The organism is Massilia pseudoviolaceinigra, assembly GCF_030846505.1.
GTDB lineage: Bacteria > Pseudomonadota > Gammaproteobacteria > Burkholderiales > Burkholderiaceae_D > Telluria_A > Telluria_A violaceinigra.
Window position 1 is genome coordinate 1 of sequence record NZ_JAVCWL010000037.1, and the last position, 57,671, is coordinate 57,671.

Sequence of the window (57,671 nt, forward strand, 5' to 3'; positions counted from 1 at the left end):
GCTAGGGACGTTTTTTGGAATACCCCAAGGCGGACGAATCGGTCCGCCACGCAACTTTTTTAAAACCGATATTGATCGGAAAAATATTCTGCTTACTCTTCAAAATCCGCGTACGCATATGTAGCACCATCGATCACGACTTTCTCCAAAACTTCCACCGCCATTCCACAGGCCACAATTTTAAACGCCGCGTATATTTTCTGAAAATCAGTTGGCAAAAGCCCTTCACGCATCGGATAGTTTAGTGGTAAATCCAGGAACGGAACGGGCAATCGAATAGTACCATCGAGAACTGCCGTGCACATTGGAACCACCCACTTCCATATTTCATACTCATCTTCATGCGGACTGATATTAATCTGGATATAGCTCAGCAATTCTCTTGAGAGACGTCTAAGTTTAACTAGGTCAACTTCGGCATATAAACCAGTATCGCCAATCAATTTGACGAGTCGTCTTTTAGTCACACTCATGGTAATTTTCCAATCAAAACAGGAGATGTAAACGCGCTCCGATCAGTAATTAGTGTCTGAATCCCTCCGCCTGGTTGAAGATATCCATTTTGTGAGGTCCTGGCAATCGTCGATTCAAATACCGTAATAGCTCTGTTTGCTGAGACTTCATGAACGTCGAAACGTAAAGTTTGCTGACTTTCCAACGGAATTCCAAGACGATCAGAAATTTGATCATAACTCATTCCCTTCAAAGCTGAAATTTCATCCTTGGTAGCAAAAAACGCGGAATACTTTCCAGGCATATCCCCTTCTGGCACTAATTTATATAACGAGTCACCCGCAACCAAATCGATCGTTTTAGGCAGACTGGATCCACTTGCCATCAAATTGGCGGCTTTTTCTGCAGCCTCCACAGGCGTGAACCCTTGAGATGTGTACGACTCGACGAGCCTGCGTCCTTCAGCACTATTAAAAGGGCTGTCAACTATTCCGTGGGTTTTATAAGCGTCTGGCCCGGAATATCCATTTGGTGGTGGACGTGCTCGCTTTGGTGCACCCGAAACGTACACACCACCACGCCCCGTCGGAATCGCTTTTGTACTTGCACCGGTTCCTACTTTGGCGGCCGAGCCTACTGCAGCGGCGCCAGATGTGCCTGTGGCACTAGAGCCAGTGCGAACTGCAGCGGTCCCGGCTCTCGTGGCGGCGCCTGTCGCAGTGCTAATGGCGGCGCTACCCGCGGTTGTGGTGACCGTGGTAGCCGTAGTAGCCGCAGCGGTAGCAGCTGCGTCCTTAACCTTTGCCAAGTCCAACAACTTTTTGGCTTTTGCCGCACGTGCGGCTTTTAGCCAGCCGCTACCAAACATGGCGGCTTCAAACACGCCTCGCGTCACCGATTCAACGTACTGCCCCTTCGACCAGGGATTGGTAACCGGGCTGACCATCGCCGACGCAAGTCCACTCGCATCTTGCGCCACACTCGTCGCGCTAACGTTACCGAGACGAATATCCTCGATAAGTATCAGCTTATCGAGCATTGCAAGCTGCTGGCCTTGCACAGTGCCACCCATGCGCAACAACTTGGGCACGCCCTTGACCACTTCATAGGCCAGTTCGCCAGTGCCCATGACAAAACCCTTCGCGCCCCCAAGCACGCCACGTAAGCCCTGCGCCGCCCAATCGCCGACCGTTCCGGGCGTGCCTTGGATCGCTCCTATCCAGCCATCCGACACGGCGTTCGCGCGATCGAAATCAATGAACTCGTCAAGTGCATCCAAGTCCAGGCGCCCCGCAAGGAGCTTGTCCCGCATTGTTTTCAACGCCAACAGCTTGTTGCTGACACGCGCCACAGCGCTTGCCGGTGCGGCGGCGCCTTTCGCCGGGGGCGGCGCGATGGTTTTGACCATTGTCACAACCTGTCCACGCGCGCCACCCATGCCAGCGCTGTCGCAATTGATACGGCAGCCGCTGTCGTGACGCGCAACAGGAATTCCGTTGACCTTGACGTTGGAATGCCCCTCCAGTATCTGGACATAGCCGGTGGACAGCGAGGTGCCGGACACGATATGCGCACCCGCGTTCGCTTGCGTATTCTTGAAGAGATCGCCGATGCGGTACACCGGCGTCCCCCGCGCTTTCACATCCGGAGACGCCGCATGCCTGTAATCGAGTTGTGCGAAGCTGTTGAATGCCACCACGCACTTGCCCACATGGCACAAATCAGGCTCCGTGGCGACGACGAGCCAGCCGTCAGCATGCGCGATATGTCGGACCAGACCCATCATCCACCCCGCTCAATGGTTGCACTATCGGCTGATCTGGCTTGGTCCCGTTGCCCGGGGTGGTAACCGCTATCGCAATGTCCACCACGGGATCGTCGTAATCGAAATGGGTCCGCCAGACTATCGACACCTGACGCCGGTCCAGGTCGAAACGCAGGGTATCGATAAGCGGCACGCTGATCACATCGCCTCCACTGGCGAGCCGGGCGGCGATAATCGGCATCCATCCGGACAGAGCCATGTCCGTTTTCTCCGGAAGCATGCCGGTCATCGTCACGGTTTCATCGCCACGCAAATGCGGCGTCATCACCATGTCGGCCGGGGCATTTTGGAAGTAGCGCGCATCGAAATTGTCTGGCAGCAGCGGATACCGGCTGGAACGCCAGTGCGCGTCGTAGTCGCCCTGGTAACCCACGCGTGGCGTACACCAGCGTGCGATGGGACCAAACCCTTGAGGCGGCAAGCGCTGGAACGGATGCGTAACTGGATCGAGCGCAGCCTCGATTTGCGGAGCATCCAGCACCTTCTGGTCAGCCACCCAGCGCGCGACGAAGGCGCGGCCAGCCCGTCCGAGGTGCTTGTAATCGGCAGGATTGGGCAACCAGCCGATGCCGGCCGGATTTGCGCGATGCCTGATCGTGTCGGGCTCCCCATCGCCGGTGAATGCAGCCGCGACGTCAATGCAGCCGCCATACGCCAGCCGGTAATCAAGACACACGGATGCCACAGGCGACGCCGGCCCGACGCGCCACCCAAACAATCGCTTGCGAAACTGACGCGGCCCATGCAGCCGCAAAAGCTTTTTAAGCCCGCCGACGCGCAGTCCCGCGACCCACTGGGTACGCGGCACTCCACCGGGCGCCAGCGCGCGACCGCTGACGAGGATGTCCGTGCCAGGCTTGTACGGTACCAGATCGCCATCTTCCTCAATGACGGAGCGCAGCGGATCGGTGGATGCAGATCCGGCGTACACATCACCCGCAACGACGGGGCGTTGTTCCACAGCGAGGGTAATGCGCTCGCCATGCGCGGCAAAGTCGAACGTAGCGCGGACCACCAAAACATCGAGACGTTCGCCTTCGGGACCGGATTGCTGAAACCAGAAGTGCGGCACCCCAGTATGGTTATGGATGGTGGCGCACATGCCGGTGTCGCCAGCAGACACCTCCTCCACGGCGACGGCGGCCATCATGTGGCTTTCTCCCCATCGCCTCCCGGAGGGCTCTCGGCGCCGCCCGAATTAAGAAGCACATCGGCCGGCCCATCGACATGGACCTTGCCGCTGGCCTTGATGTGAATGTTTTTGCTTTCAAGGTAAATCGCGTCCGGCGTCATGACGAATTTCGATCCGCCGCACACCAGTTCGATTCTGTCGCCGGCGGACACCGACACCACCTTGCCGACCTTGGTCGTCTGACTCTTCCCGACCACCGTCGCCATGACCATGCCGACGTTCAGGTTGTATGCCATGCCTACCGTATCGATCCGCCCCATGCCCACGTTCTGCATGGACGCCATGCCGATCGTCTCGGTCTTCATGCGGGCGACGTTAATCGACCAGTTCTTCCCGATCTTGTCCTTCTCGTTCTTGGACACCGTCTTGCTGCGGTTGCAGCCAACGCTGATCGTTTCATTCTTGCCGACGCTCTCGCTGCGATTACTGCCTATCGAAATCGTCTCGTCTTTGCCGACGTCTTCGCTGCGGTTCTCTCCGATGCTGATCCGCTCGTCATGGTCGACGCGCTCCGTGCGGTTGTTATGCACCGTGATCGCTTCGTCCCGATCAACCGTTTCGGTGCGGTCGCGCTTGATATGGCTGGTCTCGTCACGGTCAACCGTCTTGCGCCGGTCATTGCCAACCCATTTATCCTCGTCGTGCTCAACTTCGGTCAGTTGATCCTTCTCCGCATGAAGCCACAACTGCTCCTGCCCCTTCTTGTCCTCGAAGCGCAAGGCATTCGCGTTGTCGTAGCTCCCGCCGGGAGTCGAGCGTGACAGAATGCCGCTCTGGGTTTTATTGGCCGGCAGCGCCCAGGGCGGCAGCGTATTCGCGTTCGGCACCATGCCCGTGATGATCGGCCGGTCCGGATTACCATCCATGAACTGCACCAGCACTTCCGTGCCAATGCGCGGAATCGACACCATCCCGAAATTCTCGCCTGCCCAGGGTGTCGCGACGCGAATCCAGGCCGAACTCTTTTCGTCGCTGGCGCCGGCCCGGTCCCAATGAAACTGAACCCGTACCCGGCCATACATATCCGTATGAATTTCTTCACCCGCGGGGCCGACCACCGTGGCGGTCTGAATCCCGTGGATTTTCGTCTCGCTGCTGTGATGACTGCACGGCGCGCGCCACGGCACCATTTTTCGCACGCAGACCAGCTCATTGTCGTAATGGGACGGCGCGGTCGCACTCACATGGTAGTTATTGCTCGCGGTATGAATCGCCTCGACGATCAGAAATTCCCTGGCCTGCTCGTCGTTCTCCGCGACTCGCCGGTCGAAGTGACCGGTCAGACGAAACCAGCGGCCCGGCATGACATAACGGCTGTTGCCAACACCTTTGAAGCTTTTGCCAGCCGCTTCCAGCGCCTCCATCCGGGTTTGTGCCACCGTGCGGGCATCGCCACCATCCTTGAATCCGAACGCGCCCGTGTATTCGTACGACTCGACGTGAAACACCTCGCCCTGCTGATGCAGCGTCGGCAGGGAGGTCAGCGCCGGCTGCGGCGCCTTGAAATCGTAGGAAGCAAGCGCAATGGCGCCCTGCGTGATCCGGCGCCCGGGCGACCATTCGCCAATGCCGTCTTCTTCGACCGTTCCCCCATGACGCTGGAACGCAATCTCCGGACCGCCGTCAATCGGCGGCGCGGCGCTCGAGTCGTCCGATAGCACCAGCTTGTGACCCGTTGCGCTGTGTTCGAACCAATAGAAAATGCCAGCGGCGGCCCAACGCCGCTCCAGGAAATTGCTGTCGGTCTCGTCGAACTGGCAACAGTCCGTCATCACCCCGCTCGCCCCCTGCACCCGCCAATCCCAGTCGGCCAGATTCGGGTAATCCCCGAAAATGCTCCGCGCCTGCTGATACAGCGTCGTGTAGTGGAATAAATAGTTATCCTTGCGCAGGCTCAGATACTTGAACCACGGAGCCAGCCGCGCTTCGTAAAACGACACCCCGCCATCGACTCGTTTCAGGGAAAAACTGAACACCCGCCCCGAAAAATGACGCAGGCTGCCATCCCTGCGCACCAGTTCGATGCACATGAGCTTGCCCTGGAGTTGTTTTAACGGAATGCCAGGATCATCGGCCAACAGTTCGACAACGAATTCAAATGGCCGGGACAAGCCTTCCGATGCGTGCAGCTGATTGACGAGCAGCTGCGCGAACGGGCCGTCATCGTTGGGAAATGACAGGCGCAACAGCCGGTCGTGCTGTCGGTCGCCCACAAGGTCTTGCAAGCTCTCTAAAGTGGAGATCATCGCCATGTCCCAGTTCGCTATTTCCGGTTTTAAGATATTTCCGTGTGGAATCTTTAACCGACATTAGCGGAACGAAAGCGACGCTGAGTTGCGCGGGCGCAGGGATTTCAGGAAGCGGCGAAAAGCTGCGGGCGAGGTGTTGCGAAGAAAGCGAAACCAGCGGGCAATTGTGGCCAACACGGTGCGGCGGCATGTCATCGCAGGCGAAACCTGCGACGGTTTCCTACGCGCCGCACCCCGGACGTCCTTTGCCATCGACTGCCCCGCTGTTGAGCGTGCGAAGCTGCAGCCCGCCGCCCGCCTTGCCGCTCAGGCAAAACCGGGCGCGGTAAGCGCGTGGAGCCGTGGCCGACATGGGCGGCTTGATGTCGACAAGAACTTCGTAGACTTTGCCCAGCTGTAGCGGCAAGGCATTCGTTTTCGGCAAGACAGGCAAACGCCCCGCGTACGGTATGCATAAACGAAACGTCACAAGAAAAGCCCGCTCGGGCGGGATCGCCATCGCCCACATCAGCATGCGCCCTCCCGCCGTCACATCCGTGACGCTGATCGACCGGAATTCGGGCGAGCCGAACACGCGCTCATCCTTCTGGAACACCGTAAAGCAGGGGATGCCTCCACTTCCCTGCCGTACATCAAGTTCGCCCGGGTGCGGGGCCGCGCAGGCATCCGCGCTGAAGATGGCGGCGACGATACAACACAGGATCTGCTGGCTGGGCCGCATGAAATACCCCTCGGAAAAAGATGCTGAAAATAAACATCAAGAGTAGAGGGCTGGCTCCGCGCAGTGTTGACTCAGCACATACGGTAACGCCGTGTGGGACTTGACGCAGCTTGGGGGTGTTTGTCCGACCCGGGATCGAACGTCCGTGATGTCTGTTGAAGGCCGAACGATAGGGCCGGTCGCGCAGCGGGAGCGGGAGCGGGATTGCGGCAAGCGCTCACGCCAGGCGGCGCGCACCCGGCAAATGATTCCTGCCCGCCGGATGCCGGCGAAAGCCGGTCAGCACGGTCTCGAACAACGCCAGGCTTTTCGCATAGCGCTGCTGCCGCATCGCCGTGGACGAGTGCAGGAACTTGAGCACAAAATAATCGGCCAGCAGATCGCCCTGCGCTTCCATGTTGAAGTCGGCCAGGGTCTTGTGTTCGGCCAGCTCGTAGCGATAGCTCAAGCCGATGCGCACCGCGCCGCGCCACCACACCGGATAACCCAGCTGGTGCTGCCACACGTGCACCATCTCGTGCATGAACCAGTGGCGCGCATGCTCGCTGCCGGCCGAAAAATCGGGCAGGCAGCAGGACTGGTCGAAGTAGATGGTGCCGTTGGGCGTCATGGCGCAGTTCTTCGGCTGCAGCCCGAACGGCAGATAACGGCGCGCATGCACTTGCACCCGCGCGTAATCGATGGCGTCGCCGAACAGGGCCGACGCCATGCCGATCTCGCCGGGCGTCATGGGACGGCCCGGTTTGCCGCGCAAAAACGGTCGCACGGCCGCCAAGCCTTAGCGCAGTGCGGACGCCGCCCTGGCCAGCTCGGTGATGCGGGCCCAGTCGCCGGCCAGGATCGCGTCCTTCGGCGTGAGCCACGAACCGCCCACGCAGGCCACGTTCTTACACGCCAAAAACTGCGGCGCGGTCTCGATCGAAATGCCGCCGGTCGGGCAGAACGTCACGTCCGGCAGCGGGCCGCCGATCGCATTGAGCATGCCCACGCCGCCCGCCGGCACCGCCGGGAACAGCTTGAGCTGGCGAAAGCCTGCTTCGCGCGCGGCCATCACTTCCGATGGCGTCATCACGCCCGGCAGCAGCGGCAGGCCGCTCTTGCGTGCCGCGTCGATCAAGGCCGGGGTGAGGCCGGGCGAGACGCCGAACACCGCGCCCGCATCGCGCGCTGCCGCAAATTCATCGGCCTGCGTCAGGGTGCCGACGCCGACGATGGCGCCTTCCACCTGCGCCATCGCGCGGATCGCGCCCAGGCCGTGCGCGGTGCGCAGCGTCACTTCGAGCACGCGGATGCCGCCCGCAACGAGCGCCTTTGCCAGCGGCACCGCGTGGTCTGGATCGTCGATGGCGATCACGGGAATCACGCTCGCCGAGCGCATGATGTCGAGTAGGGTCATGGTCATTTTGGGTTCTTGATCAAAAAGTCTTCGTCGGAGCCGGGCACGGTGTCGCCAATGTCGGCGGTATCGTGCAGCGACACGGTGGTGGGAATCGGCGATGGCAGCGGGAAGGTGGTGGCACCCTTCTCCGCTTCGCTGATTGCATTGCGGAACATGGTAAACAGTTCGCGGCCCATGCCGATATGGCTGGAGGACAGGTCGGCCGTGGCCTGCGAACGCGCAGCCCATACGTCGGCCGGTACCAGCGCTTCCAGCGTGCCGGTGGTGGCGTCGAGGCGAATGATGTCGCCGTCGCGCACCAGCCCGAGCGGGCCGCCCGCCAGGATCTCCGGCGACACGTGGATCGCCGCCGGCACCTTGCCCGACGCGCCCGACATGCGGCCATCGGTCACCAGCGCCACGTGGCGCCCGGCGTCCTGCAGGTTCGCCAGCGCTGGCGTGAGCGCATGCAGTTCCGGCATGCCGTTCGCGCGCGGACCCTGGAAGCGCAGCACGGCCACGAAGTCGCGATCGAGCTTGCCCGCCGTGTAGGCGTGCATGAAGTCTTCCTGCGAATTGAAGGTCAGCGCCGGCGCTTCGACGATGCGGTGCTCTTCCTTGACCGCCGAGATCTTCATCACCGCGCGGCCCAGGTTACCTGCCACCAGGATCATGCCGCCATCGCGCGCGAACGGTGCCGAAGCAGGCCGCAGCACGCTGTCGTCGCCCGTGAGCGCGGGCAGCTCTTTCCAGATCGCCTTGTCGCCATCGAGGAACGGCTCGGCGCAATGCGCGCGCAAGCCCTTGCCGAGAATGGTGGTCACGTCGTCGTGCAGCAGGCCCGCGTCGAGCAGTTCGCGGATCACGAAACCGGGGCCGCCGGCGGCCTGGAAGTGGTTCACGTCGGCGTCGCCGTTCGGGTAGATCCGGGTGAGCATCGGGATGATCGCCGACAGCTCGTTGAAGTCGTTCCAGTCGATCACGATGCCGGCCGCCTTGGCGATCGCCACCAGGTGCAAGGTGTGGTTGGTCGAGCCGCCGGTGGCCAGCAAGCCCACCACGGCGTTGACGATGCACTTCTCGTCGACAATCTGTCCGACCGGCGTGTAGCGGTCGCCCTGCTGCGAAATGGCGACCGCGCGCTGCGCCGCGGCGCGCGTGAGACCGTCGCGCAGCGCCGTGCCCGGGGTGATGAAGGCGGCGCCCGGCATGTGCAGGCCCATGATCTCCATCAGCATCTGGTTGCTGTTGGCGGTGCCGTAGAAGGTGCAGGTGCCGGCGCCGTGATACGACTGCGATTCGCATTCGAGCAGCTCGTCGCGCGTGGCCTTGCCCTGCGCGTACAGCTGGCGGATGCGCGCCTTTTCCTTGTTCGACATTCCGGTCGTCATCGGCCCGGCCGGCACGAACACCGCCGGCAGGTGGCCGAAGTGCAGCGCGCCGATCAGCAGGCCCGGCACGATCTTGTCGCACACGCCCAGGTACACGGCCGAATCGAACATATTGTGCGACAGCGCGATCGCGGTCGCCATGGCGATGGCGTCGCGCGAGAACAGCGACAATTCCATGCCCGGCTGGCCCTGGGTGACGCCATCGCACATGGCGGGCACGCCGCCGGCGAACTGCGCCACCGCGCCAACCTCGCGCACCGCATCCTTGATAATGGCCGGGAAGTGCTCGAACGGCTGGTGCGCCGACAGCATGTCGTTATATGCCGAGACGATCGCCACCGATGGCTTCTTCACCTGCTTGAGCATCAGCTTGTCGTTGGCCGGGAAGGCCGCAAAGCCGTGCGCCAGGTTGGTACACGACAGCGCGCCGCGCTGCGGACCGTCGACGCGGGCCGCGTCGAGGTGCGCCAGATACGCGCCGCGTGATGGCCGGCTGCGCTCGATGATGCGTTTGGTGACCGATTCAACTACGGGATGCAACGCCATGGTCGTTCCTTATGAATTTATTTCGTGAAATTTTACTACAAAACTGGCGAAAACCGTACATTCAGGTCGCCCGGCTTGCTTAATTTGATCGTTAATTGCAAATCCACAGCCCATAAAGAGCGCTGGCAACATCGATTATGCGGGCCCTCCACCAGTCGGGGCCGCCATATTTTTGTAGTGAATTTACGTGAATTTCTGTATTATTCGATAATCTTCTTCGATGCGCTGGCCGCGCGGCCGGCACCCGATCTTAACCAACCGAACAGCGAGCACCAATGCGCCAGCCTGCCCTTACCTCCACCGCCAGCTTCCAGGCCCTCGAAACGCACGCAGTCGAAGCAGAAGACTGGCAATTGCGCGGCCTGTTCGCCGCCGACCCGCAACGCTTCCCCAAACTGACTGTCGATGCGGCGGGTTTGTTCCTAGACTATTCAAAAAACCGGCTTGACGGGCGCACGCTTGAACTGCTGGTCGACCTGGCGCAGGAACGTGGCGTCGAAACCCAGCGCGACGCCATGTTCTCCGGCGAGCGCATCAACCTGACCGAACGGCGCGCCGTACTGCATACCGCCCTGCGCGCGCCGCGCGGCACCCCGCTCGTGGTCGACGGCCAGGACGTCAACGCCGACGTCCACGAGGTGCTCGACCGGGTCCGCCTCTTCACCGACGCCGTGCGCGCCGGCACCTGGCTTGGCCACAGCGGAAAGCCCATCACCGACATCGTCAACATCGGCATCGGCGGCTCGGACCTGGGACCGAAAATGGTCTGCCTGGCGCTGCGTCAATACGCGCACCCGCGCCTGACCATGCACTTCGTCTCCAACGTCGACGGTCACGACATGGACGCCGCGCTGGGCAAGGTCAATCCCGAAACGACCCTGTTCATCATCGCCTCCAAGACCTTCACCACCACCGAAACGATGATGAACGCGCAGACCGCGCGCGCCTGGTTCCTGCGGCACGCGCCGGAAGACGCGCTGGCGCGCCACTTCGTCGCCGTCTCCACCAACACCGAGGCGATCAAGACCTTCGGCATCGACCCGGCCAACATGTTCCCGTTCTGGGACTGGGTCGGCGGACGCTATTCCGTATGGTCGGCAATCGGCCTGTCGGTGGCGCTGGCAATCGGCTTCGGACACTTCAGCGATCTGCTGGCCGGCGCGCATGCGATGGACCAGCACTTCCAGCAGGCGCCTTTGGCGTCGAACATGCCGGTGCTGCTTGCGCTGGTGGGCTTCTGGAACCGCCAGTTCCTCGGCTGCGGTTCGGTCTCGATCGCGCCGTATCATCAGGATCTGAACCGCTTCCCGGCCTACCTGCAGCAGCTCGACATGGAGAGCAACGGCAAGCGCGTGACCAAGGGCGGCCAGCCGGTCGACACGCCGACCTGCCCGGTGATCTGGGGCGATTGCGGCACCAACGGCCAGCACGCCTACTTCCAGCTGCTGCACCAGGGCAGCGACGTCACGCCGATCGACTTCATCGCCGCGCTGCGTCCCGCGCACGAACTGGAAAACCACCACACCGCGCTGCTGGCGAACTGCTTTGCGCAGTCCGAAGCGTTCATGCGCGGTAAAACCATCGACGAAGTACGTATCGATTTGCAGTCGCAGGGACTGTCGCTGGCCGAAATCGAAACGCTGGCGCCGCACAAGACCTTCCCCGGCAACCGTCCGAGCAATACGATCCTCATGGAATACCTCAAGCCGTACACGCTCGGCGCCCTGATCGCGCTGTACGAGCACAAGACCTTCGTGCAGGGCGTGATCTGGGACGTGAACAGTTTTGATCAGTGGGGCGTCGAACTGGGCAAGGTGCTGGCCAAGAAAATCGAGGCGGAACTGACCGGCGACGCCCAGCCGGAGCTGCACGACAGTTCCACCAATGGCCTGATCGCCATGGCCAAGGCAGCGGTGTGATGAGCGCCGACGCCTTTACCGTCGTCCACGACACGCCAATGCTGGTGGGCGAATGCCCGCTGTGGCATGCCGGCGAACAGACCTTGTACTGGGTCGATATCGGCGGCTTCACGGTGCACGCGCTGCATCCTGCCAGCGGCGCGCACCGTTCGTGGCATATGGCGACCGAACCGGCGGCGCTGGCCATTCACGCCGGCGGCGGCCTGGTGGTCGCAACACGGGCCGGCTTTGTGCACCTCGACACGGCCAGCGGCGACATCACGGACATCGCCGCCGCGCCGTACGGCACCGCCACCACGCGCTTTAACGATGGCCGGGTCGATGCGGCCGGGCGCTTCTGGGTCGGCACCATCTACGAGCCGCGCGACCAGCAGGCGGCGCAGATGTTTTGCCTTGAGAAGGGCAAGATCAGTCTCAAATGGTCGGGCGGAATGATGAATTCGAACGGACTCGGTTTCACGCCGGACGGGGGCGCGATGTATCACGCCGACACCGCCGGCCACCGGATCGACCGCTATCGCTTCGATGTGGCCAGCGGCGAGGCCAAGGCGCGCGAGACGTTCCAGCTGTTTTCGGCCGATAAGAAGGCGGCCGACTACGGCGGGCGGCCCGATGGCGCCGCGGTCGACAGCGAAGGCGCGTACTGGTGCGCGATGTTCGAAGGCGCGCGCTTGCTGCGCTTTGCGGCGTCGGGAGAACTGCTGCGCGAAGTGAAGCTGCCGGTGAAGTGCCCGACCATGATCGCGTTCGGCGGCGACGATCTGCGCACCTTGTATGTGACCAGCGCCAGCCATGGACGGCCGGATGCGGAGCGCGAGAGCTATCCGTTGAATGGACAAGTGCTGTCGCTGCGGGTCGATGTGGCGGGGCGTGAGGAAAACATGTACCAGCCGTAATCCCCGCATACCAGCCGTAATCTGAACTTTTACGTTAGCTTAAAAACCGTCGTTTCTGCCAGTGGCAGGAACGACGTTTTGATGTCGGCGATGTGCGCTACAGCTACACCTACAACTTCGGCGTCATCGTATACAAATTCTTGAACTCATTCTCCGTCCCCGGCCCCTTCTCCTTCCCCTGCATCTCCCGCTTGAGCACCACCAGCCGGTTATTCACCACCCCGAACGTAAACTCTTCCTTCGTCGTCTTCTCGTACGACATGAACACCATCAGCTTGGCCCTGATCGTGTGATTGGTCACCGCCCCCAGTGGCACCCCGTCCGGTCCGAGCCAGAAGCGCGCCTCGATGGTGTTTTCCTTCACGCTGACGTTCTGGTTCACCTCTTCCTGGGGCGTCATCACCAACTCCACCAGCCTGGCCGGCTTGCCCAGATACGTCTCGGCGCGCTCCGACTTGAACTGACTGATCGAGAGCGACTGCAATAACCGTGGCGCATAATTCATCGCAACGGCCAGGCGCGGCGCGGAACTCGACCCCAGCAGCTGCGACAATGCCTGCTTGCGCTTGGCCCCTTTCGCCACGCTCGACTCGTCCGCCGCACGCTTGAGCAGTCCACGGTCCCAGCGGATCTCCAGCCCGGCCGGATCATCCACCACCTGCGCCACCGCCATGACCGTCTCCGGCCCCTTGAGCGGCTTGGCATCGAACTCCGTGTGCGTTTCGCGCACCTCGTACGCCGCCCGCAGCGTGCCCTGTCCCTGCAACAGCGCCAGCGCCGCCTTCATGTCGTCGAACCCGCCTGCACACGCCGGTCCGGCGCAAAAAACCGCTGCAATTACCAAGTATTTCATATGCATCCTATCGGGTTAGTCGCTTTCGGGGCGATCGATGCACTTCCGAATGTCATCGATTCTGCTGAGTAATATACCTGCGAACAACGCTGCACGGCAAAATGCCACGTGTGACGAAACGATTCAATGCCCGGTGATAAACTGGCGTGCAATTAAGAATGCAGAAAATACATTGAAGAAAGAATTAAACATGCTGGTCAAAACAGGCATCGCCGGACTGGACGAAGTACTGCTCGGGGGCATCCCGCGCGGAAACAACCTGATCGTGGAAGGCGCGCCCGGCACGGGCAAGACCACGCTCGGTCTCGGCTTCATCTATGCCGGCGCGGCGCTGTACGACGAGCCGGGCGCGATCGTATCGTTCGAGCTCGATACGGCCAAGCTGCTGCGCGACGCGGCCGGCTTCAACTGGGATCTGCAAGGCTTGATCGACGCCGGCAAGATCAAGGTGATCCAGACCAGTCCCGCCGTGCTGCTCAGCGAATTCCGCAACGCCGACGGCGCCTTTGCCGACGCCCTCAAGTCGATCGGCGCCAAGCGCCTGCTGATCGATGGCCTCACGCCCATGCGCCTGTACGCCGAAGTGCACGACAAACCCTTCCGTGAAGACGTACACCTGCTGATCGAAGGCCTGGCGCGCATGGGCGTGACCACCATGGTCACCGCCGAACGCGACGAAAGCCTCGGCTCGGTGCCATCGCACGAGCGCTTCGTGTTCGACACCATCATCTCGCTCACGCGCGAAGAGCAGCGCCGGCGCGTGCACCGGCGCCTGACGGTGCTCAAGTCGCGCGGCCAGGACTTCATCGCGGGCAGCCACACCATGCGCATCGAAGCCGGACGCGGAGTGCACATCTACCGCCGCGCGCAGTCGCGTCCCATCAATACGAACGACCAGCAAACCTCCGACGAGCGCGTCTCGACCGGCTCCAAAGCCATCGACGAAATGATGGACGGCGGCCTGTACGCCGGCTCGGTCACCATGGTGAGCGGCATCTCGGGCACCGGCAAGACCGTGTTCAGCGTGCAGTTCCTCACCGCGGCCATCACCACCGGCCACAAGACGCTGCTGGTCAGCCTGGACGAACACCCGCGCCAGTTGATCCGCAACGCCGCGACCCTCGGTTTCGACCTGGCCGGGCTGATGGACAGCGGCGACCTGTTCATCCACTACGAATCGCCGCTCGAACTCGAACTCGATATCCACTTCGACCGCATCATCAAGCTGGTCGAGGAAAAAGGCATCGACTGCGTGGTGTTCGATTCGTGCGCGGTGTACGAAATGACCAGCCCCTCCGAAGTGGCCGACTACCTGTACGCGCTGGCCACGTTCTTCAAGAACCGGCTGGCGACCATCCTCTTCAACTACGAAAGTCCCGAGCTGCTGGGCATTTCGCAGATCAGCGAAGAACTCAAGGGCTCGCACCTGGTCGACAACATCATCTTGCTCAACTACGTCGAAATCTCCACTGTGCTGCGGCGCGCGATCGCCGTGCCCAAGGTGCGCGGCAGCCGCAATCGCCAGATCACGCGCGAATATGTGATCGCCGAAGGCGGTTTGCAGCTGCTCGACGAGGAAAACGGCTATGCCGATCCGGCCGGCGTGGTACCGCAACTGCCGTTCTCCTCGTATTACGGCCTGCTTTCGCGCTCGCCGTCGCGCCAGAGTCCCCTCATCGAAGACGCCGTGGCGCACGGAACGCGCCTGCCTGATTCGGTCGAACTGCCGACCGACAATCCAGCATGATCAACCTGGCAGTCGCCGGCGACGCGGGCATCGACTGGGACGAATGGGTCACCCCGCTGACGCAGTTTTCGCAGGCCAGCGGCCTGACGGTATCGCTGTACGACGTGCGCGGCTGGCGCCAGGTGGGCCCGCTGGTGGCCTCGTCTACCGCGCGCGTGCTGGCCACATCGTCCATGTGGCGCGACGACGGTCCGGGCACCGTACTGGAAAAATGCATCGCCGCGCGCGTGTTTTCCGGTGACGTCGCCGAAGAGGGCAGCTTTCACGGCATGCGCGTGTGCAGCATGGCGCTGACCCAGTTCGGCCAGGTGTACGGGGTGCTGGTGTACGGCTGGCGTTTCAACGATTTCAGCTCGCCCATGGCGTGCGAGCGCATCGGCGCGGCGGTGGGCGTGTCGGGCAATGCGCTGTGGAGCGAAGTACGGCTTGAGTCGCCGGTGTCGGAGGCGCGCCTGGCAACCTACGGCGCGCTGCTGCAAACGCTGGCCGGATCGATCGACCGCCAGCGCGAAACCATCGAGGAACTCAATCGCGTCAACCGCGCGCGCGATCTGTTCCTGGCCACGGTATCGCACGAAATGCGCACGCCGCTGTCGGCGCTGTCGATGCGCATCGAGGTGCTGCTCAAGACCGTGCCGGACCTGCCTGCGAAGGTGGAGAACGGCCTGACCGCGATGCGGGTGCACATCGGCCAGGAAGCGGCCATGATCGACGATCTGATCGACGCCGCCCGCACGCTGACCGGGCAGATGTCGATCGCGCGTACGCCGGTGGTGCTGGGACAGGTGCTGCGCGACGCCTTGTTGACGGTGGAGGGCAACGCCAGCGAAAAGGAGATTGCGCTGGCGGTGACGCCGCACGACCATGGCGATCTGGTACGGCTGGAGGCCGACGGACGGCGTTTGCAGCAGGTGCTGTGGAACCTGCTGTTCAACGCGATCAAGTTCACGCCGCGCGGCGGCACCATCCGCATCGATATCAGCCGGGGCGCCGGGCAGGTGGAGATCGCCGTGGCCGATTCCGGCCAGGGAATCGCGGCGGACGATCTGCCGCATGTGTTCGGGGCGTTCAATTTGCAGCGCCACGCCAATGCGGCCGGACTGGGACTGGGCTTGTACATTGCGCGCCATCTGGTGGAGCTGCATGGCGGCACCTTGTCGGTGGCCAGCGCGGGCAAGGACAAGGGAACGACGTTTACGATCCGCTTGCCGCTGAAGTGAACGGGCCATACCCGCGCGCCGCCAATCTCCTTACTTCTGCCGCACGCAGAACGGCGGCACCTGACCGAGTTCGCCGAGCCAGGAGCACATGGTACCCCGGGCAAACGGATAGGCAGGGTGCGGATTCTGCGGATCGACGTTCTCCTTCGGCAGGCTGCTTTCCAGCGGCGGGGAACTCGGTGCAAGATCCGGATGCGCGTGGGCAAAGGTGCCGCAACGATTCAACTCGTAGATCCAGGCATGCAGCATGTGGAATTGCGGCGTCCATTTGACATCGGGGGAGACTGGCAGACCTTTTGCGACGGCACTGGCCGGCAGGCACTGTTTCGGGCTCAGCCCTTGCCGGAACGACAGCTTGCGCGCAGCCAGGGTGGGCTGTTCGTAGTTCAGCCCCGTGAAGCAAACGCCGTTGTGATGGTGCCAGACGTCCTGCTCGCCGGAAAATCCCTCACCATACAAGTGCGCGAACGGCACGAAACTGTCCCCGGGCGGATATTTTTCCCCATTCAAGCGGGTCGGCGATGGCCCGGAATAGTAGAAAACAGCCCACAGGCGGCCCTTGGCGTCGTAATTGAGCCCTTCCGGCGCGCCAGGGTCGAACGCGTAGCCCAACGACCCTTTTTCCGGCCGCTGGACCCAATGCGTGCCGTGGCCGCGGAACGACGGCGTCCACGGAACGAAACCGTCGTGGACGGCGGCGCGGATGTTGCGGTAGGCTTTGGTGGCGCGATAGGCGGCGGCCAGCTGGCGGTCGAGTTCCGTGCTGAGCGACCCGGTTTCGGCCACCGCGATCGCGATATCCTTGCTGTCGAGGACATGATCGGCGTTGCGATCGAAAAAGGCGACGTACTGGCCCGTCCTGACCTGCTGTCTGAGCATGCGCAGGTCGTTGCGCGTCACCGTTCGGTCGCCATCGAAATCGCTGGTACTCAGGACGGGAGTTGCCTTCGTCGTCGGCGCGCAGAAGCTGGCATGTGCGTGCTCGTCCTGGGCGAGTGCGCTGCCGCTTGCTGCGGCGAACAGGGCGGCCAGAGCGGCCGTGACTTGATGGATCGGTTGCATGATGAGTCCTCCATAAAACGAGGGAACATGTCGGCGATTCGATTCGATAACATGTCTGACTGAACGTTCGTTGAATAAGGCTGTGCTCCGGAGACGAGGCGGGTAGGCCGTGCGCCAAGCCGTGCGCTCACCCTTTCCTCCAGCGTTGCTTCAGTTCCTCATCAAGGCCCGACGTTCGCTTCCCTCAAAGATTATCAGCGCACTGATCCCTGACCTTGCGGCATCCGTATGTTTGAACAGACGCGTCGCGTAGTAAAATTTCTTGCGAACCACTAAAATATGTAGTAAATTTACACAACCAATTTCGCTACCCTTTCCGGCTGGCGCTCCCATGCGTGCGCCAGCCGGCGGCAACTAGCGGCATCATCATTCCGGCCCCCTACTTTCAGCGATCACATACTATGGCTCTTACCGATTTTGACCTCGTTCTTTTTGGCGGCAGCGGCGATCTGTCGATGCGCAAGCTGCTCCCTGCGATGTACGCGCGCGATGTCGCCAACGACCTGCCGCAGACCGCGCGCATCATCTGCGTGGGCCGCAACGACATCGCACAAGAAGAATTCCTGCAAACCGTCGAAAGCACCGCCAAACCGCACGTCAAGAAGCTGGTCGAGGAAGGCTGGGCCAAATTCGTCAAGCGCATCGTCTACGTCTCGCTCAACGCCACCGACGCCTCCACCTACGGCGCCCTGGTCGAAGCGCTGCGCAACGACGACAAGATCACCCGCGTCTACTACCTGGCCACGCCGCCGCATCTGTTCGCGCAAATCTGCGACAACCTGGCCAGCGCAGGTCTTGCCACCGCCAACTCGCGCGTGGTACTCGAAAAACCGCTCGGGCGCGACCTGGAATCGGCCAAGCAGATCAACGCCGAAGTCGGCAAAGTCTTCGCCGAATCGCAGATCTACCGCATCGACCATTACCTCGGCAAGGAAACGGTACAGAACCTGCTGGCCCTGCGCTTCGGGAACATCCTGTTCGAGCCGCTGTGGCGCCGCGAATGGATTTCGGACGTGCAGATCACCATCGCCGAAAAAATCGGCGTGGGCAACCGCATGGGTTACTACGACACCTCCGGCGCCCTGCGCGACATGCTGCAAAACCACCTGCTGCAGCTGCTCTGTATCGTCGCCATGGAACCGCCCACCTCGATCGCTCCCGACGCCGTGCGCGACGCCAAGCTGCAGGTGCTGCGCTCCCTCAAGCGCTTCACCCCGACCACGCTGGCGCAAAACATCGTGCGCGGCCAGTACCGCGCCGGCCACGTCGACGGCAAGGCCGTGCCGAGCTACCGCGACGAACCGGATGCGCCGCAGCAGTCGCGCACCGAAACCTTTGTCGCCATCAAGGCCGAAATCGATACCTGGCGCTGGGCCGGCGTGCCGTTCTATCTGCGCACCGGCAAGCGCATGGCTGACGGCCTGGCCGAAATCGTGGTGCGCTTCAAGCAGATCCCGCACTCGATCTTCAACCAGCCGACCAGCAGCTTCCAGCCCAACAGCCTGGTGATCCGCCTGCAGCCGGACGAAGGCCTCTCGCTCAACCTGATGGCCAAGACCCCGGGCGACAGCATGCGCCTGAAACAGGCCGAACTCGAACTCGATTTCCGCGAGCAGTTCAAGACCCCGCGCATGGATGCCTACGAGCGCCTGCTGCTCGACGTACTGCGCGGCCAACTGACCTTGTTCATGCGCGGCGACGAACTCGAAGCGGCGTGGGAGTGGGTCGAACCGATTCTCGACCACTGGGACCAGGAAGACAGCGTGCCAATTCCGTACAGCGCCGGCACCTGGGGCCCGGCCGCGGCCAGCGCCCTGATCGGACGCGATGGCTTGCAGTGGCGCGAAGAAGCTTTACCGGAAGACTAAGAATGAGAGCGGAACGGTCTACCGTTCCGCATGCGCGGTGCAATGCACCGCGTAACCCCTGCTTTACCGTTGCCCGAAGACTGAACCCGTGCTACTAGACTCCATCCGCACCCAGCTCGACTCGCTCTCGAAGTCGGAGAAAAAAGTCGCGCTGGCGGTGCTTGAACAGCCGTCGGCCACGGTCAGCCAGAACATCACGGCGCTGGCCAAGAGCGCCCAGGTGTCCGAGCCGACCGTGGTGCGCTTTTGCCGTACCCTGGGCTACGACGGCTGGCATGAGTTCAAGCTCAAACTCGCCCAGGGCCTGGCGCTGGCCCTGCCCGGCGCTAACGAGCAGCCGACCCAGGACGACCTGGCGGCGGACCTGGTCAACAAGATCTGCAGCCGCTCGATCAACACCCTGCTCGACCTGCGCAACAACCTCAATCCCGAAGCGATCCAGCGCGCGCTCGATATTTTGTCGCGCGCGAAAAAGATCGAGTTCTACGGCCAGGGCACGTCCGGCATCGTCGCCACCGACGCCCAGCACAAATTCTTCCGCTCCGGCGTGCCGACCGTGGCCTACGCCGATCCGGCCATCCACAGCATCGCCGCCTCGCTCCTGCACGCGGGCGACGCCGTGGTGGCCATTTCCCAGCGCGGCAACAACTCGGCGCTGGTGCGTTCGGCCAAGCTGGCGCGCCGCGGCGGGGCCGATGTGATCGTGCTGGCGCCATCGGGCACGCCGCTGGCCGACGTGGCCACGGTGCTCATTCCGATCGACCTGGTGTTCAACATCGACCCGTACACCCCGATTTCGGCGCGCCTGGCCTATCTGGTGGTGATCGACGTGCTGGCCGTGGGGCTGGCCTTGCAGCGCGGGCCGGAGTTCCGCAAGAAGATGCAGAACGCGCAAAAGGCGTTGCAGGAATTCGACATGCAATTCGATTCCTTTATCGGATAGACAAGTCTGTACATGGTTGTACAATAAGGTTCGATCTCCTTACCCGTTAGCGCAACCATGAACCAACTCGAACAACTCAAGCAATTTACCAAGGTCGTTGCCGACACCGGCGATTTTCAGTCGATCAAACAGTACACGCCGCGCGACGCGACCACCAATCCGTCGCTGATCCTCAAGGCGGTGCAAAAACCCGAATACAAACCCCTGCTCGAAAAAGCCGTGCGCGACTTTCCGGACCTGTCCACCGGCGACGTGATCGACCGCGTGCTGGTCGACTTCGGCATGGAAATCCTCAAGATCATTCCTGGGCGCGTGTCCACCGAGATCGATGCGCGCCTGTCGTTCGATACCGAAGCGACCGTCGCCAAGGGCCGTGAGCTGATCGCCCTGTACGAAGAAGCGGGCGCCGGCCGCGAGCGCGTGCTGATCAAGATCGCCTCGACCTGGGAAGGCATCCGCGCCGCCGAGATTTTGCAGAAGGAAGGCATCCGCTGCAATATGACGCTGCTGTTTTCGCTGGCCCAGGCCATTGCCTGCGCCGAAGCGGGCGCGCAGCTCATTTCGCCGTTCGTCGGCCGCATCTATGACTGGTTCAAGAAGGCCAACGACCTCGAATACACCGGCGCCGAAGACCCGGGCGTGCAGTCGGTCAAGCGGATTTACAACTACTACCGCAAGTTCGGCTACACCACCGAAGTGATGGGCGCGAGCTTTCGCAACACGTCGCAGATCCTGGAACTGGCCGGCTGCGACCTGCTGACCATCAGCCCGGAACTGCTGCAAAAACTGGCCGACAGCAATGAGCCGGTCGAGCGCAAGCTGAGCCCGACGGCGTCGGCGGTGTCGATCGAGAAGGTGGCGATCGACGAGAAAACCTTCCGCTTCATGATGAATGAAGATGCGATGGCGACCGAGAAGCTGGCGGAAGGGATTCGTGCGTTCTGTGCCGATTCGGGCAAGCTGAAACAGATTATTACGGGTATGCGTTAAACCCTGCAGCGCACGTCGTTCCCGCGCCAAGGCGGCACTCGGCGGGAACGACGGATCCCTTTCAAGCGCGGAGAGAATCAAGATGCGTATCGACGATTTCCGCACCCAGCTGCTCCAGGTTAAAGTCGGGCATGATCAGCCAGCCGCGCACCAGTCCCTCGATCAGGATGAACAATCCCAGCGCTGCCGCTTGCGGCTTGACCGTGTCTTTTAACCGGCCATGCGCGACCCCCTCCTTCACGATCCGTTCGGCACTCGCCAAAAACTGCTCGCGATGCTGCATCCGGCGTTCGCGGATGGCCGACAGTTCGCCCACATACTCCAGCTTGAGCGTGGCGATCTCGAACACCCGGCGCGCTTTCGGATCATTGATGGTCAGATCGAACACGCTGAGCGCATAGCTGCGCAAATGCCCCAGCGGGTCGCTCCCGACCGCGCACTCGAGCGTCTGCATCGCCGATTCGAGCGGCATGGTGGCGCGCTCCATCATGGCGTTGAACAGCGCCCCCTTGTCTTCGAAATGCCAGTAAATCGCGCCGCGCGTCACGCCGGCCGCGCTGGCGATATGCTGCAAGCTCGTTCCCGACACACCCTGCTCGATGAACAACTGCTCGGCGGCATCCATGATGCTGTCGCGCGTTGCCAGCGCGTCTTCCTTTGTCCTGCGGACCATGCAACTACTCCCTTTCAGGGGGCGTCAAACGTTAAACATACAGTCATGTTAGTATATTCCAAAATAAAGAAGCCCGCGATGAAAGTTGTAAAGACATCCCAAGTCCCGATGTAAACACAACTGATTGCCTATTTAAAGGATGCAAACGTAATGCGCCACACCCTCCTCCCTTCCCCGTCCCTGACCCGGATCGCCGCCTGCACGCTCGCTGCGCTGGCTTTGTTATCGGCCTGCGGCGACAAGAAAGACGCTGCGCCCGGAGCTGGTGCCCAGCGCCCGCCGCCGGAAGTGGGGGTGATCACCGCCAGGTTTGAACCGGTCGCCCTGCAAACCGAACTGCCGGGCCGGGTCGAACCGATCCGCGTGGCGCAAGTCCGGGCGCGCGTGAACGGCGTGGTGCTCAAGCGCTTATTTACAGAGGGTAGCGAAGTCAAGGCCGGCCAGGAACTGTTCCAGATCGATCCGGCCTCGTACGCCGCCTCGCTTCTCAGCGCGCGGGCCACGCTCGGCAAGGCCCAGGCCAACCTGACCCAGGCCGCGGCCCAGGCCGAACGCTACAAGCCGCTGGTGGAAGCGAACGCGGTCAGCAAACAGGAATACATCAACGTCGTCGCCGCCCAGAAGCAGGCCGAGGCCGACGTGGCAGCGGCCAGGGCAACGGTGCAAATCGCCCAGATCAATAATGGCTACACCCGGGTGACGGCGCCCATCGCCGGCCGTATCGGCCGCGCCCTGGTCACCGAAGGCGCGCTGGTAAGCGCGACCGAAGCGACCCAGCTGGCCCTGATCCAGCAAACCAACAATGTCTACGTCAACTTCACCCAGTCCGCTTCCGACCTGCAGCGCCTGCGCAAGTCGGCCAACCTGAAGGTGCGCAACGCCGAATCGCTGCCGGTGTCGATCTTGCTGGAAGACGGCTCCGAACTGCCGGGCAAGGGCAAGCTGCTGTTTTCCGATGTGAGCGTCGACCCGACCTCGGGCCAGGTCACCCTGCGCGCCGAAGTGCCGAACCAGGATGGCATGCTGCTGCCGGGCCAGTACGTGCGCGTGCGCCTGTCGCAGGCTGAACTGCCGGCCGGCATGCTCATTCCACAGCAAGCCGTCACGCGCGGCAGCCAGGGCGACACGGTCATCATCGTCGGTCCGGACGGCAAACCGGGCCCGCGTCCGGTCAAGGTGGCGTCCCAGCAGAACGGCAAGTGGATTGTCCTCGAAGGCATCAAGCCGGGCGAGCAGGTCGTCGTCGACGGCTTCCAGAAGATGCAGGCGCCCGGCATGACGGTCAAGCCGGTGCCATGGACGCCGACTGCCGGTGCGGCGCCTGCCGCCGCTGCCGCTCCCGCCGCCAGTGCCGCCGCTGCGCCCGCCGAGGCTGCCGCCGCCGCGCCGGCAGCCAGCGCCGCCCCGGCCGGCGGACGTTAAACATCTACTCAGGATTACTTCATGGCCCGTTTCTTTATTGACCGCCCCATTTTTGCGTGGGTGATCGCATTATTCATCATGGTTGTCGGCGGGGTGGCGATCACCCAGCTGCCGATCGCCCAGTACCCGACCGTGGCGCCACCGGCCATCGTGGTCACCACCGCCTACCCGGGCGCGTCGGCCCAGACCCTGGAGGACAGCGTCATCAGCGTGATCGAACGCGAAATGAACGGCTCGCCCGGCCTGATCTACATGGAATCGAACAGCCAGGCCAACGGCACCGGCACCATCACGCTCAGCTTCGAGACCGGCACCAACGCCGACCTGGCCCAGGTCGACGTGCAAAACCGCCTCGGCCGCGCCACCCCGCGCCTGCCGCAGGCGGTGGTGCAGCAAGGCGTGCGCGTGGACAAGGCGCGCTCGAACTTCCTGCTGTTTACCATCCTCTCGTCGGATGACCCGAAATGGGACCCGATCGCCCTCGGCGACTACGCTTCGCGCACCGTGCTGCCGGAAATCCAGCGTATCCGCGGCGTGGGCCAGGCCCAGCTGTTCGGTACCGAAAAAGCCATGCGCATCTGGATCGATCCGGCCAAGCTGGTCGGCTTCAACCTGTCGCCGGCCGATGTGAACAGCGCCATCCGCACCCAGAATGCGCAAGTGGCCTCGGGCACCATCGGCGACTTGCCGAACATCGGCGGACAAGCCATTACCGCCACCGTGGTCGTGACCGGCCAGCTGGCCAGCATCGAGCAGTTCGGCAATATCGTGCTGCGCGCCAATCCGGACGGTTCGACCGTGCGCCTGAAAGACGTGGCCCGCATCGAAATCGGCGGCCAGAGCTATTCCACCTCGGCGCGCCTGAACGGCAAGCCATCGACCGGCATCGGCATCCAGCTCTCGCCGAGCGGCAATGCGCTGGAAACGGCCAAGCTGGTGCGCGCGCGCATGAACGAACTGTCCAAGTACTTCCCGGCCGGGATGAAATACGCGGTGCCGTTCGACAGCTCGGCTTTCGTCGAGATCTCCATCAAGCAAGTGCTGGAAACCCTGGTCGAAGCGGTGATCCTGGTATTCCTGGTGATGTACCTGTTCCTGCAAAATTTCCGCTACACCATCATTCCCACCATCGTGGTGCCGGTGGCATTGCTCGGTTCGCTGGCGACCTTGCTGGCGATGGGCTTTTCGATCAACGTGCTCACCATGTTCGGCATGGTGCTGGTGATCGGTATCGTCGTCGATGACGCCATCGTGGTGGTCGAAAACGTCGAGCGCATCATGAGCGAAGAAGGCTTGCCGCCGCTCGAAGCGACGCGCAAGGCGATGAGCCAGATTTCGGGCGCCATCATCGGCGTGACCGTGGTGCTGGTGTCGGTGTTCGTGCCGCTGGCCTTCTTTGGCGGCGCGGTCGGTAACATTTACCGCCAGTTCTCGGCGGTGATGGTCTCGTCGATCCTGTTCTCGGCGTTCATGGCGCTCTCGCTCACGCCGGCCATGTGCGCCCACTTCCTGAAACCGGTCGAAGCGGGCCACAACCACGCCAAGAAAGGCTTCTTCGGCTGGTTCAACCGCGGCTTCACGCGCACCGCCAAGAAGTACGAAGGCTGGGTCGCCACCACCTTGCGCCACACCGGCCGCTCGATGATGGTGTTCGTCGCGCTGGTGGCCGTGGTCGCGCTGATGTTCGTGCGCCTGCCGAACTCCTTCCTGCCCAACGAAGACCAGGGCTACATCATCGCCAACTTCCAGCTGCCGCCCGGCGCCACCCTGGAACGCACCGGCAAGGCGCTGCGCGAGGCCGAAGACTTCATCCTCAAGCAGCCGGAAGTGGCCAGCATGGTCGGCGTGCAGGGCTTCAGCTTTTCGGGCTCGGGCCAGAACATGGCGCTCGGTTTCATCACGCTCAAGAACTGGAAAGAACGCGGCGGCGCAGGCCACAGCGCCAGCGACGTGGCCGGACGCATTTCGGGCCGCATGAGCCGCGTGCGCGACGCCTTCATCTTCGCCATCAGTCCGCCGCCGATTCCCGAACTGGGCAGCAGCACCGGTTTCTCGTTCCGCCTGCAGGACCGTGCCGGACTCGGACGCGAAGCCCTGCTGGCGGCGCGTGGCCAGGTGCTCGGCGCGGCCAGCAAGAGCCCGGTCCTGGCCGGCGTGCGTCCGGAAGGCCTGGAAGATGCGCCGCAGGTGCAGCTCGACATCGACCGCGACAAGGCCAGCGCCCAGGGCGTGACCTTCGACGCCATCAACACCGCCATTTCGACCTCGCTCGGCTCGTCCTACGTGAACGACTTCCCCAACGCCGGGCGCCTGCAGCGCGTGGTGGTCCAGGCCGACGCCAAGGACCGCATGCAGCCGGAAGACCTGCTGAAACTGAACGCGGTCAACAACAAGGGCCAGCAAGTGCCGCTGTCCTCGTTCGCGACGACGCGCTGGATCACCGGCCCGATGCAGACGGTGCGCTACAACGGCTACCCGACCATGCGGATTGCGGGCGACGCGGCCCCGGGCCGCAGCACCGGCGACGCGCTGGCTGAAATGGAACGCATCGCGTCCGAACTGCCGCCGGGCTTCGGCTTCGAATGGACCGGCCAGTCACGCGAAGAAAAACTGTCCGGCTCGACCGTGTTCGTGCTGCTCGGCTTCGCCCTGCTGGCGGTGTTCCTGGCCCTGGCCGCGCTGTACGAAAGCTGGTCGATTCCGGTCGCCGTGCTGCTGGTGGTGCCGCTCGGCGTGCTGGGCGCGCTGATCGCCGCGGGCGGACGCGGCTTTCCCAACGACGTCTACTTCAAGGTCGGCCTGATCACCATCATCGGCCTGGGCGCGAAGAACGCGGTCCTGATCATCGAATTCGCCAAGGACTTGCAGGCGCAGGGCAAACCGCTGGTGGAAGCGGCGATCGAAGCGTGCCATCTGCGCTTCCGCCCGATTCTGATGACCTCGTTCGCCTTTATCCTCGGCGTGATGCCGCTGGTGATCGCCACTGGCGCCGGTTCGGCCAGCCAGCGCGCCATCGGTACCGGCGTGGCCGGCGGCATGATCACCGCGACCGCACTGGGCGTGTTCTTCATCCCCGTGTTCTTCGTGGTGGTACGCAAACTATTCAAGGGCAGCGAGCGCCAGCGCAAGAAATACGCGCACGAAGACGGCGCCGCTTTGACCGCAGAGGTAAAACATGACGCATAAACTGAGCACCTTGATGACACGACTGACTCCCCTGGCGCTGGCCCTTTCCGTGGCGCTGGCCGGCTGCGCGTCGATGGCGCCCAAGTACGAGCGTCCGGCCGCGCCGGTCGCTCCCGCCTTCCCGGCGCTGGCGATGAGCAGCGCCAGCACCGAAGCGGCGTCGGGCATCGCCTGGCAGCGCTTCTTTGCCGATGCACGCTTGAAGCAACTGATCGAACTGGCGCTGACCAACAACCGCGACCTGCGCGTGGCGATCTTGAACATCGAACAGGCACGCGCGCAGTACCAGATCCGCCGCGCCGACCGGCTGCCGTCGCTCAACGCCAGCGTCAGCGGCAGCCGCGTGCCGGGGAAGGACGACAGCATCAACAGCACCTACACGGCCGGGTTTGGCGTGAGCTCGTTCGAACTGGACCTGTTCGGCCGCGTGCGCAGCCTGAGCGACGCTGGCCTTGCCCAGTACCTGGCCACCGAAGAAGCGCGCAAGAGCACGCATATCAGCCTGGTCGCGTCGGTCGCCAACGCGTATCTGAGCCTGCTGGCCGATGAAGAATTGCTGGGCCTGACGCAAAAAACCCTGGCCGCGCGCGAGGAATCGCTCAAGCTGATCCAGCTCAAGTACGACAACGGCGTCGTCTCCAAGCTCGACCTGCAGCAGGCACTGTCGCTGCTCGACAGCGCCCGCGTGGTGCTGGCGCAGCAACAGCGCCAGCGCGCGCAAGACCTCAACCTGCTGACACTGCTGGTCGGCCAGACGCTGCCGGCCGGGCCGGACACCAGCACCACGCTGGCGGCGATGGCGCTGAGCGAACTGCCGGCCGGCTTGCCGTCGGACTTGCTGACGGTGCGCCCGGACATCCGCGCCGCCGAGCAGCAGCTTATCGCCGCCAACGCCAACATCGGTGCGGCGCGCGCGGCTTTCTTCCCGCGCATCACGCTCACCGGCAGCGCCGGCAGCGCCAGCAACGAGCTGAGCGGCTTGTTCAAGAGCGGTTCGTACGGCTGGTCGTTCGCGCCGCAGATGGTGCTGCCGATCTTCGACTACGGCCGCAACAACGCCAACCTGGGCAGCGCCAAAGCCGGGCGCGACATCGCCGTGGCGCAGTACGAAAAATCGGTGCAGACGGCGTTCCGCGAAGTGTCGGACGCGCTGGCCGGCCAGGCCACGTTCGGTGAGCAGCTGCGCGCCCAGCGTTCGGTGGCCGAAGCCGAGGCCGAGCGCTTCAAGCTGTCGGACCTGCGCTACCGCAGCGGCGCGGCCAGCTACCTCGACCTGCTCGACGCCCAGCGCTCGCTGTTTTCCGCCGAACAGGCGGCGGTGCAGGCCAACCTGCAGCGACTGCAAAACCAGGTCACGCTGTACCGCGTGCTTGGCGGCGGCTGGACCGCTGCGCAATAATTCCCCTTCCCGCGCCGGGGCCGGGTCTGGCATGCAGACCCGGCCCCGGCCGTACAATCGCGCTTGCGTCAACCCGCCGGGCCGGGAACTTCACGCCCATTCATTCTGTCTACCGATACCAGGGCCACAATGCGCATTCGTATGAGCACGCTGTTCAACACCACCGTCGTCGTGGCGGCCGCCGCACTGATCGCTCCCGCCAGCGCCGCGCCGCAAGCCGATCTGCCCGCACGCCTGGCCGGACACGTGCGCCAGATCGCTTCAAGCGAACACAACACTGGTAGCCCGGCCGCGCTTGAGAAAGCCGCCCTGTATCTCGAAGCCACCCTCGCCGCCCAAGGCTATGCGGTGCGGCGCGACGAATACACGTACGACGGCCACCGCGTGCGCAATCTGGAAGTGTCGATCGCTAATATTGCTCCCGGCAAGCAGCCGGAGCGCATCTATATCGTCGGCGCGCATTACGATTCCGCGCCGGGCACGCCGGGCGCCAACGACAACGGCAGCGGCAGCGCCGCCGTTATCGAACTGGCGCGCATGTTCAAGGGCGTCGTCCCCGCTCCCGGTAACGAACTCAGGTTCGTCCTGTTCGTCAACGAAGAACCGCCCTATTTCGGCGGCGAAGGCATGGGCAGCCGCCATCACGCCAGGGCGCTCAAGGCGCGCGGCCAGCACGTCGAGGCGGCGCTGATCCTGGAAACCATCGGCTACTATTCCAACGCCAAGAACAGCCAGCGCTATCCGCCCGGCGTTGCCGCCTTCTACCCGGACCAGGGCAATTTCATCGCTTTTGTCGGCACCCTCGGCTCATCCAGCCTGGTGCGCAAGACCGTGTCGGCCTTCCGCAAGGCGTCCAGCTTCCCCGCCGAGTCGCTGGCGGCGCCGTCGTTCGTCAAGGGCGTCACCTGGTCCGATCACACCTCCTATAACAAGGAGGGCTATGAAGCCGTCATGATCACCGATACCGCGACGATGCGTTACCCGCACTATCACCGCAGCACCGATACGCCGGACAAACTCGACTACGCCAGCATGGCCAAGGTCGTCGACGGCATGGCGAAAGTCATCCAGGCGATGGTACAAGACCGCTAAAGCGGGCGAACACAGTACACCGTCCCGTGGCAAGCCGCGCTCGGCCGGTGTGTCGCGGCCAAGGGCGGCAAATCGCTGTCATGATCTGCGCGCACTGTATTGGATGAAACCTTGTTTCGCGGTATGCTATGCCAAGAATTTCTCCTCAAGCGGGTGCAAGGTGAGCCTCTCCATAACGCTGCTGAAGTCTTCCCTGCTGGCCTTGTGCATGGCGCTCGCCGCCGGGGCCGCGCATGCCCGCATCAAGGTGATCGTCGCCACCGACTCCTGGGCACAGCTCATGTACCTGGACAGCAAGAAGGTGCCCAGCGGCGACCTGGCCGATTTCGTCAACCGGATGAATGAGGTGCAAGACAAGTTTCGTTTCGAACTGGCCATCTATCCGCGCGTGCGCCTCGACCGCGTCTTCCTCGACAAGCAAGCCGACGTGTATCCTTTGCGCACCATTTTATGGACCAAGCCGGAACAAGGCTTGCTGGCGACCAAGACCATCTTCACCAGCGGCGACATCTATTTCGCGCGCCGCGACAACCGCTTCGGCGGACACAAGGTGTTCGACAATCTGAAAGAAAAAACCGTGGCCGGGGTACGCGGCTACCATTATCAGTTATTCAACAACAACCCCGACGAAGTCTATATCAAGGAAAACTTCAAGGTCTATCTCTTCGGCTCCAACGAAGGGGCCATCCGCTTCGTGCTGGCCGATCGCGCCGATGTCGGCATCGTGCCCGAAGTCATCATGGCGAAATACCTGAAAGACCCCAAGGTGCGCCAGCAAGTGATCGTGGCCGACTACTACGACTCGCAAGTCGAACTGTCCAACCTGGTCAGGAAAGATGGCCCCATTTCCGTGGAACAGATGAACGCCATCATCGACCTGTTGATCGCGTCGGGCGATGTGAAAAAACTCAAGGCCAAACTAAGCATTCAGCCATACGGCTCGCCTAAAAAGTAAAGTGCCGGGTACTGAAATCGGCGAGCAATGCGCCGGTGTCCTCGCCCACCAGCGGCCGGCTGAACAGATAGCCCTGCATCACGTCGCAGCCCAGCTCGCGCAGGTAGCGTGCCTGTCCGGCCTCTTCGACGCCCTCGGCGATCACTTCCAGCCCCAGGCTCTGCCCGAGCGCGATCACGGCCCGCACGATGGCCGCGTTGCCGCTGTTGTTCATCATGTCGCGCACGAAGGACATGTCGATCTTGAGCTTGTGGACCTTGAGCTGCTGCAGATAGGCCAGCGACGAGTAGCCGGTGCCGAAATCGTCGATCGACAGGCGCACCCCGAGCGCGCGCAAGTCGGCCAGCGACTGGAACGATAGCTCGCGCTCGCGCATCACGAAGCTTTCGGTGATTTCGAGTTCCAGCTGTTCCGGGGCGATGCCGGCGTCGTCGAGCGCGCGCCTGACCGAATCGAGCAGGCGCCCGCTGCTGAGCTGCACCGCCGAGATATTCACCGCCGTGTGGCGCGGCGCCAGCCCGGCGTCGCTCCAGCGCCGGATCTGGTGGCAAGCCGTTTTCAAGACCCACTCGCCCAGTTCGACGATCAGGCCGCATTCTTCGGCCAGCGGGATAAACGCGGCCGGCGCCACATTGCCGCGCACCGGATGGGTCCAGCGGATCAGCGCTTCCAGGCCGATCAGTTCGCCGCTGCGCAGGTCCACCTGCGGCTGGTAGTGCAGGGAAAACTCGCGCCGTTCGAGGGCGCCGCGCAAGTCCGCCTCCAGTCCCAGCCTATCTCTGGCGCGGCTGCTCATCTCGGGCGAAAAAAAACGCAAGGCGCCGGGTCCCTTGGCCTTGGCCTGATGCAGGGCCGCGGCCGCGCTGCTTTGCAAGGTCTCCACATCGCCCCCGTCGGCCGGATACAGCGCGATGCCGACGCTGGCGCCGACGTAGGCGCTGGTACCGTCCAGCTGGTATGGCAGGGACAGGGCATCGATGATGCGCTGCGCGACCAGGTCGACGCCGGGCGCATTCGCTTCGCGCTCGAGGACGATAGTGAATTCGTCGCCGCCCACGCGCGCGATCGCGTCCACTCCCGGCAGCAGCGCGCGCAAGCGCATGGCCACCTCGGTCAGCAAGCGGTCGCCGGCACTGTGTCCGAGACTTTCATTGATCGTCATGAAGTTGTCGAGGTTGATGAACAGCAGCGCAAACACCGATTGCGCATGCCTGGCCTGCTTGACGGCGTGCACCAGCAATTCACCGAACAAGGCGCGGTTCGACAAGCCGGTCAGAGGGTCGCGGTGGGTGACGAAGTCGAGCTGTTGTTCGGCCTGCCGCCTTTGGGTGATATTCGCATACGAACCGCGCCAGCCGCGCGGCGTGCCCTCGGCGTCGAGCACCCGCCTGGCCACATGCTCGACCCAGCGCTCGCTGCCGTCCAGGGCGCGGATGCGGCAGACGAACGGCGCGATCTCGTCCATGCCGCAGGCCGGCCCGAACTCGGACCAGCCCGCCAGATCGGCCGGATCGATGATCTTTTCCATCAAGGCCGGGTCGGCAAAAAAATCTGCCGGCGCATAACCCGACACCGCGCTGCAGGCGGGCGAGACGTACAGATAGCTGCCATCCGGCCCCAGCCAGTATTCCCAGTTAGGCGAGTAGTCGGCCAGGATGCGGTATTTCTCCTCGCTCTTCTGGAGCAGGGCGGTACGCTGGGCGACCACGCGTTCGAGGTGGCGCCGCAGCCGGCTCAGCTCGAGGTGGGTGCGCACCCGCGCGCGCACTTCTTCGATGTCGAACGGCTTGGTGATGTAGTCGGCCGCGCCCAGCTCGAAGCCCTTGAGCTTGTCGTGCGCCCGGTCGGCCACCGTGACGAAAATGACCGGAATGCGGCTGTGCTCGGGCAGCGACTTGATGTGCTGGCATACCTCAAGGCCGCCCATGCCGGGCATCATGATGTCCAGCAAAATCAGGTCGGGCGGCGCCGTGCCCTGCACCAGGTCGAGCGCCTTGGCGCCCGAACCGGCGATCATGATGCGGTAATCGTCGCGCAATGCTTCGAGCAGCCCATGCAGGTTCTGGGGCACGTCGTCGACCAGCAGCAGGGTCGGCGCGCTGGCCGGATCGGCGCTGGGCTCGCTGTCGAACAGGCCCGCGTCCTCGCGATAGCGTTGCAAGGTCAGCTGGGTGCTCACGCGCAGCAGCAGCAATTCCGGATCGACCGGCTTGGTGATGTAGTCGGCCACGCCCAGTTCCAGCCCGCCGGCGACGTCGGCCGCGTCGTCCAGGGCGGAGACAAAGATCACGGGAATATGGGTCGTGGCCGGGTCCGATTTCAGGCGCGACAAGACCGTATAGCCATCCATGCCCGGCATTTTGATGTCGAGCAAAATCAATTCCGGCTGCGGGCTGCGGCGTGCCAGCTCGAGCGCCTTTTCGCCCGAGGTGGCGGCCGTCATGGTGTGGGTCGCGCTCAGGATATTCATCAGGAGATGCAAATTTTCGTGCACGTCGTCGACGATCAGAATACGCGGGCGGTGTCGGCTGAATCGGCTCATGGATGGGTTCCGGGTTGCGCCTGTCGGAGGGTGCCGTCGCTGTGCGGCGGCGGCATGGAATGGTCGTCGCTGGCCTGGCTCAGGCGCAGGCGCAGGGCCTGGGCCAGTTCCACCGCCTGTTCGATCGCAAAGGCGTCGGCACAGCTGGCGATCTCGGCAATCGCGGCGGCGGCGCTGGTGCCGACCGTGCTCGCGCGCAATTGCGCCAGCAAGGATTCGGCCCGCCCCAGATCGTAGTCGAGCGCGCTTGCCAGCTGGTCGAGCAAGGCCATCAGGGAGGCATGCGGCAAGGCCGGCAAGGCCGGTGCGGCGGCGTTCGCGTCCGCATTCGCGGCGGCCATGCCATCGATGTCGGCGAGCAGCGCGGCAAGCAAGCCCTGCATCGATTCCAGGTCGGCTGCGGCGGGCGGCTCGCCGTTCTTGAGTTTGCCGCTGATCGCGCCCAGCCGGGAAAACAAGGCGCTGGCGCCCAGATTGCCGGTCACGCCGAGCAGGCTGTGGCAGTAAGCGTCGGCAGGTTCACGATCGGGTAGCGCCAGCAAGGCCCTCAGTTGCGCGGCGGCGTCGCCATAGTTGTCGCGAAAGCGCAGCAATTGCCTGCGGTAGGCATCGGCCTTGCCACCGATCCGGCGCACGCCTTCACGCACATCAAGGCTGGTGAGCGCGAGCAGATCGGGAGGAAAGCGCAGCGGTGCCCGTTCCGGCGCCGGCGGGCCCACGACGAGGCGCTGCGGTGCCAGCCGGACCCAATGCGCCAGGGTGGCCATCAGGCGCTCGGGCGCGATCGGCTTGGTCACATGGTCGTTCATGCCGGCGGCGCGGCTCTGCACCACATCGTGGGCCATCGCCAGGGCGGTCATGGCGATGATGGGCAGCGTGCCGAAGCGCGCGCCATCGGCCGTGGCGGCCATGGCCCGGATCTGGCGCGCCGCTTCGAATCCATCCATCACGGGCATCTGGATATCCATCAGGACGCCATCGTAATTGCCCGTGCGCACCATATCGACGGCTTGCCGGCCATTGACCGCCTCGTCCACCAGGATGCCCTCGCTGCGCAGCAGTTCGCTGGCGAATTCACGGTTGATGTCATTGTCTTCGGCCAGCAACAGGCGCGCGCCCGACAAGCCCGAGGCGCGCAGGCGCACGGCCGGGCGGCGCAGCTCCTCATTGTCCAGAATGCGTTTGCGGCCCAGCACCGAGAGCACGGAATCGAGCAAGGTCGACGGCGAGACAGGCTTGATCAGGAAACCATCCACGCCCGCTTGCTGCGCCAGCCGGAACACATCTTCGCGGCCATAGGCGGTGACCATGACCACCTTGGGCACGTCGGTGATGCGGCTGTCGGCGCGCAGATGGCGCGTCACTTCGTCGCCGTTCATGCCGGGCATGCGCCAATCCATCAGCACCAGATCGAACGGCTTGTCGTTGGAGGCGGCCAGCGCGGCCAGCGCCTGCACCCCGTTCGCGGCCGCGGCCACGTCGAGCTGCAGGAAACGCAGCATGTCGGCCATGATGTCGCGCGCCGATTCGCTGTCGTCGACCACCAGCACCCGGATTCCCTTGAGCAAGGGGCCGACCGGATCGAGCAGCGCCGCCGGCGCCGGCGCACCGGGGGCGGCGCGCGCCAGGGTGAGTTCGAAGCACAAGGTGCTGCCCTCGCCCGGCGCGGAGTGCGCAATCCAGATGCGCCCGCCCATCAGTTCGACCAGTTCCTTACTGATGGCCAAGCCCAGTCCGGTGCCGCCGAAACGCCGCGTGGTACTCTGGTCGGCCTGGGTGAACTTGGCGAACAGTTCGCGCTGCACTTGCGGCGACATGCCGATGCCGGTGTCGCGCACCGCCATCGCGATGGTGATGTCGCTGTCGGAGCTGGCAACCGCGCGAAAGCTCAGTTCGACCTCGCCCTGCTCGGTAAACTTGATCGCGTTGCCGCACAGGTTCAGCAGGATCTGGCCGAGACGCAAGGGGTCGCCGACCAGCTCGGCCGGCATGGCCGGGTCGTAACGGATCAGGAATTCCACCCCCTTTTGCTCGGCCTGGTATGCGACCGCGTCGGTCAGTTGTCGCAGAACGCCGTCGAGGGTGAACGGGATGTTTTCAATGTCGAGCTTGCCCGCTTCGATCTTGGCGAAGTCGAGGATGTCGTTAATGATGCCAAGCAGCGACAGCGCGGCGCTTTGCGCCTTGCCCAGGTAATTCTGAAGCGCCGGCGCGGGGTCGGTTTTCAGGGCCAGGTACAGCATGCCCAGCACCGCGTTCATGGGGGTACGGATTTCATGGCTCATATTGGCCAGGAATTGCCCCTTTGCCAGGTTGGCTGCCTCGGCGGCATCCTTGGCCTGCTGCAATTGGCAGGTGCGTTCGGCCACGCTGTTTTCCAGGTTCTGGTTGATCTCCTTCAGTTGTCGCATCGAATCATAGAGCTGCGCATGGCTGTCGTTCAGCGCGCCGACCAGCTGCCCCAGTTCGTCCCGGTAGGGATAGGAGATCTCCCCGGCGCGGCTCTCGCCGGGCGCGGCACGCCATTGCGCAACCCCGCGCGCCACCTCGGTCACGCTGCGCGACAGGCGATAGCTGATGGTCCAGGAAACGATGAGCCACAAGAAAGTGCTGCCGAGCACAGAATTGAGCAGCACGACAAAGAAACTCGACTTGAGGCGATCCCACAACACGTCGCCGTTGGCATACAGTTCAAGGTAGCCGATCAAGCGCTGCTTGTTGTCGCGTTCGACGTAGCGCAAGGGCATTTTGTCGTGTTGGTACTGGTGCGATGCCGGGGCCGTCGGACTGGCGCGCAGGGCGGGACGGTCGCCGTCGCCGACCAGCTCTGCGCCATCCGCATTACTGATCCGCACGCCGGTGACGATCGCATTCTGGCGCACGCCGCGCACCACGGCTGTCAGGCGGGCGGTATCGAGCTCCCACAGCGCTTGCGTCGCGCCCGGTTCCACGGTACGTCCAAGAGAGGCCAGATCGCTGCCGATGGCACGGCTGACCGCGACGTACTGGATCCCCAGCTGCATCAGCGTCATGCTCACCGATAGCAACAGGTACCACGGCAGCATGGTGTAGAGAAGACGGCTGGCAAGCGTTTGCGTGCTGAACATCGACCCTCCGGTCAAGGGAAATCCAAGCTCCGGCAGGCGCAGGCGGCCGCAATGTCCTTGCGGTGGCGCAGTGTCTTGCCCGGCGCGACATGTTAGCGCCCAGACATTCATTCTAGTCGGATGGGATGCCTGCATGCAAGCGCCGGTTGCCGCTCTGTATTCGAACAAAAAGTTGCGCCGATCCGACAGTCTCGACCAGCCGCCGTCGCCCTGACGGCCGCTCATGCCGCGTGCCTATCGCGCCGATGAACAATTCCGAAATGACAATAAAATGGCCGGAATTGCCAGGTTTGCGGTGAAAATCAGGTGGGTACAAGAAAGACGTTGCCTTAAAACAACATCTTGGAGAAAGATTGCAGTTCGAGAAACGTTAGCTGGATGTGTATCTTACCGTATAGAATAATTGCCATCCGGAATTATTTACTTCTCAACTGTCAGGAAAACATCATGTTCCCCAATGTCCGCATCGGATCCCGCCTTGCGATCGGTTTCGCCATCGTGCTGGTTTTGTCCATCCTGTCCACGGGCTACGCCATGATGGCGGCGAGCGACAACGCGCGCGCCACGGAGCGCATGATGGCGCAGCCGCTGACCAAGGAACGCATGATCTCGGACTGGTACGTGATGACCTATTCGGCCGTCACCCGCACCTCGCTGATCGCCCGCAGTGCCGACGACACGCTCTCGACCACGTTCGCGCCAGCCATTGCGGACAGCGTCAAACGCAGCACGGAGCTGATCAGGCAGATCGAGCCGCTGCTCACCAGCGACGAAGAAAAGGCGACGATGCAGGCCATCCTGGCCCAGCGCGCCACTTACCAGGCGGCCAAGGAAAAAGTCATGGCCGCCAAGAAGGCCGGCGACGGCGCCACCACCGATCTGGCCTTCAACGGAACCTTTCTCCCCGCCGCCAGCGCGTACCAGAGCAGCATCCAGGCCATGCTGGGCATGCAGCGCAAGACCATCGACGACACCGCCATCGCCATCGAAAAAGCCAACAGCCGCACGATCAGCCTGCTCCTGCTGCTCGGCGCCCTGGCCGTGCTGACCGGCGCCGTGTGCGCCTTCCTGATCACGCGCTCGATCATCGGCCCGCTCAAGGCCGCCGTGGCGGTGGCCGGCACCGTGGCCAGCGGCGACCTGACCACCGAGTTCGGTCACGCTGCGCGCGATGAAATCGGTGACCTGATGCGCGCCCTGCAGGCGATGAACGACTCGCTCACGCGCGTGGTCTCGGAAGTCCAGAGCGGCACCAATGCGATTGCCATCGGCTCGACCGAAATCGCCGCCGGCAACCTGGACCTGTCGGCCCGCACCGAGCAGCAAGCCAGCTCGCTCGAAGAAACCGCCGCCTCGATGGAAGAACTGACCTCCACCGTGCGCCAGAACGCCGACAACGCGCACCAGGCCAACCAGCTCGCGCTGGCCGCGTCGCAGGTGGCGCGCAAGGGCGGCGCGATCGTCAGCCAGGTGGTCGAAACGATGGGATCGATCGAAGCGTCGTCGCGCAAGATTGTCGACATCATCGGCGTGATCGACGGCATCGCGTTTCAGACCAATATCCTGGCGCTCAATGCCGCCGTGGAAGCGGCGCGCGCGGGCGAACAGGGACGCGGGTTTGCCGTTGTCGCTTCCGAAGTGCGCACGCTGGCCCAGCGCTCGGCCGGCGCCGCCAAGGAAATCAAGGGCTTGATCGGCGACTCGGTGGCCCAGGTCAGCAACGGCACCCGCCTGGTGCAGGAAGCCGGCACCACGATTGGCGAAGTGGTCGACAGCGTGGCGCGCGTGACCGACATCATGTCCGAGATCACCGCCGCCAGTAACGAGCAGCGCGTGGGCATCGACCAGGTCAACGAAGCGATTGCGCAGATGGACCAGGTCACGCAGCAGAATGCGGCGCTGGTGGAGGAAGCGGCAGCGGCGGCCGGCAGTCTGGAAGAACAGGCGGCGCGGCTGGCGGATGTGGCTGGTGGGTTCAAGCTGGCGGCGACGTCGAAAGGCCGGCCGCAGCGGGTGGCGGGTAAAATGCCGCTGAAACTGGCGGCCTGACCCGACGTCGTTTCTCGCACTGCCAGAAACGACACCCTGTCAACTCAAAAACCGTCGTTCCCGTCAGCCACCGTCGTTCCCGCGAAGGCGGGAACCCAAGATTGTTCTGTAGTCGCAGGCAGCTCTACGAACTTGGGGAGAACGCATGCGTTCCCGCCTTCGCGGGAACGACGGAAGCTACGCCGACAAAAACATCTCCTGCAAATCATTCAAAAAGCGCTGTCCCAACTCCGTCGGCCGGATGATCTTGTGATCGCGATAAATCAAGCCCTTGGCCTCGGCCGCATTGAGCGTCTGCTCGATCGCATTGATCCCCATGCCGGTGCGTTCGCCAAACAGGTTCGGTGAAAATCCCTCGGTCAGGCGCAAGGTATTGAGCATGAACTCGAACCCCATATCCGCGCGCCCGATCTCGCGCTCTTCCTGCACCGGATTACCGGCCCGCGCGGCCTCGATAAACGCCTTGGGCTGCTTGTAGCGCGCCTGGCGCAGCACCCGGTGCGGGAACGAGATCTTCGAGTGCGCACCCGCGCCGATGCCGAGATAATCGCCGAACTCCCAGTAATTCACATTGTGCTTCGCGCGCCGCCCCGGCTGCGCGTACGCCGACACTTCGTAATGCCCGTACCCCGCCGCCGCCGTCTCCAGCGCGATCATGTCCTGCATGTCGGCGCTGGCATCGTCGTCCGGCAGCGCCGGCGGATACTTGGCGAACAGCGTGTTCGGCTCCATCGTCAGGTGGTACAGCGACAGGTGCGGCGGCGCGAACGACAACGCCGTTTCCAGGTCGTGCCGTGCTTCTTCCAGCGTCTGCGACGGCAAGGCATACATCAGATCGAGATTGAAGTTGTCAAAGTTCGCATGCGCGATCTCGACCGCCCGGCGCGCCTCGTTGTCGTCATGGATCCGCCCCAGCGCCTTGAGGTGCTTGCCGCTGAAGCTCTGAATCCCGATCGACAGGCGGTTGATGCCGCTGGCGCGGAACGACCTGAACTTCTCGGACTCGAACGTGCCCGGATTGGCTTCCATCGTCACTTCCGCATCCACATCCAGCGGCAGCAGGGTGCGCACGTCCGACATCAGGCGGTCCAGGCCCTTGGCCGACATCAGGCTCGGCGTGCCGCCACCGATGAAGATGGTGTAGATCTTGCGGCCCCAGATCAGCGGCAGCGATTGTTCCAGATCGAGCCGCAGCGCATCCAGGTATTGCTCTTCCGGCAGCTCGCCGCGCGCCTCGTGCGAATTGAAGTCGCAGTACGGGCACTTCTTCACGCACCACGGATAGTGGATGTACAGCGACAGCGGCGGCAGCGCGGCCAGGTTCAAGGCGCCCGGCTGCAGGTACTGCAGGGCGCTCGCGGCCGGCGAGCGCGGCTCGGTCTTGACGGCGCTGCCGGCGACTTTGATCGGAATCATTTCAGCTTCTCTACCAGCGCGCGCAGGGCCTGGCCGCGGTGCGACAGCGCGTTCTTTTCAAGCGGCGACAACTCGGCGGTGCACTTGCCCAGCGAAGGAATCCAGAAATGCGGATCGTAGCCGAAGCCGCCCGTGCCGCGCGCCTCGGCGACGATCTCGCCGTTCCAGCGGCCGTCGGCGATGACCGGCTGCGGGTCGTCCGCGTGGCGCACGAACACCAGAACGCAATAGTAGTACGCCGATTTGTCGGCGTGTCCGGCCAGGTCGGCGATCAGTTTTTCGTTGTTGCGCGCGTCCGATTTCGGTTCGCCCGCAAACCGCGCCGACCATACGCCGGGCGCGCCGCCCAGGGCATTGACGCAGACGCCCGAATCGTCCGCCAGCGCCGGCAAACCGGTCAGGCGCGACGCGTGGCGCGCCTTTTCGAGCGCGTTTTCGACAAACGTGGCAAACGGCTCGTCGGCTTCGGGCACGTCGAATTCGCCCTGCGCGTGCAGGGTAAAGCCTACGGGTGCGAGGATTTCGCCAAATTCCTTGAGTTTGCCGGCGTTGTTGGAAGCGAGGATAAGGCGTTGGGTCATAAGAGTCTGGTCTGGCGGGTGATGGATGCCAGCGGCATCCGCAAGTGCGTATTTTAGCGCCATTAGCCGCCCGGCTGGCGCGGGCGCCGCTTTTGCGGGATTTTGCGGGACAAACACTGTACTATATCGGCATCCTGAATTGACGACGACTATCCGATGCCGACAGCAGCGCCATGCGACGCGCTACGCGACGCCCAAACCGACCATGACGCCAGCATGCGCGCCGGAGGCTGCCTTGCTTGAGATCGACAAAGTTGAAGTGAGCTATGGCTCCGACCCTTCGGGGCTGGTGTGGGGCTATCTGTTCGGCGTCAGTCCGGAAGCGCTGGCCATCGATTCGGCCGCGGCGCTGGCCTGGATGCGCGACCACGCAGCCAACAATCCATCGCAATTCATCTGGCTGCACTTTAACCTGTCCAACGCGGCCAGCGAAAAGTGGCTGACCACCCACGCCAACCTGGCCGACGAATTCTACGAAACGCTGCACACCGGCTCGCGCTCGACCCGCATCGAACTGGCCGAAGACACCCTGATCGCGGTGGTCAACGATGTGCTGCACAATTTTTCGTTCGAGGAGTCGGACATTTCGACCCTGTGGGTCAGCGTGGCGCGCAATGTCGTCGTCAGCGCGCGCAGGAAGCCCTTGCAGTCGATCGAACGCGTGCGCCAGGCGGTGCGCCAGGGCGAGCCGGTGCGCTCCTCGGTCGAACTGCTGATCCACCTGCTGCGCGACCAGGCCGACGTGCTGGTGAAAATCGTGCGCGACGCCGTCGAACGGGTCGACGACATCGAAGACAAGCTGCTGGCCGACCGCCCCACCGCCAAGCGCGAAGACCTGGGCGCCATGCGGCGCGTGCTGGTGCGCCTGCAACGCCTGCTGGCGCCCGAACCGGCCGCCCTGTTTCGCCTGCTGCAACGCCCGCCCTTGTGGATGGCCGACCTGGACACCCAGGAGCTGCGCGAAGCGACCGAGGAATTCTCGGTCGTGCTGAGCGATATGTCGTCGCTACAGGAACGTATCAAGCTGCTGCAGGAAGAAATCGCCGCGCGCGTCAGCGAAGAGACGGGCCGCAGCCTGTTCATCCTGACCATCGTCACTGTGCTGGCGCTGCCGATCAACATCATCGCCGGCATGCTGGGGATGAACGTGGGCGGCATTCCGCTGTCGCACCACCCGGCCGGCTTCTGGATCATTGCGGCCGTCATCGCCACCTTCACGGTGGTGGCGGGCTGGCTGGTCACGCGCGCGGCACGGCGCCTGCGTTAGCCTCTATCATGGCGTTTTTGACAAACGCAGCGGAGAACAGCATGAGCAAACAACGGGAACCGGCCAGCGCAACCCTGATCGCGGATGCGCTGCACGCCAAACTGGAAGACCATTTCGTTTATCGCGGCATGTGCGACGCGTCGGCTGCCGCCGCGCTCGGGGATGACCTGTTCGTGGTCGCCAACGACGAACGCAACCAGCTGAAAATCTACCAGCGCGGCGTGGCCGACGCGGTGGAGGTGGTCGACCTGTCGGACTTTTTGGGCACCAAGAAGAACAAGGAATCGGACCTGGAAGGCGCGGCCACCATCGGTGAGCGGATTTACTGGATTACCTCGCACGGGCGCAACAAGAAGGGCGAGGTGCAGGAGCGCCGCTTCCGGTTCTTTGCGACCGAGGCGGGCAAGGCGAATGGCAAAGGAAAAGCGCGCCTGGAACCGGTCGGCAAGGCCTACAGCGGCCTGCTGGACGATATGATCGAGTCCGAACAGCTGAAAAAATATCCGATTGCGCAGGCGTCCGGGAAGACGCCGGAAGCCGATGGCGCTTTCAACATCGAAGGGCTGGCGGCCACGCCGGAAGGGACGTTGCTGATCGGGTTGCGCAATCCCGCTCCGGAAGGCAAGGCGCTGGTGGTGCATTTGCTGAACCCGGAGAAGGTGATCGAGGGCGAGCGGGCCGAGTTTGGCGGAGCGTTCGAGCTCGATCTGGGCGGCCTGGCGATCCGCAGCATGGAGCTGGTGGGGCTGGCGTACATGATCGTGGCCGGGCCGCCGGCCGATCATGGGGAGTTTGCGCTGTATCGCTGGTCAGGCAAGAAGGACGATGCGCCGGAACAGCTGGTGCATGAGGATTTTGACGATGTGCGGCCGGAGGCGCTGTTTGCCATTCCAGGCACGCGCAAGGTACAGATTCTCAGTGATGACGGCGGGCCGCATGTGAAGGGGATGGCGCAGGAGAAGCAGACGTTTCGGAGTATTACGGTGGTGTTGTAAGTACCCCCAAACTTAAGTCCCCGCGAAGCCTGTTTGGTGCCACCACCCTAAAAACCGTCGTTCCCGCCTGCGCCGGAAGTCGTTTCTGCCAATGGCAGGAACGACGGAACAAAGGGTAACGAAGGGGCGGTTAGATCCCCAGCGCTTTTTTCTGCAACGCGATAATGTCCGCAATCCCCGCCTGCGCCAGATCGAGCAAACGGTTCATCCCGGCGCGGTCGAACGCCGCGCCTTCGGCCGTGCCCTGCACTTCGATAAAGTGCCCGGCTTCGGTCATCACCACATTCATATCCGTGTCGCAGCCCGAATCCTCGACGTAATCGAGGTCCAGCACCGGCATGCCCTTGTACACGCCGACCGAAATCGCCGCCACAAAACTCTTCACCGGCACCGCGGCAATCGCGCCGCTGGCCACCAGTTTGCTGAACGCGTCGTACGCGGCCACCATCGCGCCCGTGATCGACGCGGTACGCGTGCCGCCATCGGCCTGGATCACGTCGCAATCGAGGTTCAGGGTGCGTTCGCCGAACGCTTCCAGGTCGAACGCGGCGCGCAGCGAGCGCCCGATCAGGCGCTGGATTTCCTGCGTGCGCCCGCTTTGCTTGCCGCGCGCCGCTTCCCGGTCCATGCGCGTGTGCGTCGAACGCGGCAGCATGCCGTATTCGGCCGTCAGCCAGCCCTGCCCTTTGCCCTTCAAAAAGCCCGGCACCTTCTCTTCGATGCTGGCCGTGCAAATGACCTTGGTGTCGCCGCACTCGATCAAGACCGATCCTTCGGCATGCTTGGTGTACTGGCGCGTCAATACGATGTCGCGCAGCTGGTCGACGGCGCGGCCGCTCGGACGTGATTCAAATGTCATGATTACCTTGTAAAAGCAGGTCTTACTTAAGAACCTGGGATGATTTTTCGATGGCGTCGCGGATCTCGGCAATCGCCTTCTCGATCTCGTCGTCGTTGAAGGCGTCGATTTCGAGCGGCTGCTCCGGCTCCGGGGCGCTCAGGATCGTGGTGCTGACCAGGTTCTCGGGCAGCATCATGGTCGAAATCACCGCGGCGCTGCCGTCCGTGTTCACGCCCGCCGTCTCCACTTCGGGCGAGCCTTGCCACATGATCGCCAGCGCGGTCGTGTTGTCGCACGTCTCGCCGCCGATGGTGATGGCGGTGCTGATCATGTCGGGAATGGCGCGCACGATGGTCTGGGTCGAGAGGCGATGGACAATCTCTTCGTCCGGCAGCATCGACCACAAGCCGTCGGAGCACAGCATGACCACGTCGCCAGTCAGCAGGCTGACCTGGCGCGACACTTCGATCTTCGGCAGGGAACTGGCGCCGATGCAGTTATATAGCTTGTTGCGGTCCGGGTGGGTCGCGCGTTCGGCCGGATCGGCCAGGCCCTGGGCGATCAGGTGCTCGATGTGCGAGTGGTCGCGCGTGCGTCCCAGAATCTGCCCGCGGCGCAGCCAGTACAGGCGCGAGTCGCCGCAGTGGGCCCAGATCGCCGTGTTGTGCTGGATCAGGCAAGCCACCACCGTGGTGCGCGGCGTGTCGGGCATGTTGTTGGCGATGCGGTAGCGGTGAATCTCGTCGTGCGCTTCGAGGAACGCCTCTTCGAGGAAGCGTTCGGGCTTCCTCACATACGGCGTGGCGTGCTGCTGGAACATGCTCGACATGGTTTGCAGGGTGATGGCCGCGGCCATTTCACCACGCAGGTGGCCGCCCATGCCGTCGGCCAGGACCAGCAGCAGCGCGTCGCGCGTGAAGCTGTATCCCATCCGGTCCTGGTTGACCTTGCGGCCGCCGAGCTGGCTTTCCTGATAAACGGAAAATTGCATAGATATCTTTCTGGATCAGGTGTTTTTATCGTTGACTTTTTTGCGGCCGAGACCACCCAAACGGTCGACCAGCCCGCGGACCTGGCCGCCGAGCTTTTCCAGACCGCGCGGCGCTTCCGGCTTCTTCGGTGGCGGCAGCGCCAGTTCCTTTTGCAGCGCGAACAGGCTTTGCGGCCGCGCCAGCGGGTCCATGTCGAGGCAGTTCTTGACCATGTTGATCAAGGCCGGCGAAAAACTGCCTTCCAGCTTGGCGTAGTAGCCCGGCATCTTGTCTTCGGTCTTGCGCTGGTCGGCCGGCTGCGGCGGCGCGCCCGCCATGCAGGCGAAGATGGTAGCGCCGATACTGTAAATATCCGACCATGGTCCCAGCGCCGCCGTTTTCGAGTACAGATCGGGCGGGGCGAAGCCCGGCGTGTACATCGGCGTGAGCTTCGGGATATCGGCGTTGATGGTCTGGCGCGCGGCGCCGAAGTCGAGCAAAATTGGCGAGCCGTCTGTGCGCAGGTAGATATTGGCCGGTTTCAGGTCCAGGTGCAGCAGCTTGTTGGCGTGCACTTCGCGCAGGCCGCCGCACACGCCCAGGAAAATCTGGCGGATGAAGGCTTCCGACAAGCGGCTGCCCTTGCTGCCGAGCCGGGCGATATGTTCCTGCAGCGAGTGGCCCGATTCGTAGCCCATCACCATGTATACGGTATCGTTGGCGCGGAAGAAGTTCAGCACCCGCACCACGTTCGGGTGGGAGATCAGCGCGAGCGCCCGTCCCTCCTCGAAAAAGCACTTCAGGCCGATGCGGAACACCGGCAGATTGGGTGGTGAAATCACCGGAACGAGCTCGCCAGGTTGCCGCAAAGCGAGGGAGCTCGGCAGGTACTCTTTAATGGCGACCGCGTTCCCCTCGGCGTCATAAGCGAGATATACAATACTGAACCCACCGGACGCAATTTTCTTTACAATGCGATATCCGGCAATTTCAAGACCATCGGGCAGGGGAGCGTTATTTTGTGCAGCCATCTGTGTGTTCCTTGCTTAACACGGCGATTGTGTGGATAAATCACGGCTTTGTAAAGAAAAGATAAAAATACCGGGGACTCCATTGAGCATTTCTAGCATGACAGGTTACGCGGTGGCCACCAGCGAAGGCGCGGCGGGCACCCTTACAATTGAAATCAAGAGCGTTAATTCGCGCTTTCTGGATCTGCAGTTCCGCATCAACGATGAGTTGCGCGCGCTCGAACCGGACTTGCGCGCCGCGATCATGGCCGCCATCACGCGCGGCAAGGTCGAGGCACGCCTGAGCTTCGGGCGCAAGGTCGCGGGCGGTTCGCAGGCCCTGAATGCCGCCCTGCTGGCCGATCTGGCGCGCTTGCAGACCGAAGTGACCAAGCATTTCGTCTCGGCGCCGCTGATGACGGTGGCCGAGCTGCTGCGTTGGCCCGGCGTGATCGAGGAAGCCCAGGTCGGCCAGGAGTCGCTGCAGGCCGACGTGGCCGCGCTCACGGCCACTACCGTGGCGGCGTTTGTCGATAGCCGCCGGCGCGAAGGCGCGGCCCTGGAGGCGATGCTCATTTCGCGCATCGATGCGATGGACGTGATTGTCAAGCGCATCACACCGCTCATTCCGCAGGTGATCGCGCAATTCCAGCAAAAGGCGGTCGAGCGCATGCAGGATGCATTGGGGCTGGCCGGGCACGGCACGCCGTCGACCCTGACGCGCCAGGAAGCGTTCGAGCGGATTCGCCAGGAAGTGACCTTGTACGGAATTCGCATCGACGTGTCGGAAGAGCTCTCGCGCCTGTCCGCGCACTTGACCGAGACCCGGCATATCCTCAAAAAGGGTGGCCAGGTCGGCAAGCGGCTCGATTTCATGATGCAGGAATTGAACCGCGAAGCCAATACGCTGGGCGCCAAGGCGTCGGTGAAGGAACTGGCCGATGCGTCGATGGAACTGAAGCTGTTGATCGAACAGATGCGGGAGCAGGTGCAGAATCTGGAGTAGTTTTTACCCGACACCCTCACCGCCGCCCGCTAGCCCGTTGCTTCCGCTAGCTCGTCGTTCCCGCGCAGGCGGGAATCCATAGCACCTTTGATCATCGGTGCCATGGATTCCCGCCTTCGCGGGAATGACGGTTTTTAGGGTAACGGTATACGCATTTGTAGCAAGTAGCTATGTAACAACATATCGCAATAACGCACCAACCCGTACCCGAGAAAGACACCTATGCCCTCTCCAATCAATGGTTTTTCAGGCAGCCTGTTCGTCGTCGCCGCGCCTTCCGGTGCCGGCAAGTCAACCCTGGTCAACGCCCTGCTCGCACAGGAACCGGGCATCAAGCTGTCGATCTCGACCACCACGCGCCCTCCCCGCCCCGGCGAGCAGGATGGCCGCGAGTACCATTTCACCACCGCCGAGGACTTCGTCGAGCGCGCCGGCCGCGAGGAATTCCTCGAATGGGCTGAAGTGCACGGTAATTACTACGGCACCTCGCGCCTGATGGTCGAAAAGGAAATGAAAACCGGCACCGACATCCTGCTCGAAATTGACTGGCAGGGCGCGCGCCAGGTGCGCAAGCAGTTTCCCGACGCCGCCGGCATCTTCATTTTGCCGCCCTCGATCGCCGCCCTCGAAGAGCGTCTGTACAAGCGTGGCCAGGATGAACCGAACGTGATCACGCGCCGTCTGCTGGCCGCCGGCGGCGAGATCGCTCACGCTCCGGAGTTCGAGTATGTTATTATCAATGAAGAGTTCAACGTCGCCTTGTCAGAGATGAGCGCGATTGTCAGAGCGACACGCAGCCGTTTTGCACAACAAGCTGCGCGTAACGCCTCGCTATTTGCCCAACTGGGTATCCATGCGCAACAATCGTGACACGGCACACACCGTCATATTGAGGAAATTACATGGCCCGCATTACCATTGAAGATTGCTTGAAGCACATCCCTAACCGCTTTCAGCTGACCCTGGCCGCGACGTATCGCGCGCGTCAGTTGTTGCAAGGCCACACTCCTAAGGTCGAAGCCAAGGACAAGCCAACCGTCGTCGCCCTGCGTGAAATCGCAGCCGGCAAGGTCGGTATCGAGATGCTGAAAAAGGTTCCGATGTAAGTGTGTTTCGTGCCCGAACGGTGTCAACAAGCCATCCTGATTTTCTTTTTTCACATTTCGGCTGATTGACTTTGCGTATGAATCTGATTCCTCCGGATACGACACTCTCAGGCACACCCAAGACCCGGTCTTCGCGCGCCGCCACCAAGGCGCAAGAAGCTGCGGTCCCCGCCGCTCCCGCTCCGGGCGTGGCATCGGTCTCCCAGCTGTCGGCCAAGCTGAGCGAGTACCTCACCGCCTCCGAACTCAAAAAAGTCAAGGAAGCGTATCGTTTTTCCGACGAGATGCACCTTGGACAAGTCCGCAAGTCGGGCGAACCGTATATTTCCCATCCCATCGCCGTCGCTGAAATCTGCGCCGACTGGAAGCTCGACGCCCAGGCCATCATGGCCGCGCTGCTGCACGATGTGATGGAAGACCAGGACGTCAAGAAGGATGAGCTGATCGAGCGCTTCGGCGCCCCCGTCGCCAGCCTCGTCGACGGCCTGTCCAAGCTCGAAAAAATCGAATTCCAGACCCTGATCGAAGCGCAGGCGGAAAACTTCCGCAAGATGCTGCTGGCCATGGCGTCGGACGTGCGCGTCATTCTCATCAAGCTGGCCGACCGCCTGCACAATATGCGCACGCTCGAGCACATGACGCCGGCCAAGAAGCGCCGCATCGCTTCCGAAACCATGGAAGTGTACGTGCCGATCGCACACCGTCTTGGCCTGAACAATATTTACCGCGAACTGCAAGACCTGGCGTTTTCGCACCTGTATCCGGTGCGTTACCGCACCCTGTCCAAGGCCGTCAAGGCGGCGCGCGGAAACAGGCGCGAAGTGGTCAAGAAGATCCTCGAGTCGGTCAAGAACACGCTCGCCATCGCCGAGCTGCCGGCCGAAGTCTACGGGCGCGAAAAAACCCTGTACGGCATCTATAAGAAGATGCGCAGCAAGCATCTGTCGTTCTCGCAGGTCCTCGATGTGTACGGTTTCCGGGTGGTGGTCGACAGCTTCGCCAATTGCTACGTGGCGCTGGGCACCCTGCACGGCCTGTACAAGCCGATGCCGGGCAAGTTCAAGGATTACATCGCGATCCGCAAGCTCAACGGCTACCAGTCGCTGCACACGACCTTGATCGGCCCGTACGGCACGCCGGTCGAGTTCCAGATCCGCACCCAGGAAATGCACCGCACCGCCGAGTCCGGCGTGGCTGCGCACTGGCTGTACAAGAACGGCGAGTCGAACCTGTCGGACCTGCAGCAAAAGACCCACGCCTGGCTGCAGTCGCTGCTCGACATCCAGCAGCAGACCGGCGACTCGGCCGAGTTCCTGGAGCACGTCAAGGTCGACCTGTTCCCCGACTCGGTGTACGTGTTCACGCCGAAATCGAAGATCATCGCCCTGCCGCGCGGCGCCACGGCACTCGATTTTGCGTACACGATTCACACCGGCATCGGCGACCATACGGTATCGGTCAAGATCAACAACGAAGCGGCGTCGCTGCGCACCGAGTTGCGCAATGGCGACATTGTCGAGATCGTCACCAATCCCGATTCACGGCCGAGCCCGACGTGGCTGGCGTTCGTGCGCACCGGCAAGGCGCGTTCGGCGATCCGCCATCATCTGCGTACCATCAACCTGAACGAGTCGGTCGAACTGGGCCGCGAGTTGCTGGCGCAGGCATTGACGGCACTCAATATCCAGCCCGACCTGCCGGAGCCGACGGTCGAGAAACTGCTCAATGAATCGTCGGCCAAGTCGATGGATGAGCTGTATGCGGACATCGGTATCGGCAAGCGCATGGCGGCGCTGGTGGCGCGGCATATTTTCGGCCTGGTCGATGACGATCTGGTGAGTTTGCCGGCCAATCCGAATGCGACGCCGGGGGAACTCGATCCGGTCACGATTTATGGCAGCGAAGGCGTGTCGGTGCAGCTGGCGCCGTGCTGTTTGCCGATTCCGGGCGACCAGATCATCGGGCAGCTGCGGCGCGATCAGGGATTGATCGTGCACACCAGCGATTGCGCTGGCGCCAAGCGGCTGCGCGGCAAGGAGCCGGACCGCTGGATCGCCGTGCAGTGGGGCGGAGAATTGAACCGCCGCTTCGACTGCCGGATCAGGCTGCTGATTAATAATGAAAAAGGCATTCTGGCGCGCGTGGCCGCCGAGATTGGCGAATCGGATGCGAACATTTCGTATGTGGGCATGGACGAGGATGAAGAACACGTCATGACGCAGTTGCGGTTTACGATTCAGATCAAGGACCGCGTGCATCTGGCGCATCTGATCAGGAATCTGCGGCGCGTGATGGGCGTGACCAGGGTGGAACGCGAGCGGAATTAATTACCGTCATTCCCGCGCAAGCGGGAATGACGACGCGAAGGCTAGCGACTGGCCTTCCCCCTACCTCATCGCCAAAATCCGGTCAAACGCATCGCACGCTCCCCTGCACGCATCGGCAATCTCCCCTTCGCTTTTCACCCCCTCGCGCAGCGCCAGCATGAAGCTGCGCCAGCGCGGGCCCGGCCCCTCGGCGCCACTGCGCAGATAACGCAGCGGATGTGGCGCCAGCGGCCCCGCCAGGCGCTGATACAGCACCGCCCCGCCCAGTTGCGAACCCTCGATCACATACGTCACACCCCAGCGGTACGCCGCGCTGGCAGCAATCGGCCACACGGTATCGTCCTCGGCCCGCGTCTCGGCATGCACCCCATGCAGCGCCGGATCGGCCAGATCGGCATCGATCAGCGCAACGCGCGCCACCGCCGGCAAGCGGGACTCACCCTGCGGACCGTCGCTGTAAGGCGCCAGCCAGGCTTCCAAGGGAGACAACCAGCGCCGCAGCATGTGCAGGTGGTCGCTGTAATGCTGCAAGCCGGCGTCCGGCTGGGCTAGCGGCATGCCGGCGTCGAGCACGGCGTGGCGGTCGGCTGTGGCAATGCGCAGGGCGCTCAGCGCATCGGCCTGCGCACGGTTGGGATGTTGATTGATAGATAATTCCTGTTCTGTAAGGCATTCGCATCACAGTCTATCAGCCTTGTTGCTCCGCACGCCTCAAAACGATGAACTCAGCGTCAGCCTGAACGAGCGCGATTCGGTCGGGTGGAAATGGATATCCTCGACCGGCTCGGCCTCCCCTTGCAGGCGCGATTCATAGCAATAATCGATCGCCGAACTGCGCCGGTTGGCGAGGTTGAAGCCTTCCAGTTCCAGCTTGAGACGCTTGCCCAGCTTGTAGCCGATGCGCCCGTTCAAGGTGGTCGTCGAACGCGAGCGCACGCCGTTGTCTTCGATCAGCGGACGTGGACCGAAATAGCGCAGCTGCAACGCCCCGAACCACGGACCGAGCTTGTCGAGCGCCAGCGCCAGCGAGGCCACGCCCTCGACCGCGCCGGGAATACGCCCTCCGGCCGGATCGGCATTCCGAAAGCGCGCGCGCGCGAACGCCACATCGGCATCGATGCTCATCCAGTCATTCGGCTTGTAGTAATTGGAAAACTCGACGCCGCTGCGGCGGCTCGGCCGGCCCGCCTCGGTGGTCCCCGCGTCACCCACGAACACCAGTTCCGAATCGAAATCGAGCCGGTACAGCGACAAGGAACTTTGCAAGCCGGGCAGCGCTTCGCTGCGCAAGCCCACTTCATAGCCGCGCGCCTTGACCAGCGGCGTCACCCGGTCGGTCGGCTCGCCGCTTTTCGGGTCGGTACGGATCGTGGTGCCGCGCGCATCGTTGCTGTGAAAACCGGTGCCGGCGTTCAGGTACAGCTCGCTCTGGCGCCAGGGGCCGACGATCAGGCTCAGGGTCGGACTGGCGCGCATGGCGCCGGCGCGGCCGCTGTTCTCAAGCAGGATGCTGTCGACATCGAAACGGTAGTGGTCGACCCGCACCCCGGCCACCGAGCGGACCATGGGCGTCCAGCGCGTGCTGTTGTCGTAAAACACAGCGGCGCTGGTTTCGACGATGTGGTCCTCGCGCGTGGTGGCGCGGCGCTGGCGCGCAACGGTGTCGTACAGGCCGTTGTGGATATTGTCGTTCTGGAACTGGAAGCCGACCCGGTGGCTGCCCCAGCGGTGCTCGGCGTTCAGGGCGCTGGTGACGCGCCGGTCCGGCTGGCTGAACTGGTCGCCGTTGACCGGGTCGTCCAGAAAATAAGTGAAGTTCGAGTACAGCGCCAGCCGGTTCGCTACCACCGATGCATTCACCTTCGTCACGCCCGCCTCCGACGCGGCGTGCCAGCCGCCGGACAGGCTGTAGCGGCGCGCGCTGCCGCCGTCGCTGGCGTCGACCGTGTCGAAGCGCCCCAGGCGGCCATCGGCCAGGGCGCGCCGGGGAATCTGGTCGCTCGCGTTCCAGCGCGCCCGATAGGCCATGGCCGTGAGGTTCAAGCCATTGGCGGCGTCGCCCTGGCTCAAGCGCAGCACGCCGTTGACCTTGTTGTAATCGTCGCCGCGGGTGAACGGTCCATCGTTATGGAACGATTCCAGCGCGTACAGCAGCCTGCCTTTGCCGAACGCGGGCGAATCGGCCAGCAGCGCGCGCCGGTAGCCGTTCTGGCCCAGGCCCAGGCTGGCGATGCCTTCCGGCAGGGTGTCGGCATAACGCACGGCCAGCGCGCCGGCGGCGGCGAAGTCGCCTTCGTCGGCATGGTAGGGGCCCTTGCGGTATTCCAGGCGGTTGGCCAGTTCGGGAATCAGGAAGTTCAGGTCGGTCCAGCCCTGCCCGTGGGCGTGGCTGCGCTGGTTGACCAGCATGCCGTCGACCGTGGTGCGCAGGTCGGTGCCGTGGTCGAGGTTAAAGCCGCGCAGGTAAAACTGGTTGGCCTTGCCTTCGCCGCTGTGCTGGCTGACGATCAGCCCGGGCGTGGCTTCCAGCAGCTCGCCGGGACGGTAGACCGAGCGCGCCGCCAGTTGCTGCTGGGTGACCAGGCCGGCATTGGCGGAATCGGCCACGCCGAGCTGGCTCACGCGCGAGGCGGCCACCACCACTTGCGGCAGCGGTTCCGCCGGCTCGTCGGCGTGGACCAGGGCCGAGGCGCCCAGCAGCAAGGCGCTCAGAGGATGGCGTACAAGTCGGTAATCGTGCATGGGCAGGCCTATGATGAAAGGGGAAAGCGATGAAACAAACTGCGGTCACATCCTTTATTCGGCCGCTACACGATTTCGGATTCAACTTTGTGACATGGCATCCGACCGATGCCGCATGTTGATCATGTGTTAACATCGCCGCTCACATCCACCCTTGTCAGCTGTCGGAAGAGTCTCCATGGCCTATCGCTGTTTGTTAAGCACGCTCCCCTTTTGCCTTGCGCTTGCGTTCATGGGCAGCGCCGGCGCCGTCGAACGCACCGAAACCGTCGAGTGCGAGCTGGCCGATGGCAGCGCCTTCGTGCTCCAGGCGACACATCAGTGGACCCCGCTGGCGGTGTTCGCGCGCCATGCCAGCGCGCGCGAGGACCAGGACAGTTTCAAGGTGTCCTACCGCGCTCGCGGCAGCAGGGAACTGGTGGACACCGGCGCGGCACTGGCACATCAGCGCCTGGACCAACGCGCCAATATGGAAGTCCTGTGCGCCCGCCTGGGCATGTACGAAGGGCAGCCGGGCACCGGTGCTTCCCTGCGCATGCCGGGAGAAAAACGCTTCTGGGTACCGGCGTCCACCGCCATGGGCGACCTCGACGAAGTGGTAAAGCAGCGCGTCGATGCGCAGTTGAAGCAGCGCGGCTTGCACGTGATGGATAAAAACAGCGCCATCGCCATCCGCCAGGGCAAGCTGGTGCAGGAACTGCCCTTGTACGCCACCAACGCGCCGGACTGCGCCGACCCAAACGTTCAGCAGTGTCCGGTGAGCGCCGTGCTGCGCATGACCTCAAACGACCGGGGCGAAACCTGGCAGCCGGCCAGCATCGAAAGCGCGCCCTATTTCTTCAAGACCGGCGTGGCGCTCGCGCGGCAAGCCGGCGTGGCCCGCCCTTCCGCGCGCAGCCTGCGCAACTACCGTAACCGCGATGAGAACGGCGCCAAGCCGCTTGAGCAGCCATGCCAAAAGAAATGCACCGAATGAAAACATCCCTTGTGACCGCGCTGGTGCTGGGCCTGCACGCCCAGTCCGGCTTCGCCCAGGACCGCCTGGAATGCGTGCTGCCCCAGGGCGGCCGCATCGTGATGGAGGGAGATTGCAAAGCGCTCTACGGCAATGACCCTGAAATCTGCGATACGCAGTACGCCACGCGCTACCTCGGGCCGGACGGGGCCGCGCCGGTCGAGCTGGGCATCACCTCGATGCGTCGCACCGACGATTCCGGTACGCCGGCGCAAATGTGTGCCAATTTTTATGTTCGCGACGGCGTTGTGCACGCGGGCGGCGCCGAGTATGGGCAATACCGTACCGTCGCTAGAGGCCAGCTTGCGTCACTGGAAGCGAAACCGCACTACGATAAAGAAGTGGAAAAGGAGGCCAACCGCGAATCGGCCCGGCGCGCACTGAGCCGACCCGGCTATACGCGCATGGCGGTGCAGGGCTCCACCTGGGTGGTCGAAGACGCACTCACGCGCTGGCACTGGGGCCACTATGCCGATGCCGATTTTTACCGCCAGCCGCTGTCGCACGTATCGCAAACGCTGTCCACCGACCAGGGCAAAAGCTGGAGCGCCCCGGTCATCACCAGCGAGTCCAGATTATTCGCCATCGGCACATCGGCGCAGGACCAGCCGGACGCCGCCAAACCCGGTGCCTCGACCATCGACGCACAACGCCAGGACCGGCGCGCGCTGATGGCACAGGGCAAGCAACTGGTACTGCGTTGCCGCCTGCCCGATCAATCCGAATTTATTCTCTCCGGCATGTTGCAGGATGACGAAGATGCGCACCGCCAGTCTGGCGGCGAAATGCAGCCCTTCGTGCCGCTCGCCTCGGTCAGCTACGTGGCCGCACCGGGCCGCGCCGCCATCAGCGTGGATCCCGACCTGGCCTTGCTCATGGGCTTGCCGACGGCGGCCGCGGGTCCTGCGCAAGATCAAGTCTGCAACGGCGCCGGCCTTGCCAACGGGGTTCCCTACATCGGCATTACCATGCTCGACCAGGACGGCAAGCGCTTCACCCGATTCAACTATCCGGACAAGATCTGGTTTCCGGGCGACCCGCCGCGCCAGGTCAGGGAAATGCTGATGCGTCAGGAACTGACCTATGGCATCAACGTTGCAGTCAGCCGCCGGGGCCAGCTGATCGGGCTGGAATACCCGCTCGTGTCGCAGGTCTGCGCCAGCGGTGGCCGGGGCGACCAGGTCCCCGTCTGTCCGGTCGGCGGCGTGCTGCGCAGCGAATCGCATGACAACGGGGTCAGCTGGTCCGACCTGGCCGTATCCAAAACCTCCTGGATTTTCACGCCAGGCAAGGCACTCGACCAGCAGCCCGGACGGGCTACCCTGCAGCGCAGGTAAGCCTAGCGGCTCACGTGGTGATGCATGCGGCGCAGCCCCAGCCAGACGACGGCGAGCATCACCGGCATCGCGGCGCCGGTCACCATGTCCGGGTTGATCGGCACGCCGGCCGCCTTCATGGCCTTGCCCGCATACGCGATCAGCCCGATCGAATAGTAGGAAATGGCCACCACCGACAAGCCCTCGACCGCCTGCTGCAAGCGCAGCTGCTGGGCCGCGCGGGCGTTGAGCGACTCCAGGATGCGCCGGTTCTGCTGTTCCTGCACGATGCCCACGCGCGTGCGCAGCAAGTCGTTGGTGCGGCCGATGCGCTCGGCCAGCGCTTCCTGGCGCCGCACGGTCGATTCGCACGTGTTCATGGCCGGAGCCAGGCGCCGGTCCATGAATTCGCGGATGGTCGGTACGCCCGGAATGCGGGTTTCGCGCAACTCCTCGATGCGCGCCTGCACCAGCCGGTAATACGCTTTTGAGGCGGCAAAGCGGTAACTGTTTTCCAGCGCCAGCTTTTCCATGCGCGCCGCCAGCACCGTGATTTTATGCAGCAGCTCGCGCTCGTCGTCGGGCGCATCGGGGGCGTCGCCTACCGCGTCGGCGTCGCCGGCATCGGTCATGCCTGCCGACAAGCGCGCCAGGTCGGCCTCGATGCCGTTGAGCACAGGCGCGGCCAACTGCGCTTGCGGCAAGCCGAGCAGCGCCATCATGCGGTAGGTTTCGATTTCCAGCACCCGCTGCACCAGGCGCCCGGCCTGCTGGTACTGCATGCCCAGGTCCTGGATCACCACCCTGCCAAAACCGTCGGGCGCAATCGCGAAATCGGTCCAGACCTTGGCGAAATTCTGGCTATCGCAGCCAACCAGCAGATTGCCGGCGAACACGTGGCGCATCTCGGTCAGCGAGGCGCTGACTTGCTGCAAGGTCACGTGGGTGGCGGCCATCACCGTGCCTTCCAGGCTCAGCAGCCACTCATCGGGAACATGGCGCAGCGGCACCTGCTCGAACGCGTGCTCGGCCGCGACCGGCTTGGCGCGCTGCTCGGCGAAGGTGTAGGTGGAAAACTCGGTATGCGATTCCCATTGCAGGCGGAAATTGCCGAAATCGTGGAAAAAGTAGCGCGCTTGCGGATGGGGCGGCGCCACCCCGAAGTGACGGCACAGGCCGGCCAGCAACTGGTTCTGGCACGCCAGCTGATGCGCATCGGCATCGCCCTCCTCGCGCGCATAGACCGCCAGATGGGTCAACGTTTCGGGGCCGTTCAGGCGCAGCGACGGGCGCGAATGGACTTCGGCTGCCAGCGGGATGCGCAGGGCGTGATTGAAAGTGGCGTGGGAAATCGACATCGGCAACTCGCTAAAATGAAAAATCAATCCGCGGCGGGGGCCGGGTAGCGCACGCTGATCACTTCCAGCTCATCCGGGCCGAGCGGCGTCTGCAAGGTGATCAGATCGCCTTCCCTGGCCTTGGTCAGGGCGCGCGCCACCGGCGAAACCCAGCTGATCTTGCCGTTCAGCGGATCGAGTTCATCGATGCCGACGATGGTGACGGTGTGCTCCTCGCCCGCGCTGTTGCAATAGGTGACGGTGGCGCCGAAAAAAATCTGGTCGTTGCCATGCTGGACGCTGGGATCGACCACGGCGGCCGAATCCATGCGCTTGGTCAGGAAGCGGATGCGTCCGTCGATCTGGCGCAGGCGCCGCTTGCCGTAGATGTAGTCCCCGTTTTCCGAGCGGTCGCCGTTCGAGGCCGCCCAGTGCACCACCTTGACCACCTCGGGCCGCTCGACATCGATCAGCTGGAGCAGCTCATCCTTGATGCGCTGGTAGCCGGACGGCGTGATGTAATTCTTGGCGCCCGCGGGAATGGCTTGCGCCAGCGCAATGGCTTCCTCGTCGTCGTTATCCGATTCTTTGACAAATGCTTTATTCATGCGTCTCATTGTAATGGCGCAGGCGCTTCCTGTCCGGGCGATACCCTATTTACGCGCTGTCAATGTTTTCACGTATCATGAAATCCAAAGGGAGGACCATGACACGACCCACGCGACGCCGTTATCGCCTGCTGGCACCGCTGGTGTATTTGGCGGCGCTGATCCTGCTGCTGGAAGAATGGCTGTGGGATACCGGCACGCGCATCGGCGCCGTCATTGCGCGCTGGCCGCCGGTGCGCGAGCTCGATGCGCGCATCCGGGCGCTGCCGCCCTATTGGGCGCTGTGCGCCTTCGCGCTGCCCGCCGTGCTGCTGTTTCCGGTGAAATTGCTGGCCCTGATCGCGATTGCCAACGGGCATGCGGTGACGGGGGTGGCGGTGATCGTGCTGGCCAAGATCGGCGGCGCGGCGGCGGTCACGCGCCTGTACTCGCTCACGCTGCCCAGCCTGCTGACCCTGGCATGGTTCGCACGCTGGCATGGCGCGTTCATGGCGTTCAAGGACAAGTGGATCGGCGCGCTCAAGGGCACCCTCGCCTACCAGCGCAGCAGCCGCGCGGCGCTCGCCCTGCGCGACCGTCTGCGCCGGGCGTTCAAGGCGTTCCGGCGGCGCGCACGGGGCGGGCGCCACAGCATGCGCACGACCCGCATCCTGCGCCGCTTCGTGGCCATGTGGCGCGCCCGGCGCCGTTGAGGCAAGGCCGCCGAAGTCAGCGCTGCTTACCACCGGCTGAAGCATGGGCGGGCCGACATCGGCACGCCCCGGTTCGGTCGAGAACAGGCTCGAGATCGAGCCGTCCAGATATAGGGCGTTCTTGCAATGGAGCGTATCGCGGAGGTGGGTGGCGACATTCTTGGACAACGCTGTTGCTTTTTATGGCATATTAATCAAATGCCATGTACCCTGGTCGATAGTCTGTCGATAAATGACAGTCAACTTTCCAAAGGCACAAAATGTACGCGCACCTTAACAAATTTTCTCTTTGCGCACTGGCGGCGCTGGCCGCCGCGTGGGCGCCCGCCCAAGCGGCGAGCAGCACGGTGGCCGCCAGCATCGACCACTTCCAGTACCAGCTCGTCGACCTCGACCTGGCCGACGGCATTTCCCCATCGATCATCTTCGCCAACGAGCGCTGGTCGAGCGAGACATATGGGGCGGGCCAGCAGCAGAGCCTCGCAGCGCCGGGAACCACCTCGATCGTGACCGAATTCGGCACGTCCGGCACCACGCTTTCGCACAGCACCCTGTCGTCCACGGCAAGCGTCAATTTTCCCGTCCCCGCCGATGGCGTCAAGCACCTGTACTGGAACCGTAACTCGCATTCCGCCTCGTTCACCCTCAGCCCCAATACGCAGCTGATTTTTACCGGTGTGGCCAGGCTGTCCGAACAACTCGTGCAGAAGTTTGACTACTCTGCCGGTCGTATCAAAATGCAAGGCACGCTGGGGGACGAAGC

At 63.3% G+C, this 57,671-nt stretch carries 45 protein-coding genes (1 of these 45 running past the window's edge); 23 read left to right on the forward strand and 22 right to left on the reverse strand.

The genetic code is table 11. The annotated features are described in order from the left end of the window. Nucleotides 1–92: 92 nt before the first annotated feature. The 8 genes from RBA40_RS27700 to edd all read right to left on the reverse strand — a co-directional run bounded on the left by RBA40_RS27700 (nt 93) and on the right by edd (nt 9,755). Nucleotides 93–473, reverse strand: coding sequence for a hypothetical protein (locus RBA40_RS27700; protein ID WP_306651616.1), 381 nt, complete (start codon nt 471–473; stop codon nt 93–95). After that, on the reverse strand, nt 470–2,239 hold the full coding sequence (locus RBA40_RS27705; RefSeq protein WP_306651618.1) for a hypothetical protein: 1,770 nt from the start codon (nt 2,237–2,239) through the stop codon (nt 470–472). Before RBA40_RS27705 ends, RBA40_RS27700 begins: the two co-directional genes overlap by 4 nt. Continuing rightward, a complete protein-coding gene (locus RBA40_RS27710; RefSeq protein ID WP_306651620.1) occupies nt 2,205–3,428 on the reverse strand; it encodes a DUF2169 family type VI secretion system accessory protein in 1,224 nt (407 codons plus the stop codon). The genes RBA40_RS27705 and RBA40_RS27710 overlap by 35 nt, the downstream gene beginning before the upstream one ends. Beyond that, nucleotides 3,425–5,722, reverse strand: coding sequence for a type VI secretion system Vgr family protein (locus tag RBA40_RS27715; RefSeq protein ID WP_306651622.1), 2,298 nt, complete (start codon nt 5,720–5,722; stop codon nt 3,425–3,427). Before RBA40_RS27715 ends, RBA40_RS27710 begins: the two co-directional genes overlap by 4 nt. Before the next feature lie 217 nt (nt 5,723–5,939). Then, on the reverse strand, nt 5,940–6,440 hold the full coding sequence (locus RBA40_RS27720) for a hypothetical protein (protein WP_306651624.1): 501 nt from the start codon (nt 6,438–6,440) through the stop codon (nt 5,940–5,942). Nucleotides 6,441–6,657: 217 nt separating this feature from the next. Further along, nucleotides 6,658–7,206 carry a Rhs element Vgr protein gene (locus RBA40_RS27725; RefSeq protein WP_306651626.1) on the reverse strand — a complete coding sequence of 183 codons (549 nt, stop codon included), beginning with the start codon at nt 7,204–7,206 and terminating at the stop codon, nt 6,658–6,660. A gap of 12 nt (nt 7,207–7,218) precedes the next feature. After that, complete coding sequence (eda, locus tag RBA40_RS27730; protein WP_306651628.1) at nt 7,219–7,842, reverse strand: bifunctional 4-hydroxy-2-oxoglutarate aldolase/2-dehydro-3-deoxy-phosphogluconate aldolase; 624 nt, start codon at nt 7,840–7,842, stop codon at nt 7,219–7,221. Then, nucleotides 7,839–9,755 (reverse strand): phosphogluconate dehydratase, encoded by a 1,917-nt coding sequence (gene edd, locus RBA40_RS27735; protein WP_306651630.1) that lies wholly within the window; start codon nt 9,753–9,755, stop codon nt 7,839–7,841. The genes eda and edd overlap by 4 nt, the downstream gene beginning before the upstream one ends. A 275-nt stretch (nt 9,756–10,030) precedes the next feature. Between edd and pgi the strand changes: the two genes are divergently transcribed. Both pgi and RBA40_RS27745 read left to right on the forward strand, forming a co-directional pair. After that, a complete protein-coding gene (pgi, locus tag RBA40_RS27740; RefSeq protein ID WP_306651631.1) occupies nt 10,031–11,674 on the forward strand; it encodes a glucose-6-phosphate isomerase in 1,644 nt (547 codons plus the stop codon). Continuing rightward, complete coding sequence (locus RBA40_RS27745; RefSeq protein WP_306651633.1) at nt 11,674–12,570, forward strand: SMP-30/gluconolactonase/LRE family protein; 897 nt, start codon at nt 11,674–11,676, stop codon at nt 12,568–12,570. The genes pgi and RBA40_RS27745 overlap by 1 nt, the downstream gene beginning before the upstream one ends. A 109-nt stretch (nt 12,571–12,679) precedes the next feature. Here RBA40_RS27745 and RBA40_RS27750 read toward each other — a convergent pair whose 3' ends face one another. Further along, nucleotides 12,680–13,423 carry a hypothetical protein gene (locus RBA40_RS27750; protein ID WP_306651635.1) on the reverse strand — a complete coding sequence of 248 codons (744 nt, stop codon included), beginning with the start codon at nt 13,421–13,423 and terminating at the stop codon, nt 12,680–12,682. A 190-nt stretch (nt 13,424–13,613) separates the two neighbouring features. On the opposite strand from RBA40_RS27750, the gene RBA40_RS27755 reads away from it, so the two are divergent. Both RBA40_RS27755 and RBA40_RS27760 read left to right on the forward strand, forming a co-directional pair. Further along, nucleotides 13,614–15,170, forward strand: coding sequence for an ATPase domain-containing protein (locus RBA40_RS27755; RefSeq protein ID WP_306651637.1), 1,557 nt, complete (start codon nt 13,614–13,616; stop codon nt 15,168–15,170). Continuing rightward, nucleotides 15,167–16,390, forward strand: a complete 1,224-nt coding sequence (locus RBA40_RS27760) for a sensor histidine kinase (protein WP_306651639.1) — start codon at nt 15,167–15,169, stop codon at nt 16,388–16,390. The genes RBA40_RS27755 and RBA40_RS27760 overlap by 4 nt, the downstream gene beginning before the upstream one ends. A gap of 30 nt (nt 16,391–16,420) precedes the next feature. On the opposite strand, the gene RBA40_RS27765 is transcribed toward RBA40_RS27760, so the two are convergent. Beyond that, on the reverse strand, nt 16,421–17,452 hold the full coding sequence (locus RBA40_RS27765) for a hypothetical protein (protein WP_306651641.1): 1,032 nt from the start codon (nt 17,450–17,452) through the stop codon (nt 16,421–16,423). A gap of 401 nt (nt 17,453–17,853) precedes the next feature. On the opposite strand from RBA40_RS27765, the gene zwf reads away from it, so the two are divergent. The 3 genes from zwf to tal all read left to right on the forward strand — a co-directional run bounded on the left by zwf (nt 17,854) and on the right by tal (nt 21,253). Beyond that, the gene (gene zwf / locus RBA40_RS27770) at nt 17,854–19,320 is read left to right on the forward strand and encodes a glucose-6-phosphate dehydrogenase (RefSeq protein ID WP_099875691.1); all 1,467 of its coding nucleotides are present in this window, start codon (nt 17,854–17,856) and stop codon (nt 19,318–19,320) included. An 88-nt stretch (nt 19,321–19,408) separates the two neighbouring features. Next, nucleotides 19,409–20,263 (forward strand): SIS domain-containing protein, encoded by an 855-nt coding sequence (locus tag RBA40_RS27775; RefSeq protein ID WP_306651643.1) that lies wholly within the window; start codon nt 19,409–19,411, stop codon nt 20,261–20,263. Nucleotides 20,264–20,320: 57 nt separating this feature from the next. After that, entirely contained in the window at nt 20,321–21,253 is a 933-nt protein-coding gene (gene tal / locus RBA40_RS27780) for a transaldolase (protein ID WP_306651645.1), read from the forward strand. A gap of 61 nt (nt 21,254–21,314) precedes the next feature. Here tal and RBA40_RS27785 read toward each other — a convergent pair whose 3' ends face one another. Continuing rightward, entirely contained in the window at nt 21,315–21,926 is a 612-nt protein-coding gene (locus RBA40_RS27785) for a TetR family transcriptional regulator (RefSeq protein ID WP_099875686.1), read from the reverse strand. A gap of 150 nt (nt 21,927–22,076) precedes the next feature. Here RBA40_RS27785 and RBA40_RS27790 point away from each other — a divergent pair, with 150 nt between their 5' ends. The 5 genes from RBA40_RS27790 (at nt 22,077) to RBA40_RS27810 (ending at nt 29,980) form a co-directional block, all read left to right on the forward strand. Continuing rightward, nucleotides 22,077–23,348: an efflux RND transporter periplasmic adaptor subunit gene (locus tag RBA40_RS27790; protein WP_306651647.1), complete on the forward strand. Its 1,272-nt coding sequence runs from the start codon at nt 22,077–22,079 to the stop codon at nt 23,346–23,348. A 21-nt stretch (nt 23,349–23,369) separates the two neighbouring features. Beyond that, nucleotides 23,370–26,534, forward strand: coding sequence for an efflux RND transporter permease subunit (locus RBA40_RS27795; RefSeq protein ID WP_306651649.1), 3,165 nt, complete (start codon nt 23,370–23,372; stop codon nt 26,532–26,534). A 13-nt stretch (nt 26,535–26,547) separates the two neighbouring features. Then, nucleotides 26,548–27,933, forward strand: a complete 1,386-nt coding sequence (locus tag RBA40_RS27800) for an efflux transporter outer membrane subunit (protein WP_306651651.1) — start codon at nt 26,548–26,550, stop codon at nt 27,931–27,933. Nucleotides 27,934–28,074: 141 nt separating this feature from the next. Then, nucleotides 28,075–29,025, forward strand: coding sequence for a M28 family peptidase (locus RBA40_RS27805; protein ID WP_306651653.1), 951 nt, complete (start codon nt 28,075–28,077; stop codon nt 29,023–29,025). A gap of 160 nt (nt 29,026–29,185) precedes the next feature. Beyond that, nucleotides 29,186–29,980, forward strand: coding sequence for a substrate-binding periplasmic protein (locus RBA40_RS27810; protein ID WP_306651655.1), 795 nt, complete (start codon nt 29,186–29,188; stop codon nt 29,978–29,980). Here RBA40_RS27810 and RBA40_RS27815 read toward each other — a convergent pair. Beyond that, nucleotides 29,970–32,522: a GGDEF/EAL domain-containing response regulator gene (locus tag RBA40_RS27815; protein ID WP_306651656.1), complete on the reverse strand. Its 2,553-nt coding sequence runs from the start codon at nt 32,520–32,522 to the stop codon at nt 29,970–29,972. The genes RBA40_RS27810 and RBA40_RS27815 overlap by 11 nt on opposite strands. Next, nucleotides 32,519–35,629 (reverse strand): response regulator, encoded by a 3,111-nt coding sequence (locus RBA40_RS27820; RefSeq protein ID WP_306651658.1) that lies wholly within the window; start codon nt 35,627–35,629, stop codon nt 32,519–32,521. The genes RBA40_RS27815 and RBA40_RS27820 overlap by 4 nt, the downstream gene beginning before the upstream one ends. A gap of 447 nt (nt 35,630–36,076) precedes the next feature. Between RBA40_RS27820 and RBA40_RS27825 the strand changes: the two genes are divergently transcribed. Continuing rightward, complete coding sequence (locus RBA40_RS27825; RefSeq protein WP_306651659.1) at nt 36,077–37,678, forward strand: methyl-accepting chemotaxis protein; 1,602 nt, start codon at nt 36,077–36,079, stop codon at nt 37,676–37,678. 177 nt (nt 37,679–37,855) lie between these two features. Here the strand turns inward: RBA40_RS27825 and hemW are convergent, their stop codons facing one another. Together hemW and rdgB are read right to left on the reverse strand one after the other, a co-directional pair. Beyond that, on the reverse strand, nt 37,856–39,094 hold the full coding sequence (gene hemW / locus RBA40_RS27830; RefSeq protein ID WP_306651660.1) for a radical SAM family heme chaperone HemW: 1,239 nt from the start codon (nt 39,092–39,094) through the stop codon (nt 37,856–37,858). Next, a complete protein-coding gene (rdgB, locus tag RBA40_RS27835; RefSeq protein ID WP_306651661.1) occupies nt 39,091–39,675 on the reverse strand; it encodes an RdgB/HAM1 family non-canonical purine NTP pyrophosphatase in 585 nt (194 codons plus the stop codon). Before rdgB ends, hemW begins: the two co-directional genes overlap by 4 nt. A gap of 205 nt (nt 39,676–39,880) precedes the next feature. Here rdgB and RBA40_RS27840 point away from each other — a divergent pair, with 205 nt between their 5' ends. Both RBA40_RS27840 and RBA40_RS27845 read left to right on the forward strand, forming a co-directional pair. Further along, nucleotides 39,881–40,942: a transporter gene (locus RBA40_RS27840; protein ID WP_374710557.1), complete on the forward strand. Its 1,062-nt coding sequence runs from the start codon at nt 39,881–39,883 to the stop codon at nt 40,940–40,942. Between the two features lie 41 nt (nt 40,943–40,983). Continuing rightward, nucleotides 40,984–41,937: a DUF3616 domain-containing protein gene (locus tag RBA40_RS27845; RefSeq protein ID WP_306651662.1), complete on the forward strand. Its 954-nt coding sequence runs from the start codon at nt 40,984–40,986 to the stop codon at nt 41,935–41,937. A gap of 130 nt (nt 41,938–42,067) precedes the next feature. On the opposite strand, the gene rph is transcribed toward RBA40_RS27845, so the two are convergent. Genes rph through RBA40_RS27860 form a run of 3 tightly spaced genes read right to left on the reverse strand, consistent with a single transcriptional unit; the run spans nt 42,068 to nt 44,780 of the window. After that, the gene (rph, locus tag RBA40_RS27850; RefSeq protein ID WP_306626925.1) at nt 42,068–42,796 is read right to left on the reverse strand and encodes a ribonuclease PH; all 729 of its coding nucleotides are present in this window, start codon (nt 42,794–42,796) and stop codon (nt 42,068–42,070) included. Nucleotides 42,797–42,818: 22 nt separating this feature from the next. Beyond that, nucleotides 42,819–43,769 (reverse strand): PP2C family protein-serine/threonine phosphatase, encoded by a 951-nt coding sequence (locus RBA40_RS27855; RefSeq protein WP_054264091.1) that lies wholly within the window; start codon nt 43,767–43,769, stop codon nt 42,819–42,821. Between the two features lie 15 nt (nt 43,770–43,784). Beyond that, complete coding sequence (locus RBA40_RS27860; RefSeq protein WP_306651664.1) at nt 43,785–44,780, reverse strand: serine/threonine protein kinase; 996 nt, start codon at nt 44,778–44,780, stop codon at nt 43,785–43,787. Nucleotides 44,781–44,877: 97 nt separating this feature from the next. Between RBA40_RS27860 and RBA40_RS27865 the strand changes: the two genes are divergently transcribed. The 4 genes from RBA40_RS27865 (at nt 44,878) to RBA40_RS27880 (ending at nt 49,198) form a co-directional block, all read left to right on the forward strand. Next, nucleotides 44,878–45,765, forward strand: a complete 888-nt coding sequence (locus RBA40_RS27865) for a YicC/YloC family endoribonuclease (RefSeq protein WP_054264093.1) — start codon at nt 44,878–44,880, stop codon at nt 45,763–45,765. A 222-nt stretch (nt 45,766–45,987) separates the two neighbouring features. Then, the gene (gene gmk, locus RBA40_RS27870; RefSeq protein ID WP_306651666.1) at nt 45,988–46,635 is read left to right on the forward strand and encodes a guanylate kinase; all 648 of its coding nucleotides are present in this window, start codon (nt 45,988–45,990) and stop codon (nt 46,633–46,635) included. A 32-nt stretch (nt 46,636–46,667) separates the two neighbouring features. Beyond that, nucleotides 46,668–46,871: a DNA-directed RNA polymerase subunit omega gene (rpoZ, locus tag RBA40_RS27875; protein WP_054264095.1), complete on the forward strand. Its 204-nt coding sequence runs from the start codon at nt 46,668–46,670 to the stop codon at nt 46,869–46,871. 77 nt (nt 46,872–46,948) lie between these two features. Then, nucleotides 46,949–49,198, forward strand: coding sequence for a RelA/SpoT family protein (locus tag RBA40_RS27880; RefSeq protein ID WP_306651668.1), 2,250 nt, complete (start codon nt 46,949–46,951; stop codon nt 49,196–49,198). 60 nt (nt 49,199–49,258) lie between these two features. Here RBA40_RS27880 and RBA40_RS27885 read toward each other — a convergent pair whose 3' ends face one another. After that, nucleotides 49,259–49,846, reverse strand: a complete 588-nt coding sequence (locus RBA40_RS27885; protein ID WP_374710558.1) for a biliverdin-producing heme oxygenase — start codon at nt 49,844–49,846, stop codon at nt 49,259–49,261. Nucleotides 49,847–49,909: 63 nt separating this feature from the next. Beyond that, nucleotides 49,910–51,940: a TonB-dependent receptor gene (locus RBA40_RS27890; RefSeq protein WP_306651672.1), complete on the reverse strand. Its 2,031-nt coding sequence runs from the start codon at nt 51,938–51,940 to the stop codon at nt 49,910–49,912. A 178-nt stretch (nt 51,941–52,118) separates the two neighbouring features. Here RBA40_RS27890 and RBA40_RS27895 point away from each other — a divergent pair, with 178 nt between their 5' ends. Together RBA40_RS27895 and RBA40_RS27900 are read left to right on the forward strand one after the other, a co-directional pair. Next, nucleotides 52,119–52,916, forward strand: a complete 798-nt coding sequence (locus tag RBA40_RS27895; protein WP_306651674.1) for a hypothetical protein — start codon at nt 52,119–52,121, stop codon at nt 52,914–52,916. Further along, nucleotides 52,913–54,292, forward strand: coding sequence for a hypothetical protein (locus RBA40_RS27900; protein ID WP_306651676.1), 1,380 nt, complete (start codon nt 52,913–52,915; stop codon nt 54,290–54,292). The genes RBA40_RS27895 and RBA40_RS27900 overlap by 4 nt, the downstream gene beginning before the upstream one ends. 2 nt (nt 54,293–54,294) lie before the next feature. Here RBA40_RS27900 and RBA40_RS27905 read toward each other — a convergent pair whose 3' ends face one another. Then, a complete protein-coding gene (locus RBA40_RS27905; RefSeq protein WP_306651677.1) occupies nt 54,295–55,629 on the reverse strand; it encodes a DUF3422 family protein in 1,335 nt (444 codons plus the stop codon). Nucleotides 55,630–55,652: 23 nt separating this feature from the next. Then, nucleotides 55,653–56,216: a transcription elongation factor GreB gene (gene greB, locus RBA40_RS27910; RefSeq protein ID WP_306651679.1), complete on the reverse strand. Its 564-nt coding sequence runs from the start codon at nt 56,214–56,216 to the stop codon at nt 55,653–55,655. Between the two features lie 98 nt (nt 56,217–56,314). Between greB and RBA40_RS27915 the strand changes: the two genes are divergently transcribed. Further along, nucleotides 56,315–56,908, forward strand: a complete 594-nt coding sequence (locus RBA40_RS27915; RefSeq protein WP_306651681.1) for a hypothetical protein — start codon at nt 56,315–56,317, stop codon at nt 56,906–56,908. A 260-nt stretch (nt 56,909–57,168) separates the two neighbouring features. Next, a protein-coding gene (locus RBA40_RS27920; protein WP_306651683.1) for a PEP-CTERM sorting domain-containing protein crosses the window boundary here: on the forward strand, nt 57,169–57,671 show its 5' portion. Its footprint extends 262 nt past the window's final position; 503 of the gene's 765 nt are visible here — the first part of the coding sequence; it begins with the start codon at nt 57,169–57,171; the stop codon falls past the right edge of the window.

Coding starts and splice junctions, on each gene's coding strand:
- RBA40_RS27700 (WP_306651616.1), bottom strand. CDS start 473: ATGAGTGTGACTAAAAGACGACTCGTCAAATTGATTGGCGATACTGGT.
- RBA40_RS27705 (WP_306651618.1), bottom strand. CDS start 2,239: ATGATGGGTCTGGTCCGACATATCGCGCATGCTGACGGCTGGCTCGTC.
- RBA40_RS27710 (WP_306651620.1), bottom strand. CDS start 3,428: ATGATGGCCGCCGTCGCCGTGGAGGAGGTGTCTGCTGGCGACACCGGC.
- RBA40_RS27715 (WP_306651622.1), bottom strand. CDS start 5,722: ATGGCGATGATCTCCACTTTAGAGAGCTTGCAAGACCTTGTGGGCGAC.
- RBA40_RS27720 (WP_306651624.1), bottom strand. CDS start 6,440: ATGCGGCCCAGCCAGCAGATCCTGTGTTGTATCGTCGCCGCCATCTTC.
- eda (WP_306651628.1), bottom strand. CDS start 7,842: ATGACCATGACCCTACTCGACATCATGCGCTCGGCGAGCGTGATTCCC.
- edd (WP_306651630.1), bottom strand. CDS start 9,755: ATGGCGTTGCATCCCGTAGTTGAATCGGTCACCAAACGCATCATCGAG.
- pgi (WP_306651631.1), top strand. CDS start 10,031: ATGCGCCAGCCTGCCCTTACCTCCACCGCCAGCTTCCAGGCCCTCGAA.
- RBA40_RS27745 (WP_306651633.1), top strand. CDS start 11,674: ATGAGCGCCGACGCCTTTACCGTCGTCCACGACACGCCAATGCTGGTG.
- RBA40_RS27750 (WP_306651635.1), bottom strand. CDS start 13,423: ATGAAATACTTGGTAATTGCAGCGGTTTTTTGCGCCGGACCGGCGTGT.
- RBA40_RS27755 (WP_306651637.1), top strand. CDS start 13,614: ATGCTGGTCAAAACAGGCATCGCCGGACTGGACGAAGTACTGCTCGGG.
- RBA40_RS27760 (WP_306651639.1), top strand. CDS start 15,167: ATGATCAACCTGGCAGTCGCCGGCGACGCGGGCATCGACTGGGACGAA.
- RBA40_RS27765 (WP_306651641.1), bottom strand. CDS start 17,452: ATGCAACCGATCCATCAAGTCACGGCCGCTCTGGCCGCCCTGTTCGCC.
- zwf (WP_099875691.1), top strand. CDS start 17,854: ATGGCTCTTACCGATTTTGACCTCGTTCTTTTTGGCGGCAGCGGCGAT.
- tal (WP_306651645.1), top strand. CDS start 20,321: ATGAACCAACTCGAACAACTCAAGCAATTTACCAAGGTCGTTGCCGAC.
- RBA40_RS27785 (WP_099875686.1), bottom strand. CDS start 21,926: ATGGTCCGCAGGACAAAGGAAGACGCGCTGGCAACGCGCGACAGCATC.
- RBA40_RS27790 (WP_306651647.1), top strand. CDS start 22,077: ATGCGCCACACCCTCCTCCCTTCCCCGTCCCTGACCCGGATCGCCGCC.
- RBA40_RS27795 (WP_306651649.1), top strand. CDS start 23,370: ATGGCCCGTTTCTTTATTGACCGCCCCATTTTTGCGTGGGTGATCGCA.
- RBA40_RS27800 (WP_306651651.1), top strand. CDS start 26,548: ATGACACGACTGACTCCCCTGGCGCTGGCCCTTTCCGTGGCGCTGGCC.
- RBA40_RS27805 (WP_306651653.1), top strand. CDS start 28,075: ATGAGCACGCTGTTCAACACCACCGTCGTCGTGGCGGCCGCCGCACTG.
- RBA40_RS27815 (WP_306651656.1), bottom strand. CDS start 32,522: ATGAGCCGATTCAGCCGACACCGCCCGCGTATTCTGATCGTCGACGAC.
- RBA40_RS27820 (WP_306651658.1), bottom strand. CDS start 35,629: ATGTTCAGCACGCAAACGCTTGCCAGCCGTCTTCTCTACACCATGCTG.
- RBA40_RS27825 (WP_306651659.1), top strand. CDS start 36,077: ATGTTCCCCAATGTCCGCATCGGATCCCGCCTTGCGATCGGTTTCGCC.
- hemW (WP_306651660.1), bottom strand. CDS start 39,094: ATGATTCCGATCAAAGTCGCCGGCAGCGCCGTCAAGACCGAGCCGCGC.
- rdgB (WP_306651661.1), bottom strand. CDS start 39,675: ATGACCCAACGCCTTATCCTCGCTTCCAACAACGCCGGCAAACTCAAG.
- RBA40_RS27840 (WP_374710557.1), top strand. CDS start 39,881: ATGACGCCAGCATGCGCGCCGGAGGCTGCCTTGCTTGAGATCGACAAA.
- RBA40_RS27845 (WP_306651662.1), top strand. CDS start 40,984: ATGAGCAAACAACGGGAACCGGCCAGCGCAACCCTGATCGCGGATGCG.
- rph (WP_306626925.1), bottom strand. CDS start 42,796: ATGACATTTGAATCACGTCCGAGCGGCCGCGCCGTCGACCAGCTGCGC.
- RBA40_RS27855 (WP_054264091.1), bottom strand. CDS start 43,769: ATGCAATTTTCCGTTTATCAGGAAAGCCAGCTCGGCGGCCGCAAGGTC.
- RBA40_RS27860 (WP_306651664.1), bottom strand. CDS start 44,780: ATGGCTGCACAAAATAACGCTCCCCTGCCCGATGGTCTTGAAATTGCC.
- RBA40_RS27865 (WP_054264093.1), top strand. CDS start 44,878: ATGACAGGTTACGCGGTGGCCACCAGCGAAGGCGCGGCGGGCACCCTT.
- gmk (WP_306651666.1), top strand. CDS start 45,988: ATGCCCTCTCCAATCAATGGTTTTTCAGGCAGCCTGTTCGTCGTCGCC.
- rpoZ (WP_054264095.1), top strand. CDS start 46,668: ATGGCCCGCATTACCATTGAAGATTGCTTGAAGCACATCCCTAACCGC.
- RBA40_RS27880 (WP_306651668.1), top strand. CDS start 46,949: ATGAATCTGATTCCTCCGGATACGACACTCTCAGGCACACCCAAGACC.
- RBA40_RS27890 (WP_306651672.1), bottom strand. CDS start 51,940: ATGCACGATTACCGACTTGTACGCCATCCTCTGAGCGCCTTGCTGCTG.
- RBA40_RS27895 (WP_306651674.1), top strand. CDS start 52,119: ATGGCCTATCGCTGTTTGTTAAGCACGCTCCCCTTTTGCCTTGCGCTT.
- RBA40_RS27900 (WP_306651676.1), top strand. CDS start 52,913: ATGAAAACATCCCTTGTGACCGCGCTGGTGCTGGGCCTGCACGCCCAG.
- RBA40_RS27905 (WP_306651677.1), bottom strand. CDS start 55,629: ATGTCGATTTCCCACGCCACTTTCAATCACGCCCTGCGCATCCCGCTG.
- greB (WP_306651679.1), bottom strand. CDS start 56,216: ATGAATAAAGCATTTGTCAAAGAATCGGATAACGACGACGAGGAAGCC.
- RBA40_RS27915 (WP_306651681.1), top strand. CDS start 56,315: ATGACACGACCCACGCGACGCCGTTATCGCCTGCTGGCACCGCTGGTG.